This is a genomic window from Brevibacillus sp. HB2.2 (assembly GCF_013284275.1).
GTDB lineage: Bacteria > Bacillota > Bacilli > Brevibacillales > Brevibacillaceae > Brevibacillus > Brevibacillus brevis_D.
Genome location: NZ_JABSUV010000050.1, coordinates 1 through 43,019, shown reverse-complemented (window position 1 = coordinate 43,019; position 43,019 = coordinate 1). Strand labels below are relative to the sequence as shown.

The window sequence follows — 43,019 nt, the reverse complement described above, 5'->3', positions numbered from 1 at the left end:
CGATCTTCAAGCGCCGAAGATTGAGATGGTCGGGCTGACGAAAGCGCCTGTGGTTGTGGAGGATTTGCCGCAGGAGGAGGAAGAAGAGGAAGTCGTCGAAGAGGAGCAGGAGGAAGAGGATTCTGGATGGGGCTTCCTCGATAGCTTACAGCTTGGACTCGATATAGTGGGGATGATCCCTGTCATCGGGGAAGTAGCAGACGTTGTCAATGCGGGGATATCTGTCGCGCGTGGCGATTATGCGGGTGCCGCTATGTCCCTTGCAGCCGCGATTCCAGGTGCGTGTACGGCAGTGACTGCGGCAAAGCTGACGACGAAAGCAGTGAAGGCAACAAAAGCGATGACCAAGGCAACGAAAGCGGTCAAGGCAGCAGACAAAGCACTGGGTGTATCGAAAGCGGTAAAGGCGACGGCCAATGCAGCAAGCGTAGTGAAAGGCAAGGTCGTCACTGCTGCGCGGAACATACAGGAGAGTATGGACAAGCTTGCCGCTGTGCAGAAGCTGAAGAAGAGCATGGTCGGCAAGTTCATGCAGAAGCCTGTTGTGAAGGAAGTGCTCAAGGAAGCCGGATCTGAGGCGTTGGATTATGCGACGGATGGTGTTTTCTCAACCGTAGCGGGAATGGCCGGGGGTCGGAAAAGAATCAAAGGGAAGCACAAGAAACCAGGCAAGGTAAGAAAGATGAACGTCAAAAAAGTAAAACCGAAAAGCTGCATCAAAGACCCGGTCCATGGCGGTACTGGAGCGCAGTTTATCGTTCATCCTGCCCTCAAGCTGTATGGAGCCGAGACGTGGACATTTGAGCTGCATTACAACTCCTTGCTTTTGCAAGAGGGAGCACTGGGCAAAGCATGGACACACAACTACGAAATGCGCTTGGAATTCCTGGATGAGACACGCGAAGAAATTACGGTTTGGTGGAATGCTGGCCGCGCCAATACCTTTACTCGTGTTCAGGACGGTTTATATCGGTCCAGCGATGCGGACGTCTTTTTTGACGAACTGAGGGAAAGACAAGACGGCTATACGCTGTGGGTCAAGGAAACGAGAGAGACGTACGATTTTGCCAGAAATGGACAAGCACTTCGCCATACGGTGGCTGCCGGGATGTCGCTGCTCTTTAGCTATGATCAGCATGGCAGGCTGAATCGATTGACAGAAGAGCGGAGTCGTCGAGCGTTTTCACTGGAGTATGGGACGGATGGCTTGGTGTTAGCATTGTCCGATGGGACTCGTTCCCTTCGCTTTTCGTATGATGCCGACCGCAGGATGACACGCTACACCAATCCCAATGGTGTTGTCACTGACTTGTCCTATACAGGAGATGACCAACTGGAATCTCTGGTATCCGATGGCGTCATCGTCTATACGAATACGTTTGACGAGGAAGGACGCATCATCTGCCAAACAGACGCGGCAGGCATCCCAGGTTATATTCACTATGATACCGAGAGCCGCCCGGGCATGATGGTCACGACCTTCACAGACGGCAATGGGCATGTCGAGGTCATGGTTCATGACGACAATGGCCAGTTGCTGGAGAAGACTGAGAAGGATGGAACGGTCACCAAATACTCCTATAATGAGTGGGGACAAACGACATCTGAAACAAACGGAGCGGGCGAAACAACCACTTACACGTATGACCATCGCGGGAATCTGGTAAAAGAGACAGATCCTCTTGGCCATACAACGACCTATACGTACAACGAAAATGACCTACTGATAGCAGAAGAAGACGCGGAAGGCAGAGTCACGACTTACGCCTATGATGAGCACGATCGGCTGGTTAGCATTACAAGACCAGACGGCTGCATCTCTTCCATCGGGTATAACGAGCACGGGCAAAGAAGCACTTATATTGATTTTACAGGAGCAAAAACTACTTATCATTACGATGGACAGGGAATGCTCGTTTCCGCTCAAGACCCAGAAGGGCGTATCTTCCGTGTTGGCTTCGACCCTACAGGTAGGATGACAACCTTTACAGATGCTTTTGGAGGTTCGCTAAGTCAGGTATTCGATGCCAATGATAATCTTGTTGGTGTCATAGATCCTCTCGGAAGGATGCATTCCTTCACCTACGATACACAGGATTGTCGGGTAGGGGAGACTACGCCTACCGGAGTATCGACGAAGATCGGATATACGATTACAGAAAAAGTAGAATCTATCACGAACGTCTTTGGTGAAGTCACTCATTATGAGTATGACAAGGAATGGCAGATAGTTGGGGTGGTAGACCCAACCGGGGCGAAGACCAGTCTCGAACGCGATGCCATGGGCAGAGTGACATCAGTCACCGACCCTTTGGGGAACACCCAGCGCTATGAATACGATGCTGCCGGGCGCTTAACGGCTGTCTATGATGCAACCGGACAGAAGGTGAGCGGGCTCACCTATGATGGCGCAGGAAACATTCTTGCCCATATAGACGGACTCGGCCGATCAACCCAATACCAATTCAACAAGCTCCATCAAGTTATTGCCACAACGAATGCGGCTGGACAGAAAACCAAGTTCTCCTACGATGCAGCCGCACGACTGACAGAGGTATTGGAAAACGAAGCAGCCGTCTACAAGCAGCAATACGACGGAGAAGGCCGCCTAACTAGCTATACGGATGCCAATGGCAATGCCACCACGCTCTCCTACGATGCCAGTGGTTTGCTTTTAGCTGAGCGGAATGCTACTGGAGAAGGAACGACCTACCGCTATGACAAGCGCGGATGGCTGACCAGCAAGACCAATGCACGCGGTCAGGAAACGCACTATCGCTACGATGCAGCCGGACAGCTCATTGAGCAGCAGGACGAAGCGGGGACTGTTCGCAGGACTTTCGACGCCGAGGGTCGCGTGGTAAGTGTCAAAGAAGATGGAAAAGACACCAAGCGCCGTACCTACGATCTTTTGGGACGAATCGTCTCCAGCACCGATCAGTATGGGAATACGCTACAGTACACCTACGATGCGGGAGGCAGACTGGCAACGCTCGTCTATCCAGATGGCAAGAAGGTTCACTATTCCTACGATCTCGCAGGTCAATTGACCACGATCACAGACTGGGCAGGTCGTGTTACAAGGTACACGTACGATGAAAATTACCGCCTCATCCGTACAGAGCGACCGAACGGTACGGTAGAGCAACGTCACTATGACGCAGCCGGACAGCTTTTGCGTCTTTGGGATCAAAATGCGCAAGGCGTCATGCTCCAGCAATATCGGTTTGTGTACAACGAGCTCGGGCAGATCATCCAAGAGGAAGAAAAGCAGTACACCTATGATGCTCTGCGGCGCCTGACGAGCGGAGCTATGGCAGGACGTAAGATTCTCTATACCTATGACCAGGGCGGGAATATTACCGCGATTGGGGATTCAGGTTCGAGTCTTGCTACGGCGATGACGTACGCCAAGGACAATCGGTTGGATACGGTAGATGGTCAACAAGTTCAGTATGACGAGGACGGCAACCTTCTGTTGCTCCCGGGCAAGCAACAGCCAGAAACGTATGCGTACGATGCCCTCAATCGTCTCGTTCGCGCTGGACAAGCCCGCTACACTTATGATGCCGAATACGTGCGCACCTCCATGACATGGAATGGTAAGACGACACGTTATGTGGTCGATCAAAACGCTGACCTCACTCAAGTTCTTATGGAACTGGAGGAAAATGGAGCAGCCAAAGCGTATTATGTATATGGACTGGGGCTCATTGGCCGTGAGGATGCGCAAGGCGACTATTTGTCCTATCACGCGGATACGCGAGGAAGCACGACCCTGTTGACCGATGAGCATGGTCGAGTCACAGACCGTTATACCTACGGATTGTATGGTGAGCTGGAAGCACATGAGGGCAGGACAAAACAGCCGTTTTGCTATAACGGCCGAGATGGAGTCATGACTGATCCGAATGGGTTGTACTACATGCGGGCGCGGTATTACCATCCGGGATTGAAGCGGTTCCTGAACCGAGATGTGCTCCAAGGGGATATGACGGACGGGCAGACGTTTAACCGTTTTGCTTATGTGAATGGGGATCCGATTGGGTTCATTGATCCGTTGGGGTTGATGAAGTGTTCGAATCTCCCGAATATTTCACAAAGGCATGACGAAATTGCGCATGGCGGATACTACGGAAGAAAGCAACAAAGAATCAATGATTATAAGAATAAGACTGGAAAATGGGCACCTCGTAAATCTGATGATGACGTAATTGAGGTTAACCCTAAAGATGTAAATTTTGCACAAGAATCAATAAACAAGTCATTTGACACCCCGAACGGTAAGGTCCCAATTACCAAAGTTGTAAAACAAGGGCCAGATCAGGTGAAAAATTTCCCACCAATTAGTGTAGTAAATGTTAAAGGTCAACTTGTCGCTAGAGATGGTAATAGCCGTTTGTATGTTGCAGTAAAAACTAAAGCAGAGAAGATCAAAGTGAGAATTGAAAAAGATATTGAAAGTTTTAGAGATTTAACAAAGAGATTAAGAAATAACGACCTTCCTAATGAAGGAACTAAGGAACCACCAACACCAAGGTAGGTGATTATTATGTTTTATATTAAAATTGACATCCATCAATTAGAAAGTGATTTAAAAAATATAACTTGTTGGAAAGATTGGGATAGGATTAAGAAAGATATTTTTCATACTGATGAATGGCCTGAAACATCTATTGAAAGATTAGAAGAGGATTTGGAAAGACCAGTTGAAATAATAGAAGGGTGTGAGTGGGATTCGACTACCAATTCGTATGATGTTTCCCCCGAAATTATGCATTTATATGAAAAAACCAGACAAAAAGTATTTGCTATACTGGAACCAGAAGCGGATGAGGAAAATAAACAACACCCGGAATTATACGGAAAAAGGTGTATATATTGCAGGATTTGGACAAGAGATTTTTCGAAACAAAAATGCCCGAAATGTAGTAATGAGTTACTAAAATTTCCACTTAATGAATGGGATTAGGATTAGCTTTTTTTGCCTAAAATGAAGGTTGTTCTATTGTTTTGAGTGAAATATCCAGAACCTTGATTGGCTGCTTGCCTTTCAAGGTTTCATTTTTTGAACGGCTGTTGACGAAAGAATTAACCATCTAACTAATAAAAAATTATTTGTCTTATTACACGGATACGAGCGGCAGGATATTTTTAATGATCATATTACTAGTTTTGAGAGGATAGAAAAATGAATCAAGAACTAAGAATTTTAATCAAAAAACTTATTGGCGGTGAAATAACAGATTTAGAATTTTTGGATTTGTTCAAGGGAAATATAGAAATAACGAGCTACTTTGACAAACTATTAGAAGCTACTTGTAGAGAAAAAAATAAAGATGACCTAGGATTACTATTTTATATAGGATTTACATTTGATTTATTTGATGAAAGACATTTGGAAATGTTGAACCAGTTACTTACTGAAGCTTGGCATAAGGCACATGAGGATATTGCTGGCTTGCTTCAATATTTTCAATCAAATTCATCAGTAGAAAGTCTTTATAAAGCAGCAATAACAAAATTTGAGTATCTTCATTACACAAATGCCCTTGCCGTAAAATGCATCTGGGCTCTAGGTGATATAAATACGCCAGAGTCTAAAGTGAAATTAGAACTCTTAAGTAAATCAAAGGAAAAAGAAATTAAAAAGAATGCTTTACACCAATTAAAAAGAATCTCTATAAAAAGGTAGGATAAAATAATTTACCAAATTCGAAAAAGCGACAGGTGATTTAGTTACAATAAAAATTCCATCACCTACTAAACGATCAAGAGATTACAGGGGAGCAAATACAGCAGCGAAATTGAATAAGGATTCGGATCCACCAGTACCGACGCCTGATAAAGCACCTAAAGGTTATATATGGCATCATCATGAAGTTGGAACAATAATGATTCTTGTTGAAAAAGTATTCATAGGGAGTTTCCTCATAGAAGATTAGGTGGGAGTATTGGGAGTACAGGTAAAAGATGTTCCGAAAGGTGAGGAATATGATCGAATTATTAATCGGAAAAATAGATAAAATTAGTGAAATATTAAGTGACGACCCATTTAGTCTGACCTTTATGGACATTACTAAAAATACTAATGAAGAACAATTCACAAATTCCGAGAATAGTCATTTAAAAGATTATTACTTGATTACAAATCGATATGAAAGATTAATTGGAGGAGTTATCAATATTTTTGGTCAACGGAAAGTTGCCGAAAATCAGTTTTATGTAGAGGAAATGCAAAGGTTTGATGGTGACTGGATTTGTATAGGAAAAATTGAAATGTACCCCCTGTTTATTAATAAGGAAAATGGTCAAGTAACGTGTTTATTTGGAGATCCATTAGATCAAAATTATGTTTTAGAGTCGTATGGAGACTTCAATAACTTCTTACTTAACTATTTTCTAGGGGAACAATATGGAGATATTGGATTGAAGCTTGTTGAATCTGGAGGGAGTATAAATACCGTTGGTTCAAAAGAGGATGAATGGTATAAAATGTTAGAAGAGAATGGTTTGTTAACGCAGTAAGAGCCTTTCAATACAACTCAAAAATTATTTTCATTTGATGAACTTACAAAGGCTTATCCATCTTAAAAGATGAGGATGGATAAGCCTTTTTCTACATGGGAGGAATATTTTATATGAATAACCTACCTATATTTAAGTATCAACCAAAAGCGTACGATGTTGGAGTCTTCAAAAAGGTACCTGCACAAAATTGCAGTATTTGTAATAAAGAAACAGATTATATTTACACGGGACCATTTTATTCAATAGACGAAGTCGACAATGTTTGTCCCTGGTGCATTTATGAAGGAACTGTTACTAAGCAATATAATGGTGTCCTACAGGCAGCAGTAGAATATAAGGATAAGTTGTTGTCTGTGACTTATGATGATGAATCGGATGAGTATTTGTATTTTATAGGATACGATGAAGTCGAACAGTTTCAAGATGATAAACTAGAGGAGTTACTTTTTCGTACCCCTGGTTACATTTCATGGCAGGAACCACAATGGCTAAGCCACTGCGATGAATTTTGTGCTTATATTGGATACGTGAATAAAAGTGAGCTATCAGCAATGAAGATAGATTTACGAGATGAAGAATTGTTTGCAATAAAGGAAAACTATGGTATTGATATTTTGGACCAAGTAAGTGAGGATTCAGGAATACATTTGTTTCAGTGTCTTACATGCGGACAACATAGAATTCACATTGATCACACATAATTTGTGAGAAATTTATTACAAGCTATGTACACCTATGAAGTAGAATAGGGGACACCTCACCGACCTAGAATGGTAAGACGACAAAACTAGTGATTATGAGAAGGGTGCTTAAGAGGATCCGTTCAATCTTGTAATAGGAGATATTGTAGAAGAACTTTCCTTTAAAACTATTGTAAGGAGACTATTCAGATAAACTTAGAAAGTCATTATATGATTGAGACCAAAAATGGAGGGAGTAATGAATGAATATCAAGGAAATTATCGACGAAATAAAAGGTTTTGATAATTGCATTATACATCCATCTCTAGGTTTACCTAAGATTGAATACCCGCACATATTACCAGATGACGTGAAAGAGTTCTATGAACTTTGCGGGGGAATTGAATTTTTTAAAGATGAAGATTTTGGTGTAGACATTGTATCTCCCAAAAAATTCGAATTAGCAAATCCCGTTATAGTAAAAGAGTTATGTGAATATGATATCTCTTCTAATTGGTTTATCATAGCCGATGATAGAAATGGAGACTATCTAACAATTGATCTTCATAAAGATAGATTAGGTAAATGTTATGACAGTCATTGGGATTGTCATGCTATTGCAGGTAGTTGTGCGATTATAGCCAAATCATTTACGGACTTACTAAATAGACTTATAAAGTCAAAAGGTGAAGGCACAACATGGTATTGGTATGAAGAGGATTTTGAGTCTCTTGGAGATGCTTATGATGGTACCGATTTAGATTAATAATGACAGTAAGTTTAGAATCGGCGTGCGACGATGACTCGTGGAAACAAGAGATTACAAAATTTTGGGACGTGTATTGCCCTTAGCTTTATCTGTAAGAAATGGTTATACCGTTTATGCAATAGATCTCGGGAGTGAATTTGGTTCAATCGTATGCGGTTATGAACCTGAATTTGAAGAAGTTGAACAAATCGCATCTTCGTTTGATCAGTTTTTAGATAAAATCATGAAGAATAGCGTAAACTTTTCATCATTTTAATCGAGCAGTATGAGGTGAGGCTATGTCATATGTAACGTTTGATTGTACACAGTTTATTTCATTTGATTCCGATAATGAAGCTGATGTCACTGCATCTTTGAAAGAGTTTGAAGTTACCAATCATTTCAAAGTGTTACCGAAAGATAAAATTTTGCCCAAGAAGATAGCGCATCTGAGACATTTTCTTCATTCAAGCGTTTTTGAAATGGTGAATCAAGAATTCATTGGAGAGTTTGACGAGTGGTTGGAAAGAGAGGAAGTACCAGTTGATATTTTAAGTTTCAGCCGCAATATTCAACTGTTCATGCAAAACAAGCATGTGCAGAATGCCACAGTAATCCTTGTTCGATACGCTCATGAACAAAAGAATGAAGACCACATATTTGTTGGGGAATTTCATAAAGAGCATATTTTGGAAGGGTTGTACCATGCTTCTTGTTTTGGAAACGCTGGAAATATCGTTGTTTTGAAAATGAAATCGAATGATTAGAGAGCTAAAACATGTATAATCTGCTCATCATAAAAGAAAAATGTCCCAGATGTGGCGTAATCGAGCGTACAGAAGCAGAATTTAAAATGGGCTATATGAATCTAGATTCCTACAACCTAGGTGATGAAATCAGATGGGCATCTGGGCAGTGTAAACCCCCTCACCAAAAAAGACCATCGGGCGGAAATGCAACAGGGGAAGGATATGTATGCTGTCCCTGTTGTGGAAAAGACTTTTGGATCATCATAAAAGTGGAACATGATGTCATTCTGCAAGTGGAAGTAGATTACACCAAGAACGGTTATATCAAATAGCTTTCTCTGAGTGACAATCCAGACCCGCCCAGGCCTTCCCTGGGCTTTTTGCGTTTTCCCCAAATCCCACACTTTCCCCTTACTTTTCACGAGGTTATCCCGAACATTCCCGGCGCCCATACGGTACGATTTGTTTGCAAGAAACAATAGGAGATAGGGAGTGTTCACACATGAAAAAAATGCTTTCCGTATCTATAATCGCAGCGTGCTTGTTGGCAACGAGTGCGGTAGGAGCTTTTGCGGCGGAGAAAGAAGGAAAAGGAACAGGGTGGAGTAGCCTGCCTGAAGTTCAAGCGCTAAAAGCATTGCAAGTGGAGCAAAAAGCTCTCCAAGATAAACGAAAAGCCCAAACCCAGACCAACAAACAAGCATGGGATATTCTTTGGGGCGACGTGACGCCAGAAGTACGTGAAACCGTGAAAAGCGCGCTGGCAGAGACAAAGCCACTCCGCGAAGAGAACAAGACGCTATCTGCTGAACTGAAAGAAGCGAAGAAAGCAAAAGATAAAGAAAAGGTGGCGAGCATCAAGGCTGAAATCGCCGCAAACCACACCGCCATCGAAGAAAAACTGGCGCAAATCCAAACAGAATTAACTCAGGTAAAAGAGAAAAGAGCGTCCTTCAAAGAGATGAACCAACAATTGAAGCCAATCCGTACAGAAAAGAAAGAGAACAAAGAGCAAGCAAAAGAACTGAAAACAAAAGAGAAGAACACAGTGAAAGAAGCAAAAGAAGTATTCAAGGCTGGTGACAAGGAGCAAGCAGCGACATCCTTGCAAGAGGCTGCTGATCTGTTGAAAGAACTGACCCAGGTACAGAGCGAAATTTTGGAGCAGAAGCAAGCAATTTCGGAGATTATTCAATAAGGAACGTCTACGAGAATAGTGACAGCCCGAATCCTGTTATTGACGAGACAGATGTTCCCCCTCACATAAGAGACAGGAAGCCCGTTGCACGCCAGCGGGCTTTTTGTCATTCCCCGATTCGTCAAACTCCTTTGAAGCATCTATACTAAAATGGAAGATAAAGACATAGGAGAGGATGAGTTTCGCATGGATATTCTAGAGAGAGCGGGTACGGTTGAGAGTAGAGAGGATATGGTTCAATTCATTTCTCATTTGATTAAGGATTATCAGCAAAATAAAAAAGAGTGGGCGAATATGTCTCTGGAAGAGTTCCTAAGTGGGATGGAATCATGGATTGAAGATTGTGATAATATGTTAGCTGATCTTGAAGGTGTAGACTGGAATTTGTTTGCTACCATTTTAATTGCAGGAAGCCGTTATGAGTAAAATAGGAACGGAATTCAAGGGTCTGCGACGATTTTAAGGGGTATTAAAGGTACAAAGCCCCTCTCCTTGCCTCAAAAACATATCATTCAGGACTAACGACCCATTCAAAAAATCCCAAATAATACCGATTGTAAGATTGTGTGTAAAATAATGGTCTTATTTGGAAGGGTGAATCCATTTCCCTAGAAGCATCGGAGGGGAGGGGGTTCATCTGGCAGGGAGGGGATACCATGAGCAATCGAACACTCACTTATGGAGATATACAAGTTTCACCCTATGAATTTACGCATTTGCAAACGATGAAAGTCGTGAAAAAGATGAACGAGCATGCTCGACTGACGCTCACAGGGATTATTTCTGAAGAGCGAAAAGATAGCTACGTGAACCAGACAAATGCCCAAACACTGATCAGCGTGGCACTGGCGGATGAATCGGGCAAGCCGAAAACATGGTTCCAGGGCATCGTTTTGCGCGTCCATGTCAAAGCGGTTCGCGGTATTTATTACTTGTCGCTGGAGGCAATTTCTCATACGTATTTGTTGGATGTCAAAACGAGAAAGCGTTCGTTTCAAAACCCGGCGATGACTTATGCGGGGCTCGTGAAAACGGTGCTGTCTGGGTACGGCAAAGCTGATTTTATTGACTCTGTTACGAACGGCAAGGCGTTGAATACGTTTGTCATGCAGTATGAAGAAACCGATTGGCAGTTTCTGAAGAGGATGGCATCGCGTTTTTATACAGGTTTGATCCCGACAACGGCTTTTGACATTCCCAAGTTTTATTTCGGTTTGCCAAAAGGTCAAGATAAAGGAAAGCTTGCGGTTAGTCATTATACGGTGCACAAGCGTGTCGGGGATTACCAGAGTGATGCGGAGAACAAGGTTCCGGGAATCGATGACCAGGACTATACCGTTTATGAAGTGCAGAGTGAACGAGTGCTGGAGGTCGGCAATGAGGTGAACTTCAAGTCCAGACCACTTGTCGTCGGAGAAGCGGTCACGGAGGTGAAGGAAGGCATTGTCACGCACACATACAAGCTTTATCCACGGCTAGGTCTGGCGCGTAAAAAGCAGTATAACCATGCCATCATCGGGGCATCCATCCAGGGCCGGGTGTTGCAAGTCCAGAAGGATAATGTGCGGGCCAAGCTGGACATGGATGATCAACAGGATCAGAGCACGGCATATTGGTTCCCTTACTCCACCATTTATGCCTCCGAGGATCAAACCGGATGGTATGTCATGCCAGAGCTGAACGACCAGATTCGGATTTATTTCCCGAGCAAAAAAGAAGAGGACGGTATCGCGATTAGCTCTGTCCTCAAGGAAATCCCAGACGACGACAAGCCAGCTCCCAAAAAGAAAGCCACACCGAAAAGCAATGCAGGTGGCGGTGGAGACCGGATGAAGGACCCTGCTGTAAAGACGTTTCGTACCAAATATGGCAAGGAAATCGTGTTGGCTCCTGACAAAATTGTGATCACGACAGGAGACATGTCGATCACGATCAGTGATACGAGTGGAATCGATATCAAGAGTAGCCAGAACGTGAATATAACAGCGGATAAGGACATGAAGCTATCAGCTTCTTCTCTGCATATTAGTGCGGATAAAATCGAGCTGAGTGGAAAAGGAAATACGATCAAGCTGGAAGACAAGATCGAGCTGAAAGGTTCGGAAATCAAGATGAACTAGAGGGGGCACTTGCATCGATGAAGAAAGAGGAAGCGCTCCAGCATCTGCATGATAACACCTTTTTACCAGCATTGGCTGAAAGCGTAGCGGCACTCGAGCGCTATTTCCAGCAAAACAAGGATCAGCTCGTCCGGGAGTTCGTGGAGTCTTTTCGGCAAATGCTCCAGCATATTGAGTTCATGCAGAGCAACCAGGAGCTACCCCCTGTCGGTTTTATTCACTTCTCATTGCTTCGGACAACCGTATTGGATGGTACGCACACATTTTTGATTGAGGGTTATACGGAGCAATGGTACTGGGAGCCAGTGGAATGCTATGCACGGTACGATGCAGCATGGGCATTGCAAGAGGCTTCCAAGCTCATTTCGCTACTGGACGAACGCCGAAAAATGTACATGGGGATCATACAAGCTACTGATGTGGAGTTTATGGTGCTAAAGGAAATGGAGCTTTTCGGTCAGTTTGTCACAGCGCTTGCCCGAGTGGCGATTCCGGAGGCCATTCAGCTGCCCGAGTACCAACAGATCAGGAAAGCGGATCGTCTGTACATACGAATGGGCGAATTCAAAGACATCAGCGAAGTGGTGTACATAGAAGAGCGAATCAAGCGGGAGGAGAAGGAGAGCAGAAGCCTGCTTGGGCAACCGAAAGGAACGTTTTGTACCCATGAAACATTCGCCCATATGGATTTGCCGCGAAGCAATGTAGACGCATTAGATTTGCGCTATTGCGATTTTAGTGGCAGTAATTTTGCAGACAGTCAGTTCCGTGCGTGTATCCTATTCGGAACAAGGTGGGTCAGTAGCAAGCTTCCACGCACTGATTTCAGCCATTCGCTTCTTTGTGATGCCGATTTTCGTTATGCTGACTTGAGCGGAGCCATCTTCTCATATGCCGAGGGACAAGGAGTCAGTGCGGACGAGCTGCATCGTGTACCGGGCTTACTCGGTGTCCAATTTTCATATGCTGATTTGCAAGGAGCGGATTTTCGCCATTCTCGTCTGTATCAAGCGAATTTTCATGGAGCGAATATGCGGAATGCCGTTTTTTTGGAGAAGGATCGTGAACGCTTTGCATTGAGCGAAGCGCAGATGCAGCAGATTGAGTGGAGAACGGAATAAAGGAGGCGGGATGACATGCGCGATTATTATTTGCTAGCAGATGACGGTCGAATGGCTCAAAAGGTCGTGCCATCGGGGCTGGGGCTGCAAAAGGAAAACACATTTGATCAACTCCCGCCGATATCCGTTCTTGAGGTCAACACGGATGGGGCCCAAGCCTACACAGATTGGTTGGAAAAGCCACTGCCGATGATTTCGGAGCGGATGAAAACCATTACTGCCAAATACAATCCGAGCATACAATGGAAGCGCGTCGATTTGATTGACAGCGAAACCAATCTGCGTAACGTTTACTGGGCCATGCAAGTACCTGCTGTAGATTGCCTTTCTATGGAGACTGCGTTTCATTTAAATGGAACGGTAAAGAGACTTGTATTAGATACCGATAAGATAAAGGCACATCATTTCTTTAAAGTTCAGGGGATCTTGGAGCCGTATATCGTGGTGAGTCTGGATGCTGCGGAAAGCTTTCTTCGCAGAAGCTTGAACGGATTTGTTTTGCAAAAAGTAGAGCAGGCACTGCGGAGGGAGCTATGACGATCTACTGGGATGAAAAGATTTTAGATGTATGGAACAGCATCCAGACACGGCGTCAACTCGCTGAAATGGAAGAACAACAGGTGCAATTGACGCTTGCGGAGTGTCTGGATGGCGTGCGAAAAGGCTATCTGGAGTATGAAGGGCGCAGGTTCGAATTCGCGGAGAATCTCCTCTTTGACGGGCAGCTTGGCATTCAGCTGCCCCGTTCGATGCAGCTCATGCCGAGGGGACGCGGGTCAAATAGCGGAGGGAATTCTCAGCACGAGCAGATTTCCTATAAAGAGGAAGAGAGCGCGGTCATGCTCGGCATGAATCATATGGCACATCCGTTGCCGATGAGCGGCGTAGAACCGTTTGTGCAGGCGATGACAGCACAAGTCAAAAAGGCGCAGGCAGGCTTGCAGGTCGTACATCATGAGCTTATCGAGCTGGATGGGTGCAGGATTGCCTGCAGCGAATTCATCATCCCGGTCGAGGACAAAACTTACTACCAAATCTTGTTCGCGACATCACTAAACGGGCGGGCACTACTCGGGAGTTTTCATTTTGAGTCTGGGGAAGTGCTCGTGTGGCAACCTTTGGCCCATGCGCTGATTCGAACGCTGCGGGTAGAGAACATTTGATCAAGACAGAACAAGGAGGTTTCCAATTGGAACAGCAGCAACATCAACAGCAATGGCAAGTGAGCGTGCCTGAAAATGAGCGGGTCATGTCGGTCAAAGAGTGGTTGATTACTTTTTTAATTATGATGGTGCCCGTGGTCAATCTCGTGATGTATTTTGTTTGGGCATTTGGCAGTGAAGGCAATTTAAATAGAAAGAACTGGGCAAAAGCGAACTTGCTGATTATGGGCGTTTGCATCGGGTTGTACTTATGCGTATTCTTTTTTGTTCTGATCTTGGCATTCATTGGAGCATCGGTTGAACAATAGCGAGAACGGTGGATTGGCAAAAAACGTGGAGGGTATGGAATGGATCACCAAACGTATATAGAAGGAAGCGTAGCGGAAAACGAAAAGGTCATGACGATGAAAGATTGGATAATCGTCTCGTTGTTCATGGTGATTCCGATCGCGAATATTGTTTTGTTATTTGTGTGGGCTTTTGGTTCAGAAGGGAATCTGAATCGTAAAAATTGGGCAAAAGCCGGTTTGTTGTTAATGGCCATTCTTATGGGGTTATATTTCGTCTTTGGTACGATAACAGCAATTATCACGTTTATTTTAATCGGCATGGAAGGGCAATAAGGACGATGCTAAGACATCGTCTTCTTTTTGCAACGATTTAGAGATCTGTTTCTTAATCTGGTATTCTGTTTATCAAAAATATTGAGACACCAGAAATTAAAAATACGCAAGTACATACAGTGAAGGATGAGGAAAAAAGCAATTCGAATCAACTGAGCAATGAATCGTTTCAATCCAAGGACTTATCTAATGAAAGATAGCGAACGCTTGTATGCTTTCGAAAATCATTTGAGAGATTTAAAGGATTTCAATGAGGGTAGATGATTGGCATCATCGCTTTTTATGGCTGAAATTACTTGAAGCTTCTACAAGGCATATTCCGACTCGAGCACCGAGAAGGATTATACCTTGTTTTTTTACGTAGACCGTTACACCAGCTTTGCTTTTTTGACGTGCTTTTTCATCAACAGATTGCCGAAATAGCAGCCGAGCAATCCGCCGACAAGCGTGAGAACACTGCCGCTGCTCCTTTTACTCCCAGCAAGAATCTTTCCTCCAAAATAGAAACCCTCATTTGTTCATCACGTATTACTACAGAGAAATCTAGCCCTAACAAAGTGAGGTGTTGTACATTGGCAATAAAGATATCGAAAGTGAGTACTTCAAGAGGAACGCTCCAATATCATTGGAGCGGAAACGGCAAACCCAATATCGTTCTCATTAACGGTGGTTCGGGACCCATAGAAGGCTGGATGAAGATACTACCGGCTCTTTCAGAGACGTCATCTGTCTTTTCCTATAATCGATTGGGTGTTTCGGGTAGTGATAAGCCGCAAGCCCCCCAAGATGGACTCACGATTGTAGAAACGTTACGGGAGGCATTAACGTTAGTAGGATTTGAACCCCCATTTTTGCTAGTCGGACATTCATTAGGGGGATTATATGCCAATTTATATGCCAGGCGTTACCCCAGTGAAGTAGCTGGCGTCGTCTTTTTAGAATCCAGCCATCCAAAAGATATCGGCCTTGAAAAATATCAAGGTAAGGTAGTCAAAACCATCAACAAAATGCTCTCCATGTTTGATTCCTTGTCTCCTCATAAACAATTCAATGAAGTTCATTTTGTCAAAAAAACAGTGGAACAAATCCATGCAATCGATTCTTTTCCCGACATCCCTGTTTATGTGATTACAGGTGGAAAAGAAAATCGTATGATGCCAGAAGAAGTACGCAAAAAACGAGTCGAGCATCAGATGGAACTACTTTCATTATCAAGCAACAGCAAGCATATCCTCGCTGAAAAAAGTGGACATTTTCCTCAGTTTACCGAGCCCGGAGTCGTCATAGATACGATCAAAGACTGTGTCGAACAAATACAACAAAAAACGTTGTAGCCCACCTGCCAAGCCGAGCTTTGCTACTCATTCGTTAGCCAGTTATTCCAAATCCTTTGTAGCAAATGTGTAACGAAGCTTTTCCCCTATTCATGTTATCCTGAAGATAGTAGCAATTCCGATCACGCAGAAAGGAAGAGGTCCATGTCAGCTGAGAAAGAGAACCGACTCTGCCAACGCTCCAAACAGATTCATAACCGCACGTTTGTCGTGACCTGCCAAGAGTTTTTGGTGAAGCAAGCAGACTTTCTGCTGGACGTATTCTCTGATGTAGAAGACGAGATGGGTCCTATCAAGAACGGTGCGAAAATTCAGGTAGGCTGGACCATTCTACTGGTTTTCGAACGGGATGGGTGTATGGAGATCGTGGCACCCGACTACGACGCGAATCCTTTTTCCGAAACAACTTCTGACCTGTCTGTGTCCTTGGTCGTGCAAATGGCGCAAAACAACTGCTTGCAAACCGTGCGAGCAGAAGGGGAAGCTGCTTTGTTCCAAGATAAAATTGTGGTGGCAAAAGGTGCATTTGAACAAGAACACGTCTATTTGCAGCGTGCAGAAGATGTTCGAAAAGGAGACTCCGGGTGGTATCTTGGGCCTGTGGAAGGCGAAGTAGACAGTGACCAGCTAGAGTCATACTACGTTTACCAACTGCTAAAGCTACGTCCGTCTCTTTTGCAAGCTATGGCTCTGCCACGAGGCTACATTGTCGTTTTCCAAGGAGATCGGATTGAAGCAGTCTTGGACGAGCACGATGTTAATGTATGGCCGACACTTCATTAGCGGCTCCGATTTAACTCCGCCGATACTTTATTCACGAGCTGATCCGCTTGCCGCGTCGTTTCGGGCAAACGGTATTTGGGTGAGAGCTTGGTGACCCACGTGCATGCAGTTGGCAAAGAGATTCCGTGTCCGATCGAGACGAAGATTGGTTTGATATTCGGTTGTGTGCGCAAGACTCCCCCGATGATCTCACCCTGATCGATCAACGGGGAATACGCACCTCTTTCGTGTGCTGGCTCTTCGTATTCACCTAGTAGTCTCGTCTTTCCACAGCCAATAGTAGGAATGTCAAACAGGACGCCCAAATGACTGGCTAGTCCGAATCTTCGCGGGTGAGCGATTCCTTGCCCATCGCAGACGACGAGCTGCGGTGTTGTTTTGAGCTCCTTGAATGCACGTACCAACGGAGGCAGCTCTCGAAAAGAGAACAAGCCAGGAATATACGGGAATTCCACGGTGTCTTGAATGACGACAGACTCGACGACTTGCAGGGAATTGGCGTCGAGGATCACGACACCAGCGACTAACAAATCAGACTCGGCATGATAGGCGACATCTACCCCGGCGATATAGCATACGTCTGTTAGTTGATCTTCTTCTTTTACTTGCTGAGCTAGCTGTCGCTGTAAGTTGATTGCCTCTTGCTCATTCATGTTCCAAGGATGCTGGATAATCGGCTCCATCTGGTTACCTCCGGATGATAGAAGATTTGTTCATTATATCCAATGGATGTGCTATGCTCCAAGTCTTAGGAACAATTCCGAGAAAATACGTTGACTTCTCGGATGAAAAGCACTATTTTGTAACCGACAGAATGATCATGTTCGAGATGGAACGAGGAGGGCCCGTCGTGAAAATCGCAGTAGTAGGAAGCATCAATATGGATCTCGTAACCCATGTACAACATTTGCCCAAAGCAGGAGAAACGATCGCAAGCCATCACTTCGAGCTGATCCCGGGTGGAAAGGGAGCGAATCAGGCAGTAGCAGCGTCTCGCCTGGGTGCGCATGTCTCCATGATTGGAATGGTAGGAGAAGATGAGAACGGCCGGGTCATGCTGGGAGGGTTAACGGATGCCTGCGTTCACATAGAGGGGATCAAATGCTCAGGTACAACAGGCATGGCTTTTATCAATGTAAGTGATGATGGGGAGAACAACATCGTGCTTGTTCCAGGAGCGAATGCGCTCGTCAGCACCGAGCATATTGCTGAAAATCTGTCTATTTTAAAGGACAGTGACGTCGTATTGCTGCAACTGGAAATCCCGATGCCTGTCGTGGAATATACAGTCAAAGAGGCAGCTCGACTCGGCAAGCTGGTCATTTTAAATCCGGCACCTGCACGCGAGCTATCCAGTGAGCTATTAACCCATGTACATACCCTAACCCCGAATGAAACAGAGCTTTCCATTCTCACAGGAATGCCTGTATCCACGATAGACGAAGTGCATGCCGCAGCCAAAAAGCTTTTGTCTGGTGGACCAAAGCGCGTCATCGTGACGTTGGGAGAAAAGGGTGCTCTCTTGATAACCGCTGATGAAGCGACCCATATCCCGGCGTTCCGCGTAGAGCCAGTGGATACAACTGCGGCAGGCGATTCCTTTACAGCAGCTTTTGCGGTTGGGATCACACAAGGAATGACCGAAACCGAAGCGGCCACTTTCGCTAGCAAAGTAGCAGCGATTGTCGTTACTAGGAACGGTGCTCAACCATCCCTGCCTACTTTCGATGAAGTACAAGCATTTTCTTTTTAATGGGGGAGAATAATGGAAAAGGTCAATGTAGCTGAAAAGTTTACGTTATTCCATGAGTATTGGAATCCCAAGATTGCAGGCGAAATCAATGACTCCTATGTAAAGCTGGTGAAATTGAAAGGAGAGTTTGTCTGGCATCAGCATGAAAATGAGGATGAGATGTTTTTGGTAGTGAAAGGGAAACTCCTTATTAAGTTTCGCGATAAAGATGTTTGGTTAAACGAAGGGGAATTTCTCATTGTTCCAAAAGGTGTAGAGCATATGCCAGTTGCAGAGGAAGAGGTTCATGTATTATTGCTTGAACCAAAGACGACGCTGAATACTGGTGATCAAGTAAACGAAAAAACAGTAACAGATTTAGAGACGATATAATCAATGATCGAGCCTATTTTGAAAGATGATTTTCAAAATGGGCTTTTTCTATAGGCATGGTTTTGTACAGTTGCAGCCATTTTATTTGTTGACCAAACGGTACATAATGTATAAGATTTTCCATAACAGTTGGAAACGAAAGGAGGATTCCGGTGAGCAAACGCGGCAGACCACGTGATTTTGATTACACGTCCATCGTAGATGTGGCCATGAAAACATTTTGGTCAAAAGGCTACAATGGTTGTTCTACGCATGATTTATGCAGTGATACTGGACTGGGGAAAGGCAGCTTGTACAATACGTTTGGCAGCAAACAGGACCTGTATCTTGCAGTGGTGGAACACTATCACGATACCGGGATTCGTGAACAGCGGGCATTATTGGAAGGGCCGGATTCTGTGAAAGAACGGTTGCAAAATTTTTTAGCGTGGGCATTCGTGGAAGACTTTCAATCAACGAATCCAAAGGGATGTTTGCTGATCAATGCGGGATTGGAACGGGCAAAAGACGATCCCAAGATTGAAGAAATCGTCTCCAGACATGTTGAACTTCTGAAGGATACCATGGAGAAAGTGATGGAGGAAGGCTTGCGAACGGGTGAAATCTCTCAAAAACGATCTGCGGTGGATTTGGCAAGCCTATTTTTAAGCAGTTACTACGGCTTTCGTGTATTGAATACTTCCACACAGAATCGGACATTGGCTGAACAAATTATGAAGGGGACCATGGAATCTATCTTCGGCGCGTAATGCGCTCTTTTTTTGAGTGATTTTTGTACCGATTGTTACAATAATAAGCAGGGAGGGTTTCTTTATGCCGTCGATGATTTATTTGTTAGCGGTAGCGATTTTTGCAATGACGACTTCTGAATTTATGGTGGCAGGGATGATGAATGAGCTTGCCGATGATTTCGGCGTATCGATTTCATCCATCGGATATTTCATTACGGCGTATGCGGGTGCAATGGTGATAGGGGGCCCGCTACTAACAGCAACGCTCCTGCACATTCGCCGAAAACAAGCGTTGCTATCATTGATTGCCGTCTTCTTTATTGGTCAAACGTTAGGAGCAATGGCTTGGAATTATGAGTCAATGATGCTTGCGCGTATCCTAACGGGTATTGCCTCATCCGCTGCGTTTGGCATCTCTGTCAGTATTTCAGCTGGCTTGGTTCCCCCTCATTCACGGGGAAAGGCCGCTTCGATTGTTTTGGCAGGCTTAATGATTGCTACTGTCGTAGGACTCCCGCTGACAACCGTGATTGCACAATATTTCGGCTGGAGAATGAGCTTTTGGGCTGTTGCTATCGTCGTATTGCTATCAGGGATTTTGATTCAATGGTTGCTCCCTTCCTCCACACAAAAAGATCGGATGAACGCAAAGGATGAGCTTGCCAGTTTTCAAAATCCACACCTTTGGGCCGCGTATGCAACGAGTATGCTGATCATTGGCGGTACCTTCGCAGCGTTTAGTTATTTTACTCCGATTCTTACGGAAGTAACGGCATTTTCGGATGCGAGCATCCCGTATTTGCTTGCCCTTTACGGTATCGCGACCGTGATCGGAAATATCGTGATTGGCAGACTTGCTGATCGTTTTACCATGCGAATCCTTGTAACGGGATTAAGCATCCTCCTAGGGGCATTGGTTCTGTTTGCGGTAGGTGCCGAAAATAAATGGATCGCGGTGCTGTCCATTGTTCTGATTGGGTTGACGGGTGTAGCGATGAATCCGGCCATGATTGCGCGCGTCATGAATACAGCAGGCAGTGGGACGATGGTAAACACGGTGCATACTTCTTTTATTACATTGGGTGTTGCCATTGGTTCTTTCTTAGGCGGGATCGGGATCAGCAGTGGCTATGGACTTGTTTCACCATTGTGGGTAGGTGCTTGTTTTACCGTTATCGGGTTACTTTCAATCGTTCCTTACTTGCAAAAGAGCAAAGTGTAAAAAACCATACAATCCCTCTTGAAAGTCAAAAAAGGTCAAACTATAATAAAGTCAACGAAGGTCAGAAAAGGTCAAAGGTCTTCTGAATTCCAAAACAACGCTTTTGGGGGGATTGAATATGCATTGTGAAATCTGTAAACAACGAGAAGCAACTGTGACAGTTCATATACGTGTACAAAATCAGCAACAAAAATACGATCTGTGCCAGGATTGCAAAACAAAGCTGACCAACAAAATGGGAGTGGGTATGGGCTTTAGTCCTTTCTCCTCCTTCTCTGGACTGGATGAGTTCCTGCAAGGCTTTGCTCAAGGCCAGATGAATCCGGGCAAAGCTTCCGGTCAACCGCAGCGACAAGCGCCAGAACGCGGTGGGGGCATCCTCGATGACCTGGGCCGTAATCTAAACGATGCGGCACGTACCGGACTAATTGACCCTGTGATTGGACGCGAACAAGAAATTGAGCGTGTCATCGAGATTTTGAACCGTCGCAACAAAAACAATCCGGTTCTGATCGGGGAGCCAGGGGTCGGGAAGACGGCGATTGCGGAGGGCCTCGCTCTGCGCATTACGGAAGGGCAAGTACCGACCAAACTGAAAAACAAGCAGGTGTACATTTTAGATGTCGCCTCTCTGGTTGCAGGAACGGGAATTCGCGGACAGTTCGAGGAAAAAATGAAGCAAGTGATTGCCGAGCTGCAAAAACGCAAAAACGTCATCCTGTTTGTGGATGAAATTCATCTCTTGGTGGGCGCAGGCTCTGCGGAAGGTTCCATGGATGCAGGGAACATTCTGAAGCCAGCTCTTGCTCGCGGTGAGTTGCAGCTGATTGGGGCAACTACGTTAAAAGAGTATCGCGTGATTGAAAAAGACGCTGCTCTGGAGCGTCGCCTGCAGCCGGTCATGGTCAAGGAACCAACCGTAGAACAAGCCATCGAGATTTTAAAAGGATTGCGCCCGAAATACGAAGCATTCCACCAAGTCGCTTACTCGGATGATGTCATCCGTGCCTCCGTGGAATACTCCCATCGTTACATCCAGGATCGATTCTTGCCCGACAAGGCGATTGATCTCATGGATGAAGTAGGCTCGCGTTTGAACCTGAGATCCTCCGTGGTGGATACGTCAGAGTTACATGAGCGTCTGGCGCAAATCAATCAGGAGAAAAAGGAAGCGACGGAGCAAGAAGCTTACGAACGTGCTGCCCGTCTGCGAGACGAGGAAGCGGGCATTTTAGAGAAGCTGGATCAAATCGAGGGCAAGGAACAACGCGTCAAGGTTGACGTCACAGACATCCAAGCCTTGATCGAGCAAAAGACCGGGATTCCAGTTACCAAGCTGCAAAGTGATGAGCAGATGAAAATGAAAAACCTGGCAGCTCATTTGGAAGCAAAAGTCATTGGCCAGTCCGAGGCGGTCACACAAGTAGCGAAGGCGATTCGACGCAGTCGGGCAGGTCTGAAACCGAAAAACAGACCGATTGCTTCCTTCCTGTTCGTCGGTCCGACTGGCGTAGGGAAAACAGAGCTGTCCAAAGCGCTGGCAGAAGAGCTGTTTGGTACCCGTGATTCCATGATCCGCCTCGATATGAGCGAGTACATGGAGAAGCACTCGGTATCCAAATTGATCGGTTCTCCTCCTGGCTACGTCGGTCATGAGGAAGCAGGTCAGCTGACTGAGCGCGTACGCCGCAATCCGTACAGCATTATCCTGCTGGATGAGATCGAAAAAGCACATCCGGACGTGATGCACATGTTCCTGCAAATTCTGGAGGATGGCCGTCTGACAGATAGTCAGGGCCGTACGGTGAATTTTAAGGAGACGGTCATCATTGCGACGAGCAATGCCGGTGTGATCGAGCGTAAAATCTCCGTTGGCTTTGGAGCACAAGCGCCCGAGCCTGCCACCGTGCTGGATTCTCTGGGAGCGTACTTCAAGCCGGAGTTCCTGAACCGCTTCGACTCAATCATTTCCTTTGCTCATCTGGAAAAACAGGATTTGGTCAAAATCGTCGATCTGCTGCTGCAAGATGTCATGGGCAATCTGTCTGAGCAAGGAATGGAGATCAGCGTGACTGATGCCGCAAAAGTAAAGCTGGCTGAGCTGGGCTACAACCCTTCCTTCGGGGCACGTCCATTGCGCCGCGTGATTCAGCAATATGTTGAGGATGGCATTGCGGATCTGGTGATGGAAGAAGACAATGTGACAGCAATGGTCATTGATGTCGAGGATGATGTAATTCGAGTGAAAAAAGGATAACAGTTGTAAAAAAAGAAACCCCGATTGGGGTTTCTTTTCTTTTTAAGATATTCCTTATTTATTCATGAGTTTCTCCTTGATGCCATTGCTGATGCTGCTAGTACTTTCCATTTTCAGCTGACGGCGCTTGGTGACGATTTTCTTCACCCATAATCCGATCAAGATGAGCGGCACCACGGTGAGAAAGATATAGAGAGAAACGTTATGGACCATATTTTCCGCCATTTTACCGTAAAAATAGAACAAGAGTCCAACTGCGTAAAATTTGACTGCCCGTCCAATTGCGGCATACCCGATTAATTTCCACAACGGGAATTTCAAGCAACCCGACATGATTGTAAATACTTTAAACGGAATCGGTGTAAACGAACCGATGAAGATCGCGACTTCGCCCTTCTTTTGAAACATCTCTGTGGCAGAGTCAATCCATTCCTTCTTGAGGAGTTTGTACAGAACGGATTTGCCTAGTACTTTACCGATAAAATAACCGACGGGAGTCCCTATGAGACAAGCGATGTAGCCTACCGTAGCAATCCACAATGCCTGCGAAGGGTCAACGAGGCTGAGTGGCACTTGAAGAAAGAAGGCAGGAACGGGAAAGATGACTGCGTCTGCAAAAGAATGGATGAACATTCCTAAATAGCCGTATTCCATTAAGAAATCTAAAATGTTCTGAAGCATCTATTTCTCCTTTGTCATTCTATCGTTAACTGCCAGTCATCAACTCAATTAAGTATGTGTATAGATGCGATTCTACTTCAAACTGGCCGACTATGGAACGAATTTTTTTGAAATGGATTTACTTATTATACAATGAAATACCCCAATCCCTGCATCTTGAAACAATTTATACCAGAGAATCTTCCGGGTAAACCATGTTCCTTGTATCTGATAATACGATGTAGATCGTTTTCTGGTTACTCAATAGTTCCATTATCGAGGTTTCATTGTTGTCCAAAAACGCACCCCCGCCGGATTTTATCTAAGACTTAAGGCGGATAGGTTAACGGTGCATGCGGCGTAGCACATCCATCAACACGTTAATCCCTTGCTCAATCACTGTTTCCTTGGCATAGGACACATTCAGCTTTAACATATTTTCTTGCGGAAAGCCCATCAAGTAATTTTTGTCAGTAGCATCCACAAGGATCGAGCGTTTTTTGAGCTGGCTGATAACAGCAGGGACCGGAATAGAATGGTTCAACACAATATGCGTATGAATCCCCGGATACGCAAGGGGCTGAAAGGTGAACAGATGCTCTTCATTCACCGTAAACTGGTTCAAGGACGCCATCAGCAGGTTGGATCGCCGGTGATAGGAACTGCGTATCTTTTGCTTGTGTCGCTCGAACATTCCGCTTTTTAGGTAAATTTCCAGCGCAGCTTGAGATAGCATGGAGCTGTCGATATCCATGAGTCGTTTGTGTTGGTTGAAGGAATCCTTTAGCGCGTCAGGTATAACAGCTACACCCAGACGGAGCCCGGGAAAAATAATCTTGGAATAGCTTTTTACATAGATCGTGCGAGAAAAACGGTCATAGGCAAAAAGCGGATCCGCTTTGCTGTCATGCTCAAGGTCTGCCATGTAATCGTCTTCCACGAGATAGACGTCGTACTGCTGGGCAAGCTCCACAATGCGCTGCTTATCCTTTCGGCTGTATGACGTCCCGAGCGGGCTATGATAGCGAGGCATCGTATAGAAAAACTTGATTTCTCCCGTTCGGAAAATAGACTCTAGCTCTTCTAAATCGATTCCTTGGGCAGTCCGCTTGATCCCGAGAACAGGATGCTTGCGTACTTGCAAGCTTTCAATGAAAAGGTGGTAGCTGGGCTGCTCAATCAGAATCGTTTTTTTGCCATTTGGAAAAGGAAGGCTGCACAGCAAGGTTAGAGCTTGTTGGACACCGGAGGTAATGAAAATATTGCTCGGGTCCGTAAAAACCTGATGGTTCCCAAGTAGCTTGGCGATGACGGCAATGAGTGATGGCAGGCCTTGTGTGGTTCCGTATATGAAAAGATCGTTTTTATAGGTTTCAATCGCTTTATTGATGCAGTGTTGAAAGTCGACATAAGGAAAGAGGTCAGGATCGGGAGCAGAGGTCGCAAAATCGATTATCGACGTATCTGCGGGCTGTATCTTCCTTCGCTTTTTCACGACGTAGTAGCCGCTTCGGTCGACCGAATAGATGAGATGACGCTTTTCGAGTTCATCCAAGGTGCGGATCACGGTGCTTTTGCTGCATTGGTAGCGAGTGGCGAGCTCCCGAATGGAGGGAAGCCGGTCTCCGTCTTGATAGGAGAGGCTTTCAATCAAGGTTTCGAGTTCATTTTGAAGCTGCAAATATTTGTGCATCTAAAAACAGTCCCTTATGCCGAATTTGTACCGGTACAGTTACTCCTTTTTTGCATTGTAGCACGATTGATCCCCCATTACTATTAACCTAAGACGGCCGTCTGTAAAAAGTCCCCAGTAGGAGAGATACATACGATGAAAGACCAACAAAAAGCGATTCTTGCAGCATTACTGAACGCGGGGATTACCGGCTTGTCGTTTTTGTTTCTGAAAATGGCACTCGCTGTAACCAATCCGGTTGATACTTTGGCACACCGTTTTACCGTGGCATTTATCGTTGCTTCTATCCCGATCGTGTTTGGGTGGATCAAGCTGTCCATCAAACCAAAAGACATGCTCACGATTATTCCGCTCGCCATGCTGTACCCTATTCTGTTCTTTACCCTTCAAGCGTTTGGACTGGTGTATACCACTTCGTCTGAGGCGGGGATTATTCAAGCAACCGTTCCGATTTTTACCATGGTCATGGCGGCATTCTTTTTGGGAGAGTCTTCTACGTGGCTGCAAAAGCTGTCCACGCTTTTATCCGTCGGAGGTGTCGTGTACATTTTTGCAATGAAGGGGCTTGGTGTAAGCTCAGGCTCAGGGAGCAGTATCGGTACCATTCTCATCCTGTTATCCGCGTTTTCTTTGGCGGGGTATAGTGTTCTGGCGAGGAAAATGACAAAGTCCTTTCATTATATAGACATGACGTATATGGTGGCGTTACTCGGATTTTTGTTTTTTAACGGCTGGTCAGTCATTCGCCATAGTGCGGAGGGGACTTTATCGACCTATTTTGTTCCTTTCGCCAGTTCGACATTTATCATCTCGATTGTATTTTTGGGGATTCTGTCCTCGCTCATGACGTCTTTTATGACCAACTTTGCCTTGTCCAAAATGGAGGCATCCAAACTCAGCGTGTTTAACAATTTGTCTACGTTGGTTACGATCGTGGCAGGCGTTATCTTTTTGCAGGAACAACTGGCATACTACCATCTCATTGGCGCAGTGATGATTATTATCGGGGTGATTGGGACGAATTTCCTAGGGGCAAAATTTAAAAAACAGAAGCACACGCCTCAATCGAAATCTACATCTGTGTGAGAAAAAGAGAAAGGATACGCAACAGAGCGAATGTTTATTCATTGGCTCTGTTTGTTTTTGAGGAGGAATCGTTCGTGAAACTGTTTACAAATCGTATCATACACGATATAGTTACCTAGATTGTGAGTATAATGACATATGGTGAGATGACGGAATGAAAAAAATTATACAGCTGGATTCGATTGAAAAGAGATTTGCAGATACTGTCGTCGTCCCCTCTTTTTCTCTCTCCATTGAAGAAGGGGAGTTTTTGACGTTACTCGGCCCCAGTGGCTGTGGGAAAACGACACTGCTGCGAATGATTGCTGGCTTTGAGCAGCCAACGACCGGGGAAATTTTCCTAGACGAAAAGCCCCTTAGCCATGTGCCACCGTATCAGCGCGATATGAACATGGTGTTCCAGCAATATGCTTTGTTTCCACACATGACTGTGGAGCAAAACATCCTGTTTGGTTTGAAAATGAAAAAAGTAAACGCAGCTGAACAACAAAAGCGTTTGGAGGAAGTACTTCAGTACGTCCAACTGACAGAATTGCGTAAACGTACGCCAAAGCAGCTATCTGGCGGACAACAGCAGCGCGTAGCAATCGCACGGGCGATTATTAACAACCCACGCGTTCTGCTTCTGGACGAGCCTTTAGGTGCTTTAGACTACCAATTGCGAAAAAGCTTGCAGCTTGAACTGAAAAACTTGCAGAAAAACCTAGGGATAACGTTCATTTACGTTACCCATGACCAAGAAGAAGCGATGGCGATGTCCGATCGAATCGCGGTCATGAACAAGGGACGAATTGAACAGATTGCTTCTCCAGCAGAGATTTACAACTCCCCGCAAACCTTGTTTGTGGCTACCTTTATTGGGGAAAACAACATTTTCCGGGAAAACGGAACGAATGCAGCGGTACGTCCGGAAAAGATCAAGTTGTACCCGGTTGACTCCGACAAGGACAAGCACAAGAAGCTGGGCACCATTGCTGACGCGGTGTTCCTCGGCAATTTGCGCAAGGTATTTATCCGCCTTGAGGGGCAGGATATGACCGTAATGGCACACCAGTACGCAGGTGACGGTCTGGACTGGCAGGTGGGAGATCAGGTGGCCATTGGCTGGGCACAGACGGACGAGGTGATCCTTCCTTGTTAAACAAGAAGCCGGTAAAACTGCTCGCGCTTCCCGCCCTTTTGTGGATGGGTGCGCTTTTCGTCCTGCCTATGCTTATGATCGCCATACTGTCTTTCCTCAAAAGAGGCACGTACGGGCAAGTTGTCTATGAGTTTACGCTGAACAATTACATTCGTATTTTCGATCCGCTGTATGGCCAAATTTTTTGGGATACGTTAGTCGTAGCGGTTTTAACAACTGTATTTTCGATTTTGTGCGGTTATCCGTTGGCGTATTACATTTCACGGCTGGAAAAATCGACTCAGCAAATATGGCTGTTGCTCGTAATGATTCCGTTTTGGATCAATTTCTTGGTCCGTTCCTATGCGTGGGTAATCATCCTGCGTTCGCAAGGCGTAATCAATACGTTTCTGCAATCGCTGGGCATTATTTCCGAACCGCTGCCACTTCTGTACAATTCGGGTTCTGTCCTGCTCGGGATGGTGTACACGCTTATGCCGTTCATGGTACTGCCGATTTATGTGTCACTGGAGCAGATGGATCGCCGCAAGCTGGAAGCAGCGTATGATCTGGGTGCAACACCTTGGAAGGCTTTCTGGCACGTGACTTTGCCAATGACCAAGACAGGTGTCGTCACTGGATCGATCCTCGTATTTGTTTCTTCCATCGGGATGTTCGTCGTTCCGGATGTCATGGGAGGAGCGAAATCGGCTCTGATCGGTAACGTCATTCAAAATCAATTTTTGTCTGCCCGTGACTGGCCGTTTGGTTCTGCCTTGTCCATCGTGCTGATGCTATTGTCCATGCTGTTGATTCTTCTTTATTTCCGCGCAACCAAAGCGAGCGAGACAAAGGAGGGATCAGCATGAAAACATTACGTCGAAACGCACTATCTGGATACTCATGGCTGATGCTGGTCTTTTTGTATCTGCCAATCTTGATCCTTGTTCTTTATTCGTTCAATGATTCACGGATCAACGCTACGTGGACTGGTTTTACGTGGAAGTGGTACGTTTCTTTGTTTGAAAACAGGCAGGTCATGCAAGCGCTTATGAACAGTTTGACGATTGGGGTTATCAGTAGCGTCATTGCAACGGTATTGGGTACGGCTGCTTCACTGGCGGTCAAGCACTTTTCCCTGCGTTGGAGCAATATCTTCAACGGGTTAATGTACTTGCCGATTGTCATCCCGGAGATCATGATGGGGTTGGCTATGCTCGTGCTATTTAGTCAGGTACAGATGGAGCTGGGGAAAGTGACCCTGATCCTGGCGCATGTTACGTTTAGCATGCCCTATGTGATGGTTATTATTTCTGGACGTTTGGCTGATATGGGCAAAGAACTAGAAGAAGCGTCTCAAGATTTGGGAGCAACTCCATGGGAGACATTGCGCTATGTGACGCTGCCCCTGATCATGCCAGGGATCATCGCAGGCTTCCTGATGTCGTTTACCCTGTCGCTGGACGATTTCATTATTTCGTTCTTCGTGGCTGGTCCGAATTCGACTACATTGCCACTCTACATTTATGGGTTGGTAAAACGAGGTGTCTCGCCAGAAGTGAATGCACTCTCGACACTTTTGATCGTGAGCACCGTGCTGTTGGTTGTGGTGGCAGAGATTTTCCGCCGCAAAGACTCGAAAAATAATCAATCCATCTTTTAGAACCATCATGGAGTTTTCATAAGGCAATCCCATAACTGATTTGGAGGTTGAGAGGAAAAAATGAAACGTTTCAAGTCCTTGATGATCGGCGCTCTGACCGCCGTACTTGCGGTGACTGCTGTAGGCTGCTCATCGTCATCTGAGCAAGAGCAACAAGTATTGAATATTTACAGCTGGGCAGACAACTTCGACCCAGACGTCATCAAAGGTTTTGAGCAAAAATTCAACGTGAAGGTCAACTATGATGTATACGGCAGCAACGAAGAAATGCTGGCAAAAATTCAAGCAGGTGCATCTGGCTACGACCTGATCCAACCTTCCGACTACATGGTAGGTACCATGATTCAGCTGGGTCTCCTGGAAGAACTGAACAAAGCGAACATCCCGAACATGGGCAATATCGTGTCTACGTTCAAGACACCTCCTTTTGACAAAGAAAACAAGTATTCACTCGTATATACATGGGGAATTACCGGGATCGCTTACAACAAGAAATATGTAAAAGAAACCCCGACAAGCTGGAATGATCTGTGGAACGAAGCCTACAAGGGCCGTGTCATCATGCTGAATGACCCTCGTGAGGTTATGGGAATGGCACTGATCAAAAATGGCTTCTCCAATAGCACGACGAACAAAGAGGAACTGGAAAAGTCCTTTGCTGATTTGAAAAAAGTCGTACCGAATGTTGTTGCTTTCGATACAGACAACATCAAGCAAAAGATGATTGCAGAAGAAGCATGGATCGGAACGGTTTGGTCCGGCGACGCGGCTTTCATTCACGCACAAAATCCAGATGTAGAGTACGTCATTCCGAAAGAGGGCGCAACGATCTGGGCAGACACGATGGCAATTCCAAAGGGAGCTAAGAACAAGGAAATGGCTGAGAAGTTCATCAACTACCTGATGGACCCAGAGGTCAGTGTGAAAAACTACGAGTCTATCGGCTACAGTAACCCGAACGAAAAAGCATACCCACTGCACAGTGAAGAATATCGTGCCAACAAGATGGTCTTCCTGGATACAGCAGACATTGCCCGTGCGGAGTGGCTGGTGGATGTAGGAGAAACCTTGCAGCAATACGACCGCTACTGGACTGAAATGAAGAGCGGCAGATAACTAGTGGTGAACGAACCGAGATGGAGCATTTCCGTCTCGGTTTTTTTTTGTTTTTATTTTGTCTGGGAGCCTACTCTTCGGCTTGAAAGGGGAATAGAGCGAGGGCATTGGAAAAATAATAAGGGGACACCATATATTGGGGCAAACATAAGATGACAACCAACATGATATCTGAATCCGTTAGCGAGACGCGAGAAAAATTATGGGATCACATGCGAAATCCGCGAATGGTGTTTCGTACCCTTTCTTGTGGAACCAATAGCTTGTTGCTAGCCTACCTACCCTATCTAGTCGATACGGTCATTCTTCAGCAGGTGTTGCTTCCTTATTTCGAAAGGTTACCTGACGAAAAGATCGATCCTGATACGATTTTGGGGAATGTTCCTGTTGCTCATGTCACCAAAACCATGGATTACAGACAAGTCAGCGATTATCTGGTGAGGGGATGGATTTACCTTCAAATCGAAGGAATAGCGTGCGGGATTCTTCTCTATGTAGCAAGAATACCGAGTCGTTCTTTGGGAGAGGCTCAGGTCGAAACCCAGATTTTCGGTCCTCAGGTTTCTTTTACAGAAGACTTGGAAACCAATTTAGGGGTTCTACAGGGATATCTTTCAACTGATTTGCTTACCAACGTAACTATTACGATTGGGAAACGTAGCAGGACGAATGTGGAAGTATGCTACATGGAGGAACTGGCGGCTCCTGAAAATGTTCAGACCGTCATTCAGCGTTTACGCGATCTAGATATAGACGGTGTGGTTGACAGCGGAAAATTGGTTCAACTGATTGATGACAATACGTTCTCTATTTTTCCACAGCTAATCCTGACAGAACGACCTGATCATGTAAGTGAAGCCCTGTTGGAAGGAAAGGTAGTCGTATTTGTCGAGGGGAGCCCGTTTGCTATCGTCGGTCCCAGTTCCTTCGTGGACTTTTTCAAGTCCAATGAAGATCTTTATATCCGGTGGCAAATGGCTTCCTTCATTCGATTGTTACGTTTCTCGGCCCTTTTTGTCTCTTTGTTTTTTACTGCTACTTATGTGGCTGCCCTTACGTTTCATTATGAAATGATTCCATCTGCTCTGCTTGTATCGCTCGTAAAGTCTCGTTCCAAGGTACCTTTTCCCCCTTTGTTTGAAGCATTGCTGCTTGAGATGATTATTGAATTCCTGCGGGAGGCTGGAGCAAGACTTCCTTTTAAAGTTGGGCAAACGATAGGGATCGTCGGCGGTATCGTAATTGGACAGGCAGCGGTTGCAGCAGGTTTTACCAGTAACATATTGATCATGATTGTGGCGCTCAGTGCATTAGCTTCCTTTACTTTTCCTTCCTACATGATGAGTACGGCAGTCCGAATCCTCCGCTTTCCGATTATCGTGTTAGCTGGGATTTGGGGAGGGTTTGGTATTATGCTAGGCGCGTCTTTTCTCTTGATACACATCCTGCGTCAATCAAGTCTAGGACGTCCGTTTTTTCTTCCCTTTTTTCCTTTTCGCTTGCAGGATATTAAAAACAGTCTGATCCGGTTTCCTTTTTACTCTCTCGGCAAGCGTCCGGCTATGACACGTTCTCCTGACGATACCCGTGTGCCTGATGAGGCCGGGAAAAAAAGACCAGTTCAGTAGTTAGGTGTTGAATGTGAATGTCAATGTCACGGTCCACTTTTCGTCGGAATACCCATATGGCTATCAGCGTATCGCTTGCGTTATTTATGGTCCATAGCAATCAGGTTGGAATCGGCATAGCGGGTGTCCAACGCTTTATTTATGATAGGGTGCAGCAAGACGCCTGGATTTCGGTCATTATAGCAGGCATTATGACCCATATAGCAGCATGGTTCATGCTAAAAATCTTAGCGAAATACAAAGACATGGATTTGTATGACATTCATCAAACTGTATTTGGAAAATGGCCAGCACGTGTTCTTAATTTCATCTTTATCGTATATATCATGGGCTCTGCCTTAACGATCTTGAGAGGGTACATCGAGATCATTCAGTCATGGATGTTTCCAGGAGTGCCTTCCTGGATATTAAATGCCTCCTTGCTTTGCCTGGCCATTTATGGAGTGACGGGTGGCATTCGGGTGCTAGCTGGCATTAGCTTTTTTTCTGTCGGGTTGACGGTTTGGCAGTTACTGCTCTTGGTTTACCCCATGCAATACGCCGATTTTCATTTATTGCAGCCAGTCTTTCATCATGACATTGGACAGCTGGTGGACGGTGCAAAGAAGATGTCTTTTTCCATCATCGGATTTGAGATTATTTTGTTCATCTATCCGTTTGTGAAGGAAAAGGAAATGCTACCGCGATATGTACATGGTGGCCTGTTTATGACCACCTTCTTGTATGTGGCAGTCATGCTGGTTACACTCTTGTACTTTCAAGGGGAGCAGCTTCAGCATCTTATCTGGGCAACGCTAATGATGATGAAAATTGTAGAGTTTCCGTTTTTGGAGCGTTTTGAGTTTGTGTCTATCTCACTGTGGATGCTCATCATGCTGGATAATTTGCTGATGAACCTGTGGGTAGCCATGCGGGGGGTCCACCATATTAGTGGGGTCAAGGAGAGAATGGCCCTTATCGGGATTGTTGGTGTTATGTTTTTTGCTAGCAATTTTTTGGAAACACGCCAGTCGATTAATCTCATCACGGATATTTTCGGTGGAGTAGGTTTCTATATCATTTTTATTTATCCCATCGTGCTTTATGTAGTGATTCGGCTGTTTCGGAAGGGGGCGGTCCGGACATGAAAAGGTTACGGTTGCTCGTTTACTACTTAGTAATGGTCGTGCTATTGAACGGCTGTGGGGAGCAGCATGTATTAGAAAAATTGGGACTGGCAGTTGCAGTGGGGTACGATCTTAGTAAAGACGGAAAGCTGTTAGGTACCACGGTATTTTATCAAATTGACCCGGAGGCACGTGAGTTGGTCACTGTCATTTCGGGCACAGCGCATACGAGCAAAGGACTTACCGTTTCACAGAACAGGGAGTCTTCCAAAAACATTGTAGGAGGTCAAATTCGCGTCGTGGTCTACCACGATGAGTTAGCGCGGAAAGGAATCCTGTCTCTTGTGGAAAACTTAACGCGTGATGCCTCCATCGGAAGCAATGTCTATTTAACGGTAGCCAAAGGAAGAGCGTATGATATTTTGACACATCGCTATCCCGAGAACAGCAACATTGGAATTTACCTCTATCAAGCCATACGGCAGAATGTCGAAGGGGAGAACATGATCTCCTCGAAACTTCATGAGTTCATGAAAGATTATTATGCAATCGGGAAAGATCCCGTGATGCCTTATATCGAAAGAGTAGAGAATGAATTGCATATTAATCAAATTGGTTTATTTCGAGATCAAAAACTGGTGGCAGAAATTACAGCAAGGGAGGGATTTTTCCTCAAGATATTACGGGAGCGTTACGATAAGGGGGAATTGGAAATAAACATTTCCCTCGATAAAAAGCGTCTTTTTACTGTCATTGAACATATCTCAAGCAAAAAGAAAATAAAAGTGTTGGATTTGGAGAAACCGAGATTTTCTGTGAAAGTCGATATGTCCGCGCAGATTCAGGAAATGGCTGAAAAAATCGATTTATCCAAGCCTGAGCAGTTGAAAAAGGTACAAAAAGCAATCGAGCTGGCGGTTAAAAAAGAGACGGAGTATTTACTGGAAAAGTTTAGAAAGCAAGATGTAGACCCGGTAGGATTTGGGGAAATCTACAATATAGCCAGTCAAAGAAGCGGGAAAAAGAAAATGAGTAAGGATGAATGGCGGGAAATCATGAAAAGGGCGAAATTTGATGTCGATGTAAAGATCAAGATTTTACGTACAGGCGTCATTGGGTAATCGGAACAAAAATACATAGACAAGCTACAACCCTGCCCCGACACTCGTTATTTCAGGAGGGCGGGATTATCCTGATTTTTTACAGATCGCGGATGTGTTAGGTGAGCGGATAACAGGCGCAAAAAAAGTCATCCTGCCTGATTCAGCGCATATCCCACCGATGGATCAACCAGAGGTATTCAACAAGCTTGTTCTGAAATTTCTCGCACAAAACATTGTAAAATCATCCTAATACAGTTTGAAAAGGCACGGATCGGACAGAATTTCCGTTCATGCCTTTTTTTGTTTTCAACACTTTGCCACAACAGATAGCCCGATGGAGCCATATAGATTCTCGTACTAATCTGATAGGATTAAGGACGAAATAAGGAAGCAGGTGACAGGGTGACATACAACATCAGACAATATACGGTTGTGTTTTTGCTCGCCTTCTTACTTGTACTGACAACGGGTATGACAACTGCTTACGCCCATGCTGGCTTGATGAGCAGCTCCCCACAAAATGGTGAGGTACTGAAGGCGAATCCAGGACAAATATCTGCGCGGTTTACCGAAACTTTGGAGCCTGATCTTGTTAACGTGCGTTTATTTGATTGGAATGGCAAGGAAATAAAACTGGAGCGGCCGACATTGCAGCCGGGTGATGCCGCGCAGTTGAATGCGAATTTGCCGAGCGATTTGGCTGAGGGGACGTATTCGGTTATCGTGACGGTCGTTTCCGAGGACGGACATCCGATCTCAGAGAAGCTCACGTTTTCGATCGGACAAAAAAGTGCAGTCGTGGTTCCGCCCAATGAGCAAAAAGCAGATTCAAGCTACTTGATCATGTACCGCTATTTGGCGCAGGGAATTATTCTCGTTGGTGGCGGGTTGTATCTGGTAGCGTGGGCAGCACAGCGTCATGGTTTGCCTTCGCTTGCCCAGCTCATCGGGATTGGCAGACAAATCGGATGGAGTTTGGCGATCATCGGACTTATATTTTTGTGGTTCCTGTATGACGAATCGTTAACCACTGTATCACTCACGCAAGCATTGTGGCAGATGGACGGGAACTTGCTCAGTCAGTCTCCGTTTGCGATCATGCTGCTGGTGTCCTTTGCCCTACTGTTATTGATTGCGATCCCCAATATGGTGTCTGGCTGGTATGTGGGAATCTGGGTTCTATTGATCAGCGCGCAAGCTTTTGGTGGTCATGCATGGGGCATTGCTCCTGTCTGGCTGTCGATTTTGCTGAGACTGTTGCATGTTTTGACGGTCGCTGTGTGGATGGGGGCACTTGTCTACTTGTTACTTACAGTCAAAGCGGTTGAACGAGGACAGGAGTCGTTCAAGAAGTTCTTTTTGCAGACAGTTGCGGTGGCGGCAGTGCTTGTCGTCGTGACAGGCGTTGTCATGCTCATCGTGCAGACGGATGTCATGAATATTATCCAGAGTGCAACAGCATGGAGCTATCTGTTATACGGAAAAATAGCAAGTGTCTGCCTCATGCTTCTTCTGGCCTTTAGGCAAACCAGACGCTGGCGGACGAAAAATTCCTTGAAGCCCGCTTACTTGCGTTGGGAGATTGTATTCGGGATTATCGCTATTCTGGCTGGACTTTGGATGAGCCAAATCAACTACCCGACTGCGACGACAAATAATCAAGCCGTGATTCAAACAGATTCAAACTAGGGAGGATTTATCCGATGAAAATGAAAAAATGGATGAGTAGTGTATTGGTAGCAGGTGCAGTTTTGACGTTGGCGACAGCAGCACAAGCACATGTGAACGTCTATCCGAAAGAGACTACTACAGGCTCCTATGAAAAATACACCGTGCGTGTCCCAGTAGAAAAAGACGTCAACACGACAAAAGTAAAGGTGGAATTCCCGGCTGGTGTGAAGGTAAATTCCGTACAACCGATTCCGGGCTGGTCCTACGAGTTCGAAAAAGATAAAGACGGTGTGAACACAGCACTTGTGTGGACAGCCACAGAAGGCGGAATCAAGGCGCATGAGTTCCAAGAGTTCACGTTTGTCGGGGCAAACCCAAAAGAAGAGGGCCAATTGGCTTGGAAGGCTTATCAGACTTATGCAAACGGCGAGGTTGTGGAATGGACAGGGGACAAGGATTCCAACACGCCAGCGTCTGTCACTACCATTAAGGCTGGTGTAGGCGAAGCAGGGCATGAGCATGGACAAGAACAAAAGCCGACAACCGCTCCTGCTGGGGAAGCGGCTGGTGCAGGCAGCAACAATACCTTGCCATTGGTACTTTCTGGTTTGGCGTTGCTGATCTCCATCGTTGGCCTGTTTAGAAAAAAAGCGTAAGTACTTCCTAATGAAGCTGTGCAGTGTGTCCAATCATACTGCACGGCTTTTTCCATTGTGTGGAAATTAAAAACATTCTATAATAGCTGTAATTACTTTCGGAGGTGTATATCACATGTTAAAAACACTATTCAGAGCAAGCAAGTACACGGAAGGAAAAATACGAACGGCAGCATGACGCGGACGCATTTTGCACAGTAGAGGATTGTAGAGGTACGATCAGTATGTGAAAAACGGAACGCGTCATCTGCCTAAAAAAAGGTGGATACTGCTTCCATGTTCATGAATGCGACAAAAGTATATATGACCAAAAGTTTTTTGACTTCTCTGGCCAATACGACCATGTTCACAACCTATGCGCTTTACTACATTGTGACACTGGGCTTTAACCCGTTTGAATTGCTAGTGATCGGGACGGTATTGGAGTTATCCGTGTTGGTACTTGAAGGGATAACAGGAGTAGTGGCGGATACGTACAGTCGCCGTCGCTCCGTCATTCTCGGGATGTTTTTTCTAGGAATCGGATTTGCGATGCAGGGGATCGTTCCCGCACTTGATACTTGGATACCGATGATTTCTGTCTTCGGCTTGGTGCTGTTTTCGCAAGTCGTCAGTGGTCTTGGGTATACGTTTATCAGTGGAGCGGATACTGCATGGATTGTAGATGAGGTCGGGGAAGAGAAGATCGGTACGATTTTCATGAGGGCCAAGCGCTACTCCTTGTTTGGGAATCTGCTCGGGATTGCACTTAGTGTGGCATTGGCAACACTCGCTCCCAATTTGCCTTACCTCATAGGTGGCCTCATCTATCTGGGGCTTGGCGTCTTTCTGATTCTGTTCATGAAGGAGACCGGATTTATTCCTCGTGAACGTGAGCAAGGTGCTTCCCACGTGAAGGAAATGATTCAGACGTGGACTTCGGGTGCCAAAGTGATTCGCAGTCAGCCGATTCTCATGCTGATCTTGTTCGTGACGCTATTTACGGGTGCAGCCTCAGAAGGGTATGACCGTTTGTGGGAAGCGCATTTGATCGCAGAAATTGGTTTTCCAGAGCTCGCTGCTATTTCGATGCCCATGTGGTTCGGGATCATTGCCGCACTCGCAAGCTTGCTCGGCCTCATCGTCGTAGGCGTTGTGGAAAAAAGGCTGGATGTGAACAATGAGCGGGTTGTCCTTGTGGGCATGTTCACGTTGACGGGGCTTAAAATTGCAGCAATGATAACTTTTGCCTTTTCTCCTAGCTTTAGCTGGGCATTAGTTGCATTGCTGTTGATCGGTGTGATCCAGTCATTGAGCAGTCCGCTGTATGATACGTGGCTGAATGTAAACATTGAAAGCAATGTGCGAGCGACGGTTTTGTCGATGATGGGCCAGTCCAATGCTTTGGGACAAACGGCAGGTGGTCCTGCTGTCGGATGGATTGGGACGCGTTTTTCGATTCGCGCTTCGCTCGTTGCAGCGGCTATCTTGTTAGCACCGATTCTGATTGTGTTCGGACGTGCGCTTAGAAGGCGCTGATTCACATACACAGTGTAACAAGCAAAAGGCATGTGTCCATTTTTTAGGGCGCATGCTTTTTTGTTGAGGCAATCGTTGGTTTTTGTAATCAAAACTTGCGAACAAACGTTCTCTTTTGATATGATGATTTCAACAACAAGAAGACACATTTTGTGGTGGTGAGAACCTGATGATTCAGGAGTTGAGAAGGTACGCAGCGAGGCAGCAAGCAGTAGAGATCATCTATTTGAAGAAGGATGGGGAGGCTAGCAGGCGTACGATTCGTGTGGTTCATATCGATGGGAACAAAGGGAGCTTGAAAGCATACTGTTATAGGAGGAAGGCGTATCGTGTATTTGTGTTGGAAAACATTTTGGCGATCGCACCTGTGGCAGGGTATTTTGCCGGATGAAAAGGAATCATCCTCCACGCCCCCAGCCTATTCCAGCCATACTATGTTATACTAAATAGGTAAACAACTTCAAAAAAGAGGAAGGGCGGGGACAACAATGGAGTTCTTCATTGTCATTGTCATCATGTTCTTGATCGTAGTGTTTGTCTTAGCGTCCAAAGCTGCAAAAGGCGGAAGTGGGCGCTCTCATTCCTCTTCAGACAGCGGGGGCGGAGCCTTCTATGTAGACAGCTCTCACAATCACCATCATCGAAGTCATGATTCAAATGATCGTTGGGATAGCTATGACAGCGGAAGCGATAGCGGTGGTGGCGGAGATAGCGGAGGCGGCGGCGGGGGAGATTGACGCTGTTGCATTTTGTTTCATTATGGTACAATAATTGGGAAATATGATTCCAAACCTGAATGGTAGGTTTGCTAAAGGAGAGATGTTTTATGGTAGTCATCAAATTTGTTCAGAGTGTCGTAGTCGGGGTCACGGGAATCCTCCTTTCAAGCGAACAGTAATATCGTTCACCAAATGAGGATTCGACTGTGACTGGTTCTGGCTGATAGCCATATATCTAACCAATTGCAGGGGGAATCCGCAGTGAATCAAACAACCAATCAACAAGTATTGCAATCTATGGGCTGGAATGAGTATTTTGCTAATCATTTTACCCCTTATGCTGAGCAAGGCTTCAGTGTGGGACGTATCACACTTGAACATAAACGTATTTATCGTCTGTGGAGTGAGCATGGCGAGCTCCTAGGCGAGGTAACAGGTAAGCTTCGTTATGAGGCAACCGGACGAGAAGATTTTCCGGCTGTCGGGGACTGGGTAGTGATCAGTGCCCGCCCAGAGGAAAAGAAAGCCTCGATCCACGGACTTCTTCCACGTAAGAGCAAGTTTTCCCGCAAGGTAGCTGGGGATACAGTGGAAGAGCAGATTGTGGCTGCGAACGTCGATACGGTTTTCCTTGTGAATTCCTTAAACAATGATTTAAATCTGCGCAGGATTGAACGCTATCTCATTCTTGCGTGGGAAAGTGGAGCCAATCCGGTGATTGTGCTATCCAAAGCAGATTTGTGTGACGATCTGGATGCATGTATGACAGAGATAGAATCAATCGCGATCGGGGTACCTGTTCACGTAGTCAGTGCTGAGCAGGGAGAAGGACTGGATCAGCTCGCACCATATTTGGGCGAGGGCCAGACGATTGCCTTGATGGGTTCCTCTGGTGTTGGCAAATCCACGTTGATCAATAAATTGAGCGGAGCGGAGATGCAAAAAGTCAGTGGCGTGCGTGAAGGTGATGACCGTGGCCGCCATACGACGACTCATCGCGAACTGTTCCGATTGCCGAGTGGTGCTCTCATGATCGATACACCGGGTATGAGGGAACTCCAGCTCTGGGAGGCAGATGAGGGCTTCCGCGGTGCCTTTGACGATATCGAGTCCATTGCGGAAACATGCCGTTTCAATGATTGCAAGCATATGCGCGAGCCCGGCTGTGCTGTTCAAGCTGCTATCAATGATGGATCATTGGAAAAGGCACGCTTTGACAGTTACCTGAAGCTCCAACGCGAATTGGCACATCTGGCACGCAAAGAAGACGCAAGGCTTGCTGCTGCTGAAAGGGATAAATGGAAGAAGCTCAACGTTCAAATGCGGGAGAAAAAACCAAAGAGATAAGTACGTGAGCCCTTGAGAAATCAGGGCTCTTTCCTTTCATTGGGCAAGTAAGCGCTTCCTTTTTCTTTCAAAAATTAACGCTTGCTACCAACGCGAGAGTTATGATAGATTTGGTCAATACTCGTTATTACACTTCGAAAAAGATAGGTAGCTCGTATAATTTTGGGAATAAGGCCCAACCGTTTCTACCAGGTGACCGTAAATCACCTGACTACGAGTGAAAGTGCGTCTAGGGTTCCGTCTCTTTCTTTCCTATTTCAATCATAGGGTTGAAAGAAAGCTGGTCCGAGCGGCGCAGGCACGAATGATGTGTCACACCTAAGGGATAAAAGCCCAGAGGGACAGTTTCACTTGGCGTTGGTTCGTTACGTAGCCCGCTTGTGACACTGTCCACTCTGGGCTTTCTATATTTCAGCAGGCCGCAAGTAAAAATGGCCGGAACGATATCTGAGGAGGAAGAACTGATGAAAGAATTACAAGAGCGCATCGTACAGGATGGCAAGGTACTGTCGGCATCCGTTTTGAAGGTGGATGCGTTTTTGAACCACCAGGTAGATTCGCAATTGACGATGAAGATCGGGCAACGCTTTGCCGAGTTGTTCGCTGGTGAAAACATTACAAAAGTCGTGACGATTGAGGCAAGTGGAATTCATTTTGCTATGGCAACTTCCTTTGCTTTGGGTGTTCCCTTTATCTATGCGAAAAAGAAAAAAGCTGTCACGCTGACAGAGGAAGTATATTCTGCTTCTGTTCATTCCTTTACCCGTCAGGAAACGTACCAAATCAGTGTTTCCCGTCAGTATTTGTCCAAAGAAGACCGCGTATTGATTGTCGATGACTTCTTGGCTACGGGAGCTGCTCTGGTAGGGCTTACGAATATTGTCAAAGATGCCGGTGCTCATCTCGTTGGAGTGGGCGCTGTTATTGAAAAAAGCTTCCAGGAGGGCCGCGGTCTCTTGGAGCAAGCTGGCGTACGAATCGAATCATTGGCACGTATTGAATCGATGTCACCAGAAGGCATTCATTTTATTGAAGAAGAGCCTGCTCGCGTATAATCAAACAATCAATAGGAGGTAAGGGTTCACTCATGCTAGCCAAACATAAAATTGTTACTTTGGGCTTACAGCACATTCTTGCCATGTATGCAGGAGCCGTCGTCGTACCGTTGATTATCGGTGGTGCTTTGAATCTGACTCCTATGCAAATCGCTTATTTGATTGCTGCTGACCTTTTCACATGCGGAATCGCGACGCTCCTGCAAGTTCTTGGTACACGTTATACGGGGATTCGCCTTCCTGTTGTGCTAGGCTGTACGTTTACAGCAGTAGGACCGATCATTGCGATTGCTTCTACGAGTAATCTAGCGACCGCTTACGGTGCTATCATCATATCGGGTATATTCGTTGTCTTGGCAGCTCCACTGTTTGGCAAGCTGCTGCGCTTTTTCCCAACCGTGGTACAAGGTTCAGTTGTTACGATTATTGGACTGTCGCTCATTCCCGTTGCGATGAACAACGCGGCTGGCGGACAAGGCATGCCGGACTTTGGACAACCGCGCAATTTGCTTTTGGCTTTAGGAACGTTGGTTATCATTTTGCTTATTAATCGTTTTTTTACCGGATTTATTCGTGCGATTTCTGTTCTGCTCGGCTTGATTGTCGGTACGGCTGTCGCTTACACGATGGGGATGGTCAGCTTCGCGAATGTTGCGGAAGCCTCTTGGTTTAGTGTGGTTGAACCGTTTTACTTCGGTACACCACAGTTCAGTATTGTGGCCATTGTTACCATGATTCTCGTCAATATCATCAGCATGGCTGAGTCCACTGGTGTTTACTTTGCACTCGGTAAAGTGACCAATACAAAAGTGACGGATCAAGATGTTGTCAAAGGATTGCGCGGAGAAGGGGTAGCAATCGTACTGGGTGGCATTTTCAACGCATTCCCTTACACGGCTTTTTCGCAAAACGTCGGTTTGGTTTCCTTGACGGGCATTAAATCGCGCGATGTGATGATTGGTGCTGGTGGAATCCTGGTCGTTCTCGGATTACTGCCAAAGCTGGCTGCTTTGACAACGGTCATTCCTAACGCGGTATTGGGTGGGGCGATGATCGCTATGTTCGGGATGGTTGTTGCATCAGGTATCAATATTCTTTCGCAGGTTGACCTGAGCAAAAACGAAAATCTGCTGATTGCTGCTTGCAGTATCGCTGTTGGACTAGGCTCTGCTGCGGTTCCGACGATGTTTGATCAACTGCCTACTTTGGCAAAAATGATGCTGCAAAATGGTATCGTGACAGGTTCCTTGACGGCAGTCATCTTGAATATCTTGCTTGTTCATACGAATAAAAAAGTATCTCAGACTGCTCCGGCAAATGTAACTGTTTCGGAAGCGTCTTAACATCATCAGATAATGAACCGTCGTTTCCTGGCTAGACAGGAGGTGGCGGTTTTCTTTTATCGTGGCTGCGGTGGGGAGAAGAATATTTCCAGTCTAGGCTCTAGGCTCCGTCCTGCTGGGGGTTGGGACTGTCCGCTCCGAAGGAATTT

The 43,019-nt window shown here is 45.7% G+C and carries 42 protein-coding genes and 1 riboswitch; of the genes, 39 read left to right on the top strand and 3 right to left on the bottom strand.

From position 1 onward, the window contains the following. The 18 genes from HP401_RS26175 to HP401_RS26085 form a co-directional block, all read left to right on the top strand. A partial coding sequence (locus HP401_RS26175) for an RHS repeat-associated core domain-containing protein (RefSeq protein ID WP_254457195.1) occupies positions 1-4,543 on the top strand: 4,543 nt, incomplete at its 5' end. Between the two features lie 9 nt (positions 4,544-4,552). Next, entirely contained in the window at positions 4,553-4,972 is a 420-nt protein-coding gene (locus HP401_RS26170; protein ID WP_173607148.1) for a hypothetical protein, read from the top strand. Positions 4,973-5,191: 219 nt separating this feature from the next. Further along, positions 5,192-5,695 carry a HEAT repeat domain-containing protein gene (locus HP401_RS26165; RefSeq protein ID WP_173607147.1) on the top strand — a complete coding sequence of 168 codons (504 nt, stop codon included), beginning with the start codon at positions 5,192-5,194 and terminating at the stop codon, positions 5,693-5,695. Positions 5,696-5,994: 299 nt separating this feature from the next. Next, positions 5,995-6,528 carry a hypothetical protein gene (locus tag HP401_RS26155; RefSeq protein ID WP_173607145.1) on the top strand — a complete coding sequence of 178 codons (534 nt, stop codon included), beginning with the start codon at positions 5,995-5,997 and terminating at the stop codon, positions 6,526-6,528. A gap of 113 nt (positions 6,529-6,641) precedes the next feature. Next, on the top strand, positions 6,642-7,232 hold the full coding sequence (locus HP401_RS26150; protein ID WP_173607144.1) for a CbrC family protein: 591 nt from the start codon (positions 6,642-6,644) through the stop codon (positions 7,230-7,232). A gap of 242 nt (positions 7,233-7,474) precedes the next feature. Then, on the top strand, positions 7,475-7,978 hold the full coding sequence (locus tag HP401_RS26145; RefSeq protein ID WP_173607143.1) for an SMI1/KNR4 family protein: 504 nt from the start codon (positions 7,475-7,477) through the stop codon (positions 7,976-7,978). A gap of 64 nt (positions 7,979-8,042) precedes the next feature. Further along, positions 8,043-8,237 carry an SMI1/KNR4 family protein gene (locus HP401_RS26140; protein WP_173607142.1) on the top strand — a complete coding sequence of 65 codons (195 nt, stop codon included), beginning with the start codon at positions 8,043-8,045 and terminating at the stop codon, positions 8,235-8,237. 22 nt (positions 8,238-8,259) lie between these two features. Beyond that, positions 8,260-8,727, top strand: a complete 468-nt coding sequence (locus HP401_RS26135) for a hypothetical protein (RefSeq protein ID WP_173607141.1) — start codon at positions 8,260-8,262, stop codon at positions 8,725-8,727. 484 nt (positions 8,728-9,211) lie between these two features. Continuing rightward, complete coding sequence (locus HP401_RS26130; protein WP_173607140.1) at positions 9,212-9,907, top strand: hypothetical protein; 696 nt, start codon at positions 9,212-9,214, stop codon at positions 9,905-9,907. Between the two features lie 186 nt (positions 9,908-10,093). After that, a complete protein-coding gene (locus HP401_RS26125) occupies positions 10,094-10,333 on the top strand; it encodes a DUF7660 family protein (protein ID WP_015892686.1) in 240 nt (79 codons plus the stop codon). A gap of 230 nt (positions 10,334-10,563) precedes the next feature. Continuing rightward, a complete protein-coding gene (locus tag HP401_RS26120; RefSeq protein ID WP_173607139.1) occupies positions 10,564-12,027 on the top strand; it encodes a contractile injection system protein, VgrG/Pvc8 family in 1,464 nt (487 codons plus the stop codon). 17 nt (positions 12,028-12,044) lie between these two features. After that, a complete protein-coding gene (locus HP401_RS26115; RefSeq protein ID WP_173607138.1) occupies positions 12,045-13,148 on the top strand; it encodes a pentapeptide repeat-containing protein in 1,104 nt (367 codons plus the stop codon). Positions 13,149-13,163: 15 nt separating this feature from the next. Beyond that, positions 13,164-13,685 (top strand): imm11 family protein, encoded by a 522-nt coding sequence (locus HP401_RS26110; protein WP_173607137.1) that lies wholly within the window; start codon positions 13,164-13,166, stop codon positions 13,683-13,685. Beyond that, complete coding sequence (locus HP401_RS26105) at positions 13,682-14,311, top strand: hypothetical protein (RefSeq protein WP_173607136.1); 630 nt, start codon at positions 13,682-13,684, stop codon at positions 14,309-14,311. The genes HP401_RS26110 and HP401_RS26105 overlap by 4 nt, the downstream gene beginning before the upstream one ends. A gap of 26 nt (positions 14,312-14,337) precedes the next feature. Next, positions 14,338-14,619, top strand: coding sequence for a hypothetical protein (locus HP401_RS26100; RefSeq protein WP_041749579.1), 282 nt, complete (start codon positions 14,338-14,340; stop codon positions 14,617-14,619). Positions 14,620-14,658: 39 nt separating this feature from the next. Beyond that, positions 14,659-14,934 carry a hypothetical protein gene (locus HP401_RS26095; protein WP_173607135.1) on the top strand — a complete coding sequence of 92 codons (276 nt, stop codon included), beginning with the start codon at positions 14,659-14,661 and terminating at the stop codon, positions 14,932-14,934. Positions 14,935-15,230: 296 nt separating this feature from the next. Further along, positions 15,231-16,268 carry an alpha/beta fold hydrolase gene (locus tag HP401_RS26090; protein ID WP_254457194.1) on the top strand — a complete coding sequence of 346 codons (1,038 nt, stop codon included), beginning with the start codon at positions 15,231-15,233 and terminating at the stop codon, positions 16,266-16,268. A 144-nt stretch (positions 16,269-16,412) separates the two neighbouring features. After that, positions 16,413-17,051, top strand: coding sequence for an immunity protein Imm33 domain-containing protein (locus tag HP401_RS26085; RefSeq protein WP_173607134.1), 639 nt, complete (start codon positions 16,413-16,415; stop codon positions 17,049-17,051). On the opposite strand, the gene nfi is transcribed toward HP401_RS26085, so the two are convergent. Continuing rightward, a complete protein-coding gene (nfi, locus tag HP401_RS26080; RefSeq protein WP_173607133.1) occupies positions 17,048-17,734 on the bottom strand; it encodes a deoxyribonuclease V in 687 nt (228 codons plus the stop codon). The two genes, HP401_RS26085 and nfi, sit on opposite strands and share 4 nt — an antisense overlap. Positions 17,735-17,901: 167 nt before the next feature. On the opposite strand from nfi, the gene rbsK reads away from it, so the two are divergent. From rbsK to HP401_RS26055, 5 genes are all read left to right on the top strand, one after another. Next, positions 17,902-18,804: a ribokinase gene (gene rbsK, locus HP401_RS26075; RefSeq protein ID WP_173607132.1), complete on the top strand. Its 903-nt coding sequence runs from the start codon at positions 17,902-17,904 to the stop codon at positions 18,802-18,804. A 9-nt stretch (positions 18,805-18,813) separates the two neighbouring features. After that, positions 18,814-19,176, top strand: a complete 363-nt coding sequence (locus HP401_RS26070; protein ID WP_015892675.1) for a cupin domain-containing protein — start codon at positions 18,814-18,816, stop codon at positions 19,174-19,176. A 152-nt stretch (positions 19,177-19,328) separates the two neighbouring features. Next, positions 19,329-19,925 (top strand): TetR/AcrR family transcriptional regulator, encoded by a 597-nt coding sequence (locus tag HP401_RS26065; protein WP_015892674.1) that lies wholly within the window; start codon positions 19,329-19,331, stop codon positions 19,923-19,925. A gap of 64 nt (positions 19,926-19,989) precedes the next feature. Continuing rightward, a complete protein-coding gene (locus tag HP401_RS26060; RefSeq protein ID WP_173607131.1) occupies positions 19,990-21,129 on the top strand; it encodes an MFS transporter in 1,140 nt (379 codons plus the stop codon). A gap of 118 nt (positions 21,130-21,247) precedes the next feature. After that, positions 21,248-23,386, top strand: coding sequence for an ATP-dependent Clp protease ATP-binding subunit (locus HP401_RS26055; protein ID WP_173607130.1), 2,139 nt, complete (start codon positions 21,248-21,250; stop codon positions 23,384-23,386). A 54-nt stretch (positions 23,387-23,440) separates the two neighbouring features. Here the strand turns inward: HP401_RS26055 and HP401_RS26050 are convergent, their stop codons facing one another. After that, positions 23,441-24,067, bottom strand: coding sequence for a YqaA family protein (locus HP401_RS26050; RefSeq protein WP_173607129.1), 627 nt, complete (start codon positions 24,065-24,067; stop codon positions 23,441-23,443). Positions 24,068-24,389: 322 nt separating this feature from the next. After that, positions 24,390-25,739 (bottom strand): aminotransferase-like domain-containing protein, encoded by a 1,350-nt coding sequence (locus HP401_RS26045; protein WP_173607128.1) that lies wholly within the window; start codon positions 25,737-25,739, stop codon positions 24,390-24,392. A gap of 135 nt (positions 25,740-25,874) precedes the next feature. Here HP401_RS26045 and HP401_RS26040 point away from each other — a divergent pair, with 135 nt between their 5' ends. From HP401_RS26040 to HP401_RS25965, 16 genes are all read left to right on the top strand, one after another. After that, complete coding sequence (locus tag HP401_RS26040) at positions 25,875-26,825, top strand: DMT family transporter (protein ID WP_173607127.1); 951 nt, start codon at positions 25,875-25,877, stop codon at positions 26,823-26,825. A gap of 154 nt (positions 26,826-26,979) precedes the next feature. Next, positions 26,980-27,966, top strand: a complete 987-nt coding sequence (locus tag HP401_RS26035) for an ABC transporter ATP-binding protein (protein WP_173607126.1) — start codon at positions 26,980-26,982, stop codon at positions 27,964-27,966. Positions 27,967-28,010: 44 nt separating this feature from the next. Beyond that, positions 28,011-28,814 carry an ABC transporter permease gene (locus HP401_RS26030; protein ID WP_049684184.1) on the top strand — a complete coding sequence of 268 codons (804 nt, stop codon included), beginning with the start codon at positions 28,011-28,013 and terminating at the stop codon, positions 28,812-28,814. After that, the gene (locus HP401_RS26025; RefSeq protein WP_015892666.1) at positions 28,811-29,608 is read left to right on the top strand and encodes an ABC transporter permease; all 798 of its coding nucleotides are present in this window, start codon (positions 28,811-28,813) and stop codon (positions 29,606-29,608) included. Before HP401_RS26030 ends, HP401_RS26025 begins: the two co-directional genes overlap by 4 nt. A 60-nt stretch (positions 29,609-29,668) precedes the next feature. Then, the gene (locus HP401_RS26020) at positions 29,669-30,724 is read left to right on the top strand and encodes an ABC transporter substrate-binding protein (RefSeq protein WP_015892665.1); all 1,056 of its coding nucleotides are present in this window, start codon (positions 29,669-29,671) and stop codon (positions 30,722-30,724) included. Between the two features lie 152 nt (positions 30,725-30,876). Then, the gene (locus HP401_RS26015) at positions 30,877-32,352 is read left to right on the top strand and encodes a spore germination protein (RefSeq protein ID WP_173607125.1); all 1,476 of its coding nucleotides are present in this window, start codon (positions 30,877-30,879) and stop codon (positions 32,350-32,352) included. A gap of 17 nt (positions 32,353-32,369) precedes the next feature. After that, positions 32,370-33,479: a GerAB/ArcD/ProY family transporter gene (locus HP401_RS26010; protein ID WP_254457193.1), complete on the top strand. Its 1,110-nt coding sequence runs from the start codon at positions 32,370-32,372 to the stop codon at positions 33,477-33,479. Beyond that, on the top strand, positions 33,476-34,579 hold the full coding sequence (locus HP401_RS26005; RefSeq protein WP_173607124.1) for a Ger(x)C family spore germination protein: 1,104 nt from the start codon (positions 33,476-33,478) through the stop codon (positions 34,577-34,579). Before HP401_RS26010 ends, HP401_RS26005 begins: the two co-directional genes overlap by 4 nt. Before the next feature lie 384 nt (positions 34,580-34,963). After that, positions 34,964-36,250 (top strand): copper resistance CopC/CopD family protein, encoded by a 1,287-nt coding sequence (locus HP401_RS26000; RefSeq protein WP_173607123.1) that lies wholly within the window; start codon positions 34,964-34,966, stop codon positions 36,248-36,250. A gap of 14 nt (positions 36,251-36,264) precedes the next feature. Continuing rightward, the gene (locus HP401_RS25995) at positions 36,265-36,888 is read left to right on the top strand and encodes a YcnI family copper-binding membrane protein (protein WP_087345986.1); all 624 of its coding nucleotides are present in this window, start codon (positions 36,265-36,267) and stop codon (positions 36,886-36,888) included. A 276-nt stretch (positions 36,889-37,164) separates the two neighbouring features. Beyond that, the gene (locus tag HP401_RS25990) at positions 37,165-38,406 is read left to right on the top strand and encodes an MFS transporter (protein ID WP_173607122.1); all 1,242 of its coding nucleotides are present in this window, start codon (positions 37,165-37,167) and stop codon (positions 38,404-38,406) included. Between the two features lie 169 nt (positions 38,407-38,575). Next, entirely contained in the window at positions 38,576-38,797 is a 222-nt protein-coding gene (locus tag HP401_RS25985; protein ID WP_173607121.1) for a WYL domain-containing protein, read from the top strand. Between the two features lie 97 nt (positions 38,798-38,894). After that, positions 38,895-39,143: a hypothetical protein gene (locus tag HP401_RS25980; protein ID WP_064201031.1), complete on the top strand. Its 249-nt coding sequence runs from the start codon at positions 38,895-38,897 to the stop codon at positions 39,141-39,143. Positions 39,144-39,386: 243 nt separating this feature from the next. Further along, complete coding sequence (gene rsgA, locus HP401_RS25975; protein WP_173607120.1) at positions 39,387-40,472, top strand: ribosome small subunit-dependent GTPase A; 1,086 nt, start codon at positions 39,387-39,389, stop codon at positions 40,470-40,472. Between the two features lie 132 nt (positions 40,473-40,604). Next, positions 40,605-40,706: riboswitch (purine riboswitch) on the top strand. 230 nt (positions 40,707-40,936) lie between these two features. Next, positions 40,937-41,527 (top strand): xanthine phosphoribosyltransferase, encoded by a 591-nt coding sequence (locus HP401_RS25970; RefSeq protein WP_173607119.1) that lies wholly within the window; start codon positions 40,937-40,939, stop codon positions 41,525-41,527. A 32-nt stretch (positions 41,528-41,559) separates the two neighbouring features. Continuing rightward, positions 41,560-42,870, top strand: coding sequence for a nucleobase:cation symporter-2 family protein (locus tag HP401_RS25965; protein ID WP_173607118.1), 1,311 nt, complete (start codon positions 41,560-41,562; stop codon positions 42,868-42,870). The last annotated feature ends 149 nt before the right edge of the window (positions 42,871-43,019 follow it).

Coding starts and splice junctions, on each gene's coding strand:
- HP401_RS26170 (WP_173607148.1), top strand. CDS start 4,553: ATGTTTTATATTAAAATTGACATCCATCAATTAGAAAGTGATTTAAAA.
- HP401_RS26165 (WP_173607147.1), top strand. CDS start 5,192: ATGAATCAAGAACTAAGAATTTTAATCAAAAAACTTATTGGCGGTGAA.
- HP401_RS26155 (WP_173607145.1), top strand. CDS start 5,995: ATGATCGAATTATTAATCGGAAAAATAGATAAAATTAGTGAAATATTA.
- HP401_RS26150 (WP_173607144.1), top strand. CDS start 6,642: ATGAATAACCTACCTATATTTAAGTATCAACCAAAAGCGTACGATGTT.
- HP401_RS26145 (WP_173607143.1), top strand. CDS start 7,475: ATGAATATCAAGGAAATTATCGACGAAATAAAAGGTTTTGATAATTGC.
- HP401_RS26135 (WP_173607141.1), top strand. CDS start 8,260: ATGTCATATGTAACGTTTGATTGTACACAGTTTATTTCATTTGATTCC.
- HP401_RS26130 (WP_173607140.1), top strand. CDS start 9,212: ATGAAAAAAATGCTTTCCGTATCTATAATCGCAGCGTGCTTGTTGGCA.
- HP401_RS26125 (WP_015892686.1), top strand. CDS start 10,094: ATGGATATTCTAGAGAGAGCGGGTACGGTTGAGAGTAGAGAGGATATG.
- HP401_RS26120 (WP_173607139.1), top strand. CDS start 10,564: ATGAGCAATCGAACACTCACTTATGGAGATATACAAGTTTCACCCTAT.
- HP401_RS26115 (WP_173607138.1), top strand. CDS start 12,045: ATGAAGAAAGAGGAAGCGCTCCAGCATCTGCATGATAACACCTTTTTA.
- HP401_RS26110 (WP_173607137.1), top strand. CDS start 13,164: ATGCGCGATTATTATTTGCTAGCAGATGACGGTCGAATGGCTCAAAAG.
- HP401_RS26105 (WP_173607136.1), top strand. CDS start 13,682: ATGACGATCTACTGGGATGAAAAGATTTTAGATGTATGGAACAGCATC.
- HP401_RS26095 (WP_173607135.1), top strand. CDS start 14,659: ATGGATCACCAAACGTATATAGAAGGAAGCGTAGCGGAAAACGAAAAG.
- HP401_RS26085 (WP_173607134.1), top strand. CDS start 16,413: ATGTCAGCTGAGAAAGAGAACCGACTCTGCCAACGCTCCAAACAGATT.
- nfi (WP_173607133.1), bottom strand. CDS start 17,734: ATGGAGCCGATTATCCAGCATCCTTGGAACATGAATGAGCAAGAGGCA.
- HP401_RS26060 (WP_173607131.1), top strand. CDS start 19,990: ATGCCGTCGATGATTTATTTGTTAGCGGTAGCGATTTTTGCAATGACG.
- HP401_RS26055 (WP_173607130.1), top strand. CDS start 21,248: ATGCATTGTGAAATCTGTAAACAACGAGAAGCAACTGTGACAGTTCAT.
- HP401_RS26050 (WP_173607129.1), bottom strand. CDS start 24,067: ATGCTTCAGAACATTTTAGATTTCTTAATGGAATACGGCTATTTAGGA.
- HP401_RS26045 (WP_173607128.1), bottom strand. CDS start 25,739: ATGCACAAATATTTGCAGCTTCAAAATGAACTCGAAACCTTGATTGAA.
- HP401_RS26040 (WP_173607127.1), top strand. CDS start 25,875: ATGAAAGACCAACAAAAAGCGATTCTTGCAGCATTACTGAACGCGGGG.
- HP401_RS26035 (WP_173607126.1), top strand. CDS start 26,980: ATGAAAAAAATTATACAGCTGGATTCGATTGAAAAGAGATTTGCAGAT.
- HP401_RS26030 (WP_049684184.1), top strand. CDS start 28,011: ATGGGTGCGCTTTTCGTCCTGCCTATGCTTATGATCGCCATACTGTCT.
- HP401_RS26025 (WP_015892666.1), top strand. CDS start 28,811: ATGAAAACATTACGTCGAAACGCACTATCTGGATACTCATGGCTGATG.
- HP401_RS26020 (WP_015892665.1), top strand. CDS start 29,669: ATGAAACGTTTCAAGTCCTTGATGATCGGCGCTCTGACCGCCGTACTT.
- HP401_RS26015 (WP_173607125.1), top strand. CDS start 30,877: ATGACAACCAACATGATATCTGAATCCGTTAGCGAGACGCGAGAAAAA.
- HP401_RS26010 (WP_254457193.1), top strand. CDS start 32,370: ATGTCAATGTCACGGTCCACTTTTCGTCGGAATACCCATATGGCTATC.
- HP401_RS26005 (WP_173607124.1), top strand. CDS start 33,476: ATGAAAAGGTTACGGTTGCTCGTTTACTACTTAGTAATGGTCGTGCTA.
- HP401_RS25995 (WP_087345986.1), top strand. CDS start 36,265: ATGAAAATGAAAAAATGGATGAGTAGTGTATTGGTAGCAGGTGCAGTT.
- HP401_RS25990 (WP_173607122.1), top strand. CDS start 37,165: ATGTTCATGAATGCGACAAAAGTATATATGACCAAAAGTTTTTTGACT.
- HP401_RS25985 (WP_173607121.1), top strand. CDS start 38,576: ATGATTCAGGAGTTGAGAAGGTACGCAGCGAGGCAGCAAGCAGTAGAG.
- HP401_RS25980 (WP_064201031.1), top strand. CDS start 38,895: ATGGAGTTCTTCATTGTCATTGTCATCATGTTCTTGATCGTAGTGTTT.
- HP401_RS25970 (WP_173607119.1), top strand. CDS start 40,937: ATGAAAGAATTACAAGAGCGCATCGTACAGGATGGCAAGGTACTGTCG.
- HP401_RS25965 (WP_173607118.1), top strand. CDS start 41,560: ATGCTAGCCAAACATAAAATTGTTACTTTGGGCTTACAGCACATTCTT.